This is a genomic window from Sunxiuqinia rutila (assembly GCF_050589705.1).
GTDB lineage: Bacteria > Bacteroidota > Bacteroidia > Bacteroidales > Prolixibacteraceae > Sunxiuqinia > Sunxiuqinia rutila.
Genome location: NZ_JBNGOT010000009.1, coordinates 173,015 through 222,249 on the forward strand (window position 1 = coordinate 173,015; position 49,235 = coordinate 222,249).

At 44.3% G+C, this 49,235-nt stretch carries 46 protein-coding genes and 2 tRNA genes (1 of these 48 cut by a window edge); 11 read left to right on the forward strand and 37 right to left on the reverse strand.

Annotated features, from left to right (window positions below; translation table 11 throughout):
• The 6 genes from ACRD6K_RS13310 to ACRD6K_RS13335 form a co-directional block, all read right to left on the reverse strand.
• On the reverse strand, nucleotides 1-1,348 hold the 5' portion of the coding sequence (locus ACRD6K_RS13310; protein ID WP_430973633.1) for a ribulokinase. 296 nt of this gene lie to the left of the window's left edge; the window shows 1,348 of its 1,644 coding nt (coding positions 1-1,348); it begins with the start codon at nucleotides 1,346-1,348; its stop codon lies off the left edge, out of view.
• Nucleotides 1,349-1,353: 5 nt separating this feature from the next.
• Complete coding sequence (locus tag ACRD6K_RS13315; RefSeq protein WP_430973634.1) at nucleotides 1,354-2,226, reverse strand: HAD-IIA family hydrolase; 873 nt, start codon at nucleotides 2,224-2,226, stop codon at nucleotides 1,354-1,356.
• Between the two features lie 5 nt (nucleotides 2,227-2,231).
• Nucleotides 2,232-3,548, reverse strand: coding sequence for a sn-glycerol-1-phosphate dehydrogenase (locus ACRD6K_RS13320; protein ID WP_430973635.1), 1,317 nt, complete (start codon nucleotides 3,546-3,548; stop codon nucleotides 2,232-2,234).
• 19 nt (nucleotides 3,549-3,567) lie between these two features.
• Nucleotides 3,568-4,803 carry an MFS transporter gene (locus ACRD6K_RS13325; RefSeq protein WP_430973636.1) on the reverse strand — a complete coding sequence of 412 codons (1,236 nt, stop codon included), beginning with the start codon at nucleotides 4,801-4,803 and terminating at the stop codon, nucleotides 3,568-3,570.
• 65 nt (nucleotides 4,804-4,868) lie between these two features.
• The gene (locus ACRD6K_RS13330) at nucleotides 4,869-5,771 is read right to left on the reverse strand and encodes a glycerophosphodiester phosphodiesterase family protein (protein WP_430973637.1); all 903 of its coding nucleotides are present in this window, start codon (nucleotides 5,769-5,771) and stop codon (nucleotides 4,869-4,871) included.
• A gap of 52 nt (nucleotides 5,772-5,823) precedes the next feature.
• Nucleotides 5,824-7,389, reverse strand: coding sequence for a glycerol-3-phosphate dehydrogenase/oxidase (locus ACRD6K_RS13335; protein ID WP_430973638.1), 1,566 nt, complete (start codon nucleotides 7,387-7,389; stop codon nucleotides 5,824-5,826).
• A 258-nt stretch (nucleotides 7,390-7,647) separates the two neighbouring features.
• Here ACRD6K_RS13335 and ACRD6K_RS13340 point away from each other — a divergent pair, with 258 nt between their 5' ends.
• The gene (locus tag ACRD6K_RS13340) at nucleotides 7,648-8,412 is read left to right on the forward strand and encodes a DeoR/GlpR family DNA-binding transcription regulator (RefSeq protein WP_430973639.1); all 765 of its coding nucleotides are present in this window, start codon (nucleotides 7,648-7,650) and stop codon (nucleotides 8,410-8,412) included.
• Between the two features lie 108 nt (nucleotides 8,413-8,520).
• Here ACRD6K_RS13340 and ACRD6K_RS13345 read toward each other — a convergent pair whose 3' ends face one another.
• From ACRD6K_RS13345 to ACRD6K_RS13420, 16 genes are all read right to left on the reverse strand, one after another.
• Nucleotides 8,521-9,909, reverse strand: a complete 1,389-nt coding sequence (locus ACRD6K_RS13345; protein WP_430973640.1) for a hypothetical protein — start codon at nucleotides 9,907-9,909, stop codon at nucleotides 8,521-8,523.
• 7 nt (nucleotides 9,910-9,916) lie between these two features.
• A complete protein-coding gene (locus tag ACRD6K_RS13350) occupies nucleotides 9,917-11,974 on the reverse strand; it encodes a glycerophosphodiester phosphodiesterase family protein (RefSeq protein ID WP_430973641.1) in 2,058 nt (685 codons plus the stop codon).
• 78 nt (nucleotides 11,975-12,052) lie between these two features.
• Entirely contained in the window at nucleotides 12,053-13,231 is a 1,179-nt protein-coding gene (locus ACRD6K_RS13355; protein WP_430973642.1) for a hypothetical protein, read from the reverse strand.
• Nucleotides 13,232-13,235: 4 nt separating this feature from the next.
• Nucleotides 13,236-14,501 carry a YaiO family outer membrane beta-barrel protein gene (locus tag ACRD6K_RS13360; protein ID WP_430973643.1) on the reverse strand — a complete coding sequence of 422 codons (1,266 nt, stop codon included), beginning with the start codon at nucleotides 14,499-14,501 and terminating at the stop codon, nucleotides 13,236-13,238.
• Nucleotides 14,502-14,545: 44 nt separating this feature from the next.
• Complete coding sequence (locus tag ACRD6K_RS13365; RefSeq protein ID WP_430973644.1) at nucleotides 14,546-16,582, reverse strand: LTA synthase family protein; 2,037 nt, start codon at nucleotides 16,580-16,582, stop codon at nucleotides 14,546-14,548.
• A 69-nt stretch (nucleotides 16,583-16,651) separates the two neighbouring features.
• A complete protein-coding gene (locus ACRD6K_RS13370; protein ID WP_430973645.1) occupies nucleotides 16,652-18,079 on the reverse strand; it encodes a glycosyltransferase family 2 protein in 1,428 nt (475 codons plus the stop codon).
• A complete protein-coding gene (locus tag ACRD6K_RS13375; RefSeq protein ID WP_430973670.1) occupies nucleotides 18,076-19,440 on the reverse strand; it encodes a HEAT repeat domain-containing protein in 1,365 nt (454 codons plus the stop codon). Before ACRD6K_RS13375 ends, ACRD6K_RS13370 begins: the two co-directional genes overlap by 4 nt.
• 90 nt (nucleotides 19,441-19,530) lie before the next feature.
• Nucleotides 19,531-20,001, reverse strand: a complete 471-nt coding sequence (locus ACRD6K_RS13380; protein WP_299579951.1) for a response regulator — start codon at nucleotides 19,999-20,001, stop codon at nucleotides 19,531-19,533.
• A gap of 433 nt (nucleotides 20,002-20,434) precedes the next feature.
• A complete protein-coding gene (locus ACRD6K_RS13385; RefSeq protein WP_430973646.1) occupies nucleotides 20,435-21,511 on the reverse strand; it encodes a Rid family hydrolase in 1,077 nt (358 codons plus the stop codon).
• A 32-nt stretch (nucleotides 21,512-21,543) separates the two neighbouring features.
• Nucleotides 21,544-23,922: an ammonia-forming cytochrome c nitrite reductase subunit c552 gene (locus ACRD6K_RS13390; protein ID WP_430973647.1), complete on the reverse strand. Its 2,379-nt coding sequence runs from the start codon at nucleotides 23,920-23,922 to the stop codon at nucleotides 21,544-21,546.
• A 179-nt stretch (nucleotides 23,923-24,101) separates the two neighbouring features.
• Nucleotides 24,102-25,568, reverse strand: coding sequence for a sulfatase family protein (locus tag ACRD6K_RS13395; protein WP_430973648.1), 1,467 nt, complete (start codon nucleotides 25,566-25,568; stop codon nucleotides 24,102-24,104).
• A 142-nt stretch (nucleotides 25,569-25,710) separates the two neighbouring features.
• Nucleotides 25,711-25,785 (reverse strand) — tRNA-Pro (locus ACRD6K_RS13400).
• A gap of 14 nt (nucleotides 25,786-25,799) precedes the next feature.
• A tRNA-Ser gene (locus ACRD6K_RS13405) sits at nucleotides 25,800-25,888 on the reverse strand.
• A 583-nt stretch (nucleotides 25,889-26,471) separates the two neighbouring features.
• Nucleotides 26,472-28,073, reverse strand: a complete 1,602-nt coding sequence (lnt, locus tag ACRD6K_RS13410) for an apolipoprotein N-acyltransferase (protein WP_430973649.1) — start codon at nucleotides 28,071-28,073, stop codon at nucleotides 26,472-26,474.
• Nucleotides 28,070-29,008: a bifunctional metallophosphatase/5'-nucleotidase gene (locus ACRD6K_RS13415; protein WP_299579936.1), complete on the reverse strand. Its 939-nt coding sequence runs from the start codon at nucleotides 29,006-29,008 to the stop codon at nucleotides 28,070-28,072. Before ACRD6K_RS13415 ends, lnt begins: the two co-directional genes overlap by 4 nt.
• Nucleotides 28,986-29,741 carry a 5'-nucleotidase C-terminal domain-containing protein gene (locus ACRD6K_RS13420; protein WP_430973650.1) on the reverse strand — a complete coding sequence of 252 codons (756 nt, stop codon included), beginning with the start codon at nucleotides 29,739-29,741 and terminating at the stop codon, nucleotides 28,986-28,988. Before ACRD6K_RS13420 ends, ACRD6K_RS13415 begins: the two co-directional genes overlap by 23 nt.
• A gap of 111 nt (nucleotides 29,742-29,852) precedes the next feature.
• Between ACRD6K_RS13420 and ACRD6K_RS13425 the strand changes: the two genes are divergently transcribed.
• The gene (locus tag ACRD6K_RS13425) at nucleotides 29,853-30,884 is read left to right on the forward strand and encodes an N-acetylmuramoyl-L-alanine amidase family protein (RefSeq protein ID WP_299579930.1); all 1,032 of its coding nucleotides are present in this window, start codon (nucleotides 29,853-29,855) and stop codon (nucleotides 30,882-30,884) included.
• Nucleotides 30,884-31,291 carry a thiol-disulfide oxidoreductase DCC family protein gene (locus ACRD6K_RS13430; protein ID WP_430973651.1) on the forward strand — a complete coding sequence of 136 codons (408 nt, stop codon included), beginning with the start codon at nucleotides 30,884-30,886 and terminating at the stop codon, nucleotides 31,289-31,291. The genes ACRD6K_RS13425 and ACRD6K_RS13430 overlap by 1 nt, the downstream gene beginning before the upstream one ends.
• On the opposite strand, the gene ACRD6K_RS13435 is transcribed toward ACRD6K_RS13430, so the two are convergent.
• From ACRD6K_RS13435 to ACRD6K_RS13470, 8 genes are all read right to left on the reverse strand, one after another.
• Nucleotides 31,288-31,830: a DUF4924 family protein gene (locus ACRD6K_RS13435; RefSeq protein WP_299579924.1), complete on the reverse strand. Its 543-nt coding sequence runs from the start codon at nucleotides 31,828-31,830 to the stop codon at nucleotides 31,288-31,290. The two genes, ACRD6K_RS13430 and ACRD6K_RS13435, sit on opposite strands and share 4 nt — an antisense overlap.
• A gap of 2 nt (nucleotides 31,831-31,832) precedes the next feature.
• Nucleotides 31,833-32,213, reverse strand: coding sequence for an RNA-binding S4 domain-containing protein (locus ACRD6K_RS13440; RefSeq protein WP_299579921.1), 381 nt, complete (start codon nucleotides 32,211-32,213; stop codon nucleotides 31,833-31,835).
• Nucleotide 32,214: 1 nt separating this feature from the next.
• Entirely contained in the window at nucleotides 32,215-32,781 is a 567-nt protein-coding gene (pth, locus tag ACRD6K_RS13445; RefSeq protein ID WP_430973652.1) for an aminoacyl-tRNA hydrolase, read from the reverse strand.
• Nucleotides 32,782-32,866: 85 nt separating this feature from the next.
• Nucleotides 32,867-33,484, reverse strand: a complete 618-nt coding sequence (locus ACRD6K_RS13450) for a 50S ribosomal protein L25/general stress protein Ctc (protein ID WP_299579915.1) — start codon at nucleotides 33,482-33,484, stop codon at nucleotides 32,867-32,869.
• A gap of 107 nt (nucleotides 33,485-33,591) precedes the next feature.
• Nucleotides 33,592-34,530, reverse strand: coding sequence for a ribose-phosphate pyrophosphokinase (locus tag ACRD6K_RS13455; protein ID WP_299579912.1), 939 nt, complete (start codon nucleotides 34,528-34,530; stop codon nucleotides 33,592-33,594).
• 157 nt (nucleotides 34,531-34,687) lie between these two features.
• Nucleotides 34,688-35,275: a ribosome biogenesis GTP-binding protein YihA/YsxC gene (gene yihA / locus ACRD6K_RS13460; protein WP_430973653.1), complete on the reverse strand. Its 588-nt coding sequence runs from the start codon at nucleotides 35,273-35,275 to the stop codon at nucleotides 34,688-34,690.
• Nucleotides 35,276-35,335: 60 nt separating this feature from the next.
• A complete protein-coding gene (locus ACRD6K_RS13465) occupies nucleotides 35,336-36,316 on the reverse strand; it encodes a type I phosphomannose isomerase catalytic subunit (RefSeq protein ID WP_430973654.1) in 981 nt (326 codons plus the stop codon).
• A 22-nt stretch (nucleotides 36,317-36,338) separates the two neighbouring features.
• Nucleotides 36,339-36,644 carry a Dabb family protein gene (locus ACRD6K_RS13470; protein WP_430973655.1) on the reverse strand — a complete coding sequence of 102 codons (306 nt, stop codon included), beginning with the start codon at nucleotides 36,642-36,644 and terminating at the stop codon, nucleotides 36,339-36,341.
• A gap of 127 nt (nucleotides 36,645-36,771) precedes the next feature.
• Between ACRD6K_RS13470 and udk the strand changes: the two genes are divergently transcribed.
• Both udk and ACRD6K_RS13480 read left to right on the forward strand, forming a co-directional pair.
• Nucleotides 36,772-37,377 carry a uridine kinase gene (gene udk, locus ACRD6K_RS13475; RefSeq protein WP_430973656.1) on the forward strand — a complete coding sequence of 202 codons (606 nt, stop codon included), beginning with the start codon at nucleotides 36,772-36,774 and terminating at the stop codon, nucleotides 37,375-37,377.
• A gap of 2 nt (nucleotides 37,378-37,379) precedes the next feature.
• On the forward strand, nucleotides 37,380-38,099 hold the full coding sequence (locus ACRD6K_RS13480; protein ID WP_430973657.1) for a 3'-5' exonuclease: 720 nt from the start codon (nucleotides 37,380-37,382) through the stop codon (nucleotides 38,097-38,099).
• Nucleotides 38,100-38,263: 164 nt separating this feature from the next.
• Here the strand turns inward: ACRD6K_RS13480 and ACRD6K_RS13485 are convergent, their stop codons facing one another.
• The 3 genes from ACRD6K_RS13485 to ACRD6K_RS13495 all read right to left on the reverse strand — a co-directional run bounded on the left by ACRD6K_RS13485 (nucleotide 38,264) and on the right by ACRD6K_RS13495 (nucleotide 40,365).
• Nucleotides 38,264-39,229, reverse strand: a complete 966-nt coding sequence (locus tag ACRD6K_RS13485) for a hypothetical protein (protein ID WP_430973658.1) — start codon at nucleotides 39,227-39,229, stop codon at nucleotides 38,264-38,266.
• Nucleotides 39,230-39,332: 103 nt separating this feature from the next.
• Entirely contained in the window at nucleotides 39,333-39,791 is a 459-nt protein-coding gene (gene smpB, locus ACRD6K_RS13490) for an SsrA-binding protein SmpB (RefSeq protein ID WP_299579887.1), read from the reverse strand.
• Complete coding sequence (locus ACRD6K_RS13495) at nucleotides 39,781-40,365, reverse strand: YIP1 family protein (RefSeq protein WP_430973659.1); 585 nt, start codon at nucleotides 40,363-40,365, stop codon at nucleotides 39,781-39,783. Before ACRD6K_RS13495 ends, smpB begins: the two co-directional genes overlap by 11 nt.
• 59 nt (nucleotides 40,366-40,424) lie before the next feature.
• Between ACRD6K_RS13495 and miaA the strand changes: the two genes are divergently transcribed.
• Nucleotides 40,425-41,351: a tRNA (adenosine(37)-N6)-dimethylallyltransferase MiaA gene (gene miaA / locus ACRD6K_RS13500; RefSeq protein ID WP_430973660.1), complete on the forward strand. Its 927-nt coding sequence runs from the start codon at nucleotides 40,425-40,427 to the stop codon at nucleotides 41,349-41,351.
• 6 nt (nucleotides 41,352-41,357) lie between these two features.
• On the opposite strand, the gene ACRD6K_RS13505 is transcribed toward miaA, so the two are convergent.
• Nucleotides 41,358-42,098 (reverse strand): acyl-[acyl-carrier-protein] thioesterase, encoded by a 741-nt coding sequence (locus ACRD6K_RS13505; protein WP_430973661.1) that lies wholly within the window; start codon nucleotides 42,096-42,098, stop codon nucleotides 41,358-41,360.
• Between the two features lie 95 nt (nucleotides 42,099-42,193).
• Between ACRD6K_RS13505 and map the strand changes: the two genes are divergently transcribed.
• From map to ACRD6K_RS13525, 4 genes are all read left to right on the forward strand, one after another.
• Entirely contained in the window at nucleotides 42,194-42,967 is a 774-nt protein-coding gene (gene map, locus ACRD6K_RS13510; protein ID WP_430973662.1) for a type I methionyl aminopeptidase, read from the forward strand.
• A gap of 81 nt (nucleotides 42,968-43,048) precedes the next feature.
• Entirely contained in the window at nucleotides 43,049-44,356 is a 1,308-nt protein-coding gene (locus tag ACRD6K_RS13515) for a sensor histidine kinase (protein WP_430973663.1), read from the forward strand.
• Between the two features lie 314 nt (nucleotides 44,357-44,670).
• The gene (locus ACRD6K_RS13520) at nucleotides 44,671-45,054 is read left to right on the forward strand and encodes a co-chaperone GroES (RefSeq protein ID WP_430973664.1); all 384 of its coding nucleotides are present in this window, start codon (nucleotides 44,671-44,673) and stop codon (nucleotides 45,052-45,054) included.
• A gap of 183 nt (nucleotides 45,055-45,237) precedes the next feature.
• Nucleotides 45,238-46,530 carry an aminotransferase class I/II-fold pyridoxal phosphate-dependent enzyme gene (locus ACRD6K_RS13525; RefSeq protein ID WP_430973665.1) on the forward strand — a complete coding sequence of 431 codons (1,293 nt, stop codon included), beginning with the start codon at nucleotides 45,238-45,240 and terminating at the stop codon, nucleotides 46,528-46,530.
• A 92-nt stretch (nucleotides 46,531-46,622) separates the two neighbouring features.
• On the opposite strand, the gene ACRD6K_RS13530 is transcribed toward ACRD6K_RS13525, so the two are convergent.
• The 3 genes from ACRD6K_RS13530 to ACRD6K_RS13540 form a co-directional block, all read right to left on the reverse strand.
• Nucleotides 46,623-47,117 carry a pyridoxamine 5'-phosphate oxidase family protein gene (locus ACRD6K_RS13530; protein ID WP_430973666.1) on the reverse strand — a complete coding sequence of 165 codons (495 nt, stop codon included), beginning with the start codon at nucleotides 47,115-47,117 and terminating at the stop codon, nucleotides 46,623-46,625.
• Nucleotides 47,114-47,503 carry a hypothetical protein gene (locus ACRD6K_RS13535; RefSeq protein WP_430973667.1) on the reverse strand — a complete coding sequence of 130 codons (390 nt, stop codon included), beginning with the start codon at nucleotides 47,501-47,503 and terminating at the stop codon, nucleotides 47,114-47,116. The genes ACRD6K_RS13530 and ACRD6K_RS13535 overlap by 4 nt, the downstream gene beginning before the upstream one ends.
• A gap of 266 nt (nucleotides 47,504-47,769) precedes the next feature.
• Entirely contained in the window at nucleotides 47,770-48,189 is a 420-nt protein-coding gene (locus ACRD6K_RS13540) for a hypothetical protein (protein ID WP_430973668.1), read from the reverse strand.
• Between the two features lie 453 nt (nucleotides 48,190-48,642).
• Between ACRD6K_RS13540 and ACRD6K_RS13545 the strand changes: the two genes are divergently transcribed.
• The coding region (locus ACRD6K_RS13545) for a site-specific integrase (RefSeq protein WP_430973669.1) at nucleotides 48,643-49,235 on the forward strand (593 nt) is incomplete at its 3' end.

The following is a 49,235-nucleotide window of genomic DNA, read 5'->3' on the forward strand; positions in this document are numbered from 1 at the left end:
CGACATAGCGATCAACGATCGCTTTCAACCCATAAGTTGAAGCCTCTACCAAGGCTTTAAAAATGGCCGGAGCATTGCTTCCCAAGTGTAAACCTGTCACACTTGCTTTCACCGACTCATCTGCATCTGGCGAGCGACGCCCGTTAATCCAGTCTGTCGCTAAAACCGAATGAGCATCAACAGGAAGCTTTTCAGCTTCAGCTGTCAGCCAGGGAATCATTTGTTCGCTCATTTCTTTCACCAAGCGCTCCCGCAATGGCTGATCCAACCAATCAGCCTGAGGCAATAACTGCTCAAAAGGTCCTATCAACAGATCCTTAAACCATGCATATAAATCGCCAAAAGCAGGCTGTCCGGCTTCAAAACCAATCAGCCCAGGCACCACCGAACCATCCACCTGACCGCAAATTCCAGGGACGACCGAAGCACCCACTTGATCCTTCTCGGCCACCAAAATATCACAGGTTGATGTTCCCACAACGCTCACCATAACGCCGGGTCTTATTTGAGCGCCAACAGCTCCAACATGGCAATCAACAGCTCCAACAGCCACCTTTACATCCGTGGAAAGTCCAAGTCGTAATGCCCACTCCTCCGTTAATTTTCCAATTGGAGTATCGCTGGTGTAAGTTTCCTGATAAGGGCGAAATAAAAACTCGGAAAAGTCGGGAGCCAATTTTCGCATAAATTCTTCGGAAGGAAGCCCTCCCCACTCTTCGTGCCACATGGCTTTATGACCTCCGGCACAGCGACTATATCTTCGCTCGTTCGGATTACTGATTCCGCATAGCAAATTGGGCAGCCAGTCACAATGCTCAACCCACGAAAAAGCCCGTTTGTGCACGCTTTCATCTTTGCGCAATAAATGGAGCACCTTTGACCAAACCCACTCCGAAGAGTAGCGGCCTCCACTGTATTTGTTGTAGTCAATGGACCACTGTCGAACTAAATCATTAATTTCCTCGGCTTCCTGCACAGCGGTATGATCTTTCCACAGAGCAAACATCGCATTGGGATTTTCACCAAACTCAGGCAGCAAAGCCAATGGGGTTCCGTCAACATTGGTCAAACAAACGGTGGAGCTTGTTGTGGCAAATGCAATTCCGACAACAGCAGCTCTCTGGCTCGGCGTCGCTGTTTGCAACATCTCAACCACAGCCTCCTCGAAAGCATCCAGGTAATCAGCAGGATGCTGGCGATACTGATTTACTTCCGAATTGCAGTACTTTCCTTCCATCCATCGCGGATAAAACCGAGTGGCTGTTGCTTGAATTTCTCCGGAATGTGCATCAACCAAGACAACCCGGCAGGAATCAGATCCAAAGTCAGCTCCAATAACCCCTTTCATAACTTCTATTTATTGTTTCGCGAAAGCTTTAACAGCTCTCCAAATGTTTCAATCGTTGGTGTCACCAAATTGGGTTTTGGGACTGCTTTTACGGCATCTTCTTCGGTCGCTTCACCCGACAATACAAGCACTCCAAAACTATTGGCCCGGTGTGCCATCAAAATATCGGTATAAATCCGGTCGCCAATCATAGCAACTTCCTCACTTTTCAGGTTGTGTAGTTCTAAAATACCATTGAGCATTTCAGGCTGAGGTTTTCCTAAGACGACATCAGGCTCGCGCCCAACTGATTTTTCGATTGCTGCACAAATGGAGCCGCAATCAACCAAAACCACAGGTTCATCGGTCGGGCAAACATAGTCCGGGTTGGTTGCCACATACAGTTTTTTCTGCGAAACCCACCAAGCTGCACGCGACAAGCGATCGTATGCCAGGGTTAAATCAAAACCCACTACAACAGCATCCGGCTCTTCCTTCGGATCATTTGGAACGGACTCAAATCCGGCCAGTTCAAACTCCTCAATCATACTTGGTGTTCCTAAGATAAACAGGCGTTTCACTTCTGGATGATGCTTCATCAAATAAGTAATGGTAGCTTGCGCTGTGGTGTACAATTCTTTCTTGGTAGCCACAACTCCCATCTTTCGCAAATGCTCCAAATAGTCAGCTGTACTTTTCGACGGATTATTCGTCAAAAATGAATAACCAATTCCCATCGCCTTTAGATCAGCCAGAAATTGCTTGGTATAGGAAAACAGCGTATTCCCTTTATAAATAGTGCCATCCATGTCCAGAGCAACATGCTTGATCTTTTGCAAATGGGTGTACAAAGCCTGCTCATCCGGAAAGGATGATAAAAATACTTTATCGTCTAACATAGTTTTTATTCAAATATTTCGTTCAACCACTGATCCAGGTAACCCGTTCTTATGGCAATATCCAGAATCGTAAAACGGGACCGAATGTGTGATGCCCTGATGAATGAACTTTTCATGCGTTTGCGGGAAATACCAATTTGCTCAGGCTCTACCGGAGCACCAACAGCCAATAGTCTTTTTTTGACCTCTTCTGAAGGAACCAGTTGTTCAGTCAGACGTGCTTTTAACACCGGCCAGTTTGTTTTAAGCTTTTGCAGCTGATCGCTCAAAGCGTCTTTATCGATGTATTTATTCTGAGTTTGCGTCAAGGCTGTTTCCAGAAAGTCAGTATTTTCAAACTGCTCTTTTATCTTTTGCTCCCATTCCGGCCATTCATCCCATTGTTTACAACAGGCTTCTACATCCAACAAATCCAATGGAGTTTGAAGCATTTTTTCGTACAAACGAGTAACAGCCAAAGTGGCAATTCCGACTTGGAAACCGTGCGATGGCGTTTCCCCTTCATAGGTATGATGCTCCATGTTCCACAAGTGGCTGAACTGATGCTCAGCGCCGGATGCCGGACGGCTGGTTTGTGACCACTGCATGGCAAAACCTCCTAAAATCAATCCTTCAACCAACGGTGTAATTGCCGTTAGCTGACCATTTTTAGCTCCTTCCGGATCGGCCAGTGCCTCTTTCAGTCCATCCTGTACAATTGACCAAGCCCGTGGATCAATCGGTTCCTCCTCCAACGCATCAGCAATAATCCAGTCGGCACCAGCGGTTACTTTTGCAAAAAGATCGGCATAGCCAGAAGCGGTCATCAACGAAGGAGCCTGCCTGATGATTTCAACATCAGCCAAAACAGCCTGAGGGGCCGGACATGAAAAGGTTTGTTTAGCTCCCTGAAATGTAATGGAAGCACCAAAAGCTGTGTATCCATCCATAGACGCAGCTGTTGCCACACACATATACGGTCTGTCGGCGCGGGCTGCTGCCAGTTTGGTCAGGTCATTCAATGTGCCTGATCCAACTGCTACAGGAATGGCATCATGCTTTTTTAAAGACGCTTCCAGCTTCTCTACATTTCCGAATTCAGCATACGGCTTTGGCTCGTCATAAACGAATGGCTCCACTTCGGTCATTCCCTTTTTCTTCAGGCATTCAAACACCTTTTCGCCTGCAATCTTCCAAGTGGTTTGATCGCATACCACAACAGCTTTCCGCCCGTCAAAATTGGTTTTGAATAAATCAGGAACCTGTTCTATTATCTTCTCGTCTATGATCAAAGCTCGCGTATCCCGAGCTGAATCCAGCGCTTCTTTTACATTCAGTTTCATTTGAACTATCTAATTTTTATTACATTGTTTTTGCATTGTTCGGAAGAGTAATAAAGCGGGTGAGGAAGGCACTTAGCAGATAAAGCCCGGCAAGCAGCCAAATCACTCCCTCACTTCCGATTAACTGATAAAAAACACCAACCAGCAATGGGCCTACAAACACCGGAAGTCCAGCTCCCAGGTTTAAAACAGCCATTGCGGCACCTTTATCTTCTTTCACCAGCGATGGCACCAAAGCAGACAAGGGCACATACCCCGCCAGCAAGGCTCCCCACAAGGTTCCGGCAGCCATGACAATCCAGAAATTACTATTGCCAAATACCGGGGAATAATAAAACAACAGCGTACTTATAGCACAACCAACACCTCCAAACCAGATTACAGTATTGCGCCATCCAACGCGGTCGCCAACAAATCCGAAAATCAGGTTGAAAACAATATTACCTGTAAAAATGGTCCCCCAGATCTGCAACCATTCCGTTGTATTAAATCCATGTTCGGCCATGTACAAAGGCAAAAAGACCGGGAACGCAAATTGTGCGGTGGTATTAATCACCCGAACGATCCCTCCCAACAAAACTTTGGGTTCGTCGCGCATGATGGTGATTCCTTTCATCAGGTCTTTCATTTTTGAATCAGCCCCCTTGCGCTCCAGTTTCGTGTACTTATTCAACACCAAGGCAAACAGTGCCCCAATCAAAGCCCAGAACACACTGGTCCATAAAGTTGAAATATGACCAAATTCAATGATGGCCCAGCTGGAATAATAAGCCCCGAGCACATTAAGTCCACCGGTAAAGACGAACCAGAACCATCCAACGGCTCGCCCCAGTTGTTCTTTCGGCGTGCTGTAGGTTATCCACACCAAAAAGGCGTAAGCAAACAAAGGATAGCCGAAACCTCGAACAGCATAGGTGACCAGCATCACCGGATAATTCAAATCAGGCATTCCCATCCCAACAAATCCAACGGTTCCTAACAGGTAAAGCAGCAGCCCGTAAAACATTGTTTTTCGGGCGCCATAGGTTTCTGCCAGCACACCTGAAAACCAGGACGAAATGGCAATTGTAATTCCGTATACTGTAAATAAAGCGGCTGAGGCTTCCAGGCTAAGTCCCCGATCAATTAAATAAGGACTCAACCATCCTTGCTCAATCCCATCTCCCATCATAAAAATTAGCACGCCAAGATATCCCCACGACAAATGTTTGGGGAGACCAGCATGGCTAAAAAAGGCACTTGATTGGTTTTTCATCGTTTAGTTGTAGTTAGTTCGTATTTCATTCGATCTGACGTTACGGGCTTGCAAAGCAAGGAAGCCTATTTCACCAGCGGCCAGATCTCCGTTGGAAAATCAGACTCCACGATATCGGGGTTTGCCTTAAGCGACTCAAGATACGCTTGTTTACGCTCCTCCTCCGTTTTCAATTTATCATGGGTAGGCGAATACGAAACCATGCAACGAATTCCCTGAGCTCTTAGTTTGGCTACAATTTTCTCATTGGACTCATCAATGGTTCGGCCTACATAAGCAATCATATTGTCAGCCGGAACTCCCGAGATCATTAAATCTTCAAACTCCTTGGCATTTCTGGCGAAGGCTGAAAACATAATCGTAGGAAAACGATCATAATAATACCGGGCCTGCGCACCTGTATGCACGGTTAGCATCACATGATTTTCTGCCTGATGCTTTTTAATCAGCGCTGCAATCATCTCCAAGGGAACATCTTTTTTATCCAGGTTGATGACAGTCTTCCCTCTGCTCCACTCAATTACCTCCTCCAGGGTAGGGATCCGGCACGAAGTCACGTTACCTTCACTATCTTTCAAGCGAACGTCCTGCAATTCCTCCCAGGTATAATCTGCCAAACGTCCTGTTGCATTGGTTGTGCGATCCAGTGTTACATCATGCATCAATACGATCACACTATCCTTGGTTAAGCGAGGATCAATCTCAAAAAATGCAGGCATCTGCTCCAATACATTTTGAAAACCTTCGATGCTGTTTTCAGGAAAGCCTTTCTCCCGTCCACCACGATGCCCACTTACAATGATGGAGCCATCCTCTTTGTACCGGAAGAAATCCTGAATCTCTTTCGTGGATTTAAACTCAATATAGTTGCTTTTGGCCTGCTGGGCCGACATGGAACATCCTGATAATAACAAGAATGCTACTGAAGCAAGCTTAAAAAGAAAAGTTTTACTGGTTATTATTTTCATATACCGTTATGTTTAGTTTTGATTTATTTTTACAAACTTCCAATTTAACAAATTAAATCAGATAACATTTAGCTAGTCGGTTAAAGGTCGTCACCTGCTCGTTCACCCATTCATTACTTTTGCCCAGTTCCGAAGCCAAAATTGCAGCCACGCGCGGAGCCATCTCTATGGCAGCACGTGCATCCAAAAACAAAGCACGCACCCGACGAGCTAATACATCTTCCACAGTTTGAGCCATTTCTTCACGCACAGCCCACAGTACATGAGACACCCTAAACGTGTAGTCCGGATGCAACAGTTCCTTGTTCGTGGCATCAGCCTGTTCCAGTAAACGAAGTTTCTCCCGGTCGCTGCCGTAAACGTAATCCCAACCACTCTCCGGCTCCTGAACAGCATAACCATGCAGTTTCATATCAGCCGTAACACAGCTACGAGCCGGCAAATCGCCAATACCAATGGCCCGGTCAACAACCTCTTCAGCCATTTCCCGGTAGGTCGTCCATTTCCCACCCGTTATGGTCAACAATCCTGAATCTGCCTGATAAATTTTATGACTACGTGAAATTTCTTTCGTTTTCTGATCATCCCCATTGGTTGGAGCAGCTAACGGACGCAGACCGGCAAAAACCGAAAGCACATCGGACCGTGTTGGCTGTTTCGAAAGATACTGACCAGCCTGATCCAAAATAAAATCAACTTCTTCTTCCAATGCACACGGTTCAAGCGCAGCCTGATTCAAAGGCGTATCTGTTGTTCCCAAAACGACCTTGTCGTGCCATGGAACTCCAAAAAGCACCCGCCCATCGCGGGTTTTAGGGATCATCAGGGCAGAATCACCACCTAAAAATTTCCGATCAACAACCAGGTGAACGCCCTGACTTGGCCGTACTTTCTTATTGGATTGGTGGCAGTCCATTCCCATCACATCATCAATAAAAACACCAGTGGCATTGACCACCACCCGACTGCGAACTGTGAAGTTACGACCATTCAGCAAGTCCACGGCACGCACTCCACAAACCCGACCACTGTTATCTTTCTCCAAGCCATCTACACGCACATAATTCAAACAAGCGCCACCGTAATCAAAAGCTGTTTGCGCCAGTGTTATGGCCATTCTCGAATCATCAAACTGCCCATCATGATAAACAACTCCTCCCATCAGTCCTTCCCGCTTTAGACCGGGAATCTCTTTCCCTATGCGCGAACTTGAAAGCGGCAGTGAACGTCCCAGCCCCAACTTACCGGCCAACAAATCATAGCAGGTCAGACCAATGGTATAAAACGACTGCTCCCACCATTTGTAGTTGCCAATAATAAAACGCATGTCCCGAACCAGATGCGGTGCGTTACGACGCATACGCCCCCGCTCCCGCAAGGCATCAATCACCAGCTTAACATCTCCCTGAGCCAGGTAACGAACTCCTCCGTGAACCAGTTTGGTACTCCTGCTCGACGTGCCTTTCGAAAAATCATCCTGCTCCAACAAAACCACACGATACCCGCGCGATGCTGCATCAACTGCCACGCCCAAACCGGTGGCTCCCCCACCGATTACCAAAATGTCACACTCATAACTACCGGAACTGATTGCCGCGGCGAGATCTTCTCTTTTCATAGGTTGCTCTATTTTATCTAAAAACATTCAAAAGCGAAAAACACCAACCTCAAATGTTTCTTTTCCTTTCCTTTATTAGTTTAACTCGAAACAAACATACATAAAAAGAAAATATCAACAACTATTTTCTTTTCATTTTTCGCTAAAAAAGCAAAAACAAACACAAAAAACAACGATAAGAAACAATGCAATACTGCGCAAAACCTAAAAACACCATTTAAAAGCCTATATTTGCATAAACGATAATACATAAACGCCATGCTAAGTATCGCTGAAAGACACAAGTACATCCTGGACATGCTCAACAAAAACGGCTTCATCAAAGTCTCGGATATTGCCCGTGAACTGGATGTTACACCGGTCACTATACGAAAAGACCTAAAATACCTGGAAGAAAAAAAACTGCTTTATCGTACTCACGGAAGTGCAAGCCCGGTAAATCCGCACACGGTTGATATCAATCTTCAGGAGAAAGAAAAGATGCGAACTTCCGAGAAAAAGAAAATTGCCATGGCTGCCTGTAAACTCATCGAGGAGAACGATTCGATTATTATTGCGTCCGGCTCAACGGCCCACACCTTTGCGCAGGAGCTAAACCCGCAGGAAAACCTGACTGTAATCAGTGCCTCATTGAAAACCTCCATCCTTCTGAATGAAAAACCAAACATTGAACTAATTCAACTGGGGGGAATTGTGCGAAAAAACTCTTTTTCTGCCGTAGGCGATTTTGCCGCCAAGCTCTTTGATGACCTGACCTGCTCCAAACTCTTCCTGGGCGTGGACGGCATTGACTTTGAAAACGGGATTACCAATTCAAACATAGAAGAAGCTATCCTCAATAAAAAAATGATGAAAGCCGCATTACGGACAATCATTCTTACTGATTCTTCTAAATTTGGGAAAAGAGGCTTTGGCAAAATTTGCAACCTCGACCAAGTTGATGTAATCATTACCGATGCAGGAATCCCTCAGCATACGGCTAGCACCATTGAGGAAATGGGTATTGAATTGATTATCGTATAATCGCTATTCAAGCAAGAAGAAACCAAAAGGAAAACAGCATATTGAAAGAACAACGCCAAAGAAGAGCCCCAAGGTCATTACCGAGCTAATCACCAAAGAGTGTACTCATTACTCTCTTTCCAACTCTTGAATTCGTTGTTCCATCGCGTTTAATTGTCGGGTAAGTTCTTCAATTTTATCGAGCAACAGGCGATTCACCTCCACCAGGCTCGCTTCGTTTTCACCAACGGTAAGTGCTTTTTTAAGCTCTTTTACTTCTCTGGCTGACTTCCCCTCGAAAAGCAAGGTCGAATCAACCAACACATCCTTCGCATGCAGCTTTCTTTCCGCACGCATTGCTTTGTGCGAGTGATCAGCACCAATAAAGACATCGCCCGTCTTGCCGGCAACAAGTATCGAAATCACTTTCGTTTTTTCGTTTTGCGATGTATTGATTCCGAATAGCAAGTTTTCGTTTTTCGAATCAAAGCCGACAAAGCCATGAGCCAAATTTTCCCCTTGGAAACGGATAAAATTCAACTGCTGCTTCGAATCCAACTGCAAAGCCCTGTGTCCCGAGAGAATTACCTGCCCCGAATCATCGAGCCGAAGCGCCGAGCCTGCCGCGGTATTTTCCAAGGCTACAAACCGCTCATTCTCCGAGTTTCGAATTTGCCCCCGCACTCCTCGATCCGTTTTAAACACAATCCTGCTGTCATCGCCCAATAGCGAAAGATCGGCCTTTTCAAGCGTCATCTCACCCTCAAAATAAGAGTTTCCCCTCACCTGAAAGCGCGCATTATCCAAATCATCAATTGCCCCTATCACGGTATTTCCCTTGTCCGAAATCATCAAGGGAAATTGCCACCGACTTCCATCGTAGTAGGAAAAAGACAAGGCATGCGGCACATCCTGCTTATGCGAGATCTGCCAAAGTTTAGGCACAGCCTCATCACTCTTTAGTTCCAACGCCGAAAAAGAATAGCCACTTCCTTTTCCCTGCACTGAAAGAAAGTTACCTTTCACAGCCAGCTTGCCATAAAAGGTACTCAGCTGATTGCTGGTTGCCTCAAAAACTTTGGTTTTCTTCCGGCCGTCCGAAAAGTCAATTACAAAAGGCTTAAAAACCCCCTTACCCCGTTTTTGCAGGCGAATGCCAAACTGCTTCTCCGAAGCATAATTCTGATTGTACAAATCCAAAAAATCAATCCCCAGCGAGTCGGATTCATTCATCAGTGTTAGCGTAGATTCAAAAGGTGTTTTGTCGGGTGAGTTGATCTGAAGAATAGAATAGTAGCCCCGATCACGCTTCAAATCAAACACCTGCGTTTCCTCTCCTTCAATTTGGAGTTGCGACAAGGAATAACTTCCGGACTGAAAGACAGCCAAACTGTCCTTTTCCTGCGTTTTCGCTGCCATGCTTCCACCGACATTGGATGCCCCCCCCTCGGCATTGGACTGAGCCATTGCAAAAACACCTAAAAATAGCAGATAAAAAAGTAAGCCTATTGTCTTCATTTATGTATCAATTTGATTTCAGAAGAACGCCATTCTCCGAATAGCCCTCCTTGTGTCGAAGCTTATAAAGATAGGTTCCCACGGGAAGCGCCCCCACATCCAACTGATTTTCACCTTCCACCAAACGCGCTTGAAACAAAACCTGCCCCATAACATTGACAAGTTCAAAATGCGCTTCACGATCGACAGTCACCTTCAAGGTATGAACAAACGGATTCGGATACACCAGCACTTCGGGCATTTCGTCTAAGTCATCTCTTCCTACAGAAAGCAAGCGGTGAATGGTCCAGTTGGTTGAAGAACCATCAGCAGCAGTAACCTGAAAACGGAGTTCGCCATCGCGAAAATCAAACACCCCACTTGCAGGAATATCAGTTGTTGTTCCATAACTAAGCTCTAGATCGTAAGGAATTGCTGATGCTTTAAGGCCAGGCGATTGTTTGATAAAAACTGTTTGCTGCTCCCAATCGATCAGTTCCAGCGCCAAATCTTCGATCCCAGTGGAAAACACTTTTTTGTTGTTGATAGGAATCCCCATGGGATCAGCACCTCCCAGTAGTGCAATATCAGCCGGTTCCATGGTATAATTCCGAAGCTGAAGGGCATTAACGTATATTTCAGCTGTTTCCGAATCGTTGTCGGCGAAAAACAGCAAACCATGCTTGCCGTGATAAGCCATATTATTAAACAAAGCCCAGCGAGAACTTTCAACCTGCACATCTCCAAGGTGTTTTCCATCCAGGTATATCCGCAACCAACTGCCATCATGCACAAAAGCTACCCGGTGCCACTCATCAAACGTAAACTCACCATGATACTCGCCATAAGTTCCCATGCTTGCATCGGGTGCGATAAAAAAGTCGGCATCATTCAAATTATCAGGACTCGTCTGAATCAAACTAATAAACTCACCACTGTCTTTCCGATCGATATAAATATCCATAAGCACCGTAAAGCTGTAATCGACAGCCCCGGAGTCTTCCATCATAAAATTATCGTATGCAAACAACCCATTTGCCGGATTATAAGCCGGGATTTTAGCCACCACCGTCTCCTTCCCTCCCACCGGAGCAATCCCAAACTCACTGGTCAAAGCAAACTCCACAGGCTGCAACAACGTTTCATCACTGGTCAAATTTTTCAAGCGGGAGCCCACTCCCGTATTCTCAAAATTTCTCTTCTTAAAATCCCAGTTTCCGTTGGTTTCCTGCTTCGGATAGGTTGATGCTGGCTCGAAACCACACACAAAAAGCTGCGCGACATAAGGCCGGTCTGTTTCTACTCCATCCACACCCAGGTCAGCAAGTTCCTTTATCAGGTGTTCGTTGTTGACCGTGTACGCCCAAACCTGAGCACCGCTGGCATGGGCCTGACTAATAAAGGCCGAGGTCCAGTCCAAATCTTCCAGCAAATCATCATCCGACAATTCAAATACCCGGCATCCCAAATCCACACGCTCCTCGAACCAACTTTTATCATTGGGATCTTCAGGATCAGCACCAAACCACACCCAAGGCGAATCCGGACAATCCTGATTGAAGCGAATGGCTGATTCGAGCCGGGTTATAGCAGGCATCATCCGCTCAGCATCTACACCGGCTTCATCCAATGCACGAGCCAGAAGCCCCGAATTAAAGTCTTTGACATCCAAATAAAGGCAGGCATCATATTGCTGGGCAACTTGCAAAGCCTCAACCAGCGATAGTACACGCTCGCCTTTAAAAAAGTCTGTTTTCCAGCCTCCTGCATCCAAGTCAGAAAGCTGCACCCACGAGTTTTCATCAACCACTCCACGTCCACTTGTTGTCCGCCTAATGGTGTAAGGATCGTGATGCAGCACATAAACATCATCGCTGGAAATGGCCACATCAACTTCGCAGTATTTGATGCCCCGCTTAAAGGCTTCCTCAATAGCCAACAACGTATTTTCAGGATAAAACTCAGAATACCCCCGATGAGCCACTGCTGTAAAATTACAGTCCGAAAACTCAACCGGACTCGGCTCTTTTTGAGCAAAACCAAGGCCTGAAAATGAAAAAAGAATTAGGAAGAAAAGCAATCTCATAATTATTCATTTAGTCAAAGCAACGGGCCAATCCACCCTTCGCCTTCTCCATTACAGAACAACCAAACAAGTATCCTTTCAGGATTCTACCTGATTGTGTTGCTTCAAAACATTGCGCATAAACGGCAGGTAAAAGCGGTAAAAAAACTCATTCTCCCCAAAAATTCCTTTCCTTCCTTTGAGTATTGAACCGAAATGATGAACGCCCTTAAAGCGGCTGGTGGACATAGACACGGGCTCACTGCTAAAATCACCACACAAATAATAAAAGGAGAAATCCTGCTCCTGCTGCATCAGAACCGCGGGAAAACGATCAGGAATCCCCGCCTGAGACAATTGCATTTTCCCCTGCTCCGTAAGCTCAAGTTGATAGGCTGATATGGCATGGTTCATCGAATCATCGTACTCCATCACATCGAACCAATAAGGAAACTCCTGCAAACGGGGCAACTCCAATTGATTGATGCCATAAGCAAAGGTTTTAATTTGAGGTTTGGCTGTTTCCAAATCATCTTGCTCCGATAAAACAACAATGCGGCCATCTTCATGAACAAGAATAATTCCGGCTCCACGGAAGTTCCAGTCTTTTTCGTAATTCTGCTTATAGGAAGCAATCGCCCAGCCCGGAAGCAACTCACTGTCCCGATCCAGGGAAGCAAAATATTTTCCGGACCATCCTGTCCATTGAATACCTGCTTCTTCCTGAAATTTTCGCCGATTAACCCTTGAGGTCGGAGCCTGAAGAACATTAAACTCAGCAATAACCGTTTTCCCGGCCTGTTTCATATTCCGAAACAAGGCGACATCATTCGAACTTAAGCCTCCATACAAGCGACCAACTCCTCCCGTTTCCGGCTGATCCGCATAAACCCCATAAGTGTCGGCAAACATCAACACATCCAGCTCGTGGCTTAAAGCATCCAGCTCTTCCGCTGTAAACTGATCAAAATCGTTAAACCGGTGCCCGCCATTCGCATCGGGAAACACCCCATAATAATCCGTCGTTTTATCATACAGTTCGCCATCAGCTTTTTTGATTTGCTGATTGTGAAGCACCCAATAAAAAGCCTGATGGGCCTGACGTTCTTCAGAATCATCGGTTTTATCAACATACGCCACATTAAGCGAAAAACCGGGAGTCATCTTCCACGCCATCTTCATGATCAAAAGCATGACGATGGGCAGCAAAACAACCACACCAATTAAAGCCAAAAAAAAGACTCGTTTTTTTATCTGTTTGATAAACGTAAAGGTCATATTCCTAGAATTTGCGAATGTAAGTAACCGAAGTATTCAGTTGATTTCCTTTCTGATCCTTTTCATATTCCTGACGAATAAAAGAGGCCGAAAGCCCAATAACATTAAACCGCTTGATACTTTTCCGAAGCCCAAGCCCAACATGTGCCGATTTTAAGCGGTAATCACTCAGGTAATTTTGTTCCGAAAACGCCTCATCAGGCGACAAACCATAACCAAAGCTAAACTTAAAGTAATCATCAGCACCACCGAGATAGTAGCGTGTGGTCATGGTATAAGAGTGCGAAATATCCTGGCTTCCCGGCACAAGATAGGTTTTCAGGTTAAACCAAAAACTTTTGTAATACTTCGATGCACTAGCCACATAAATCCAGGTATTGCCACTAAAATGAAGGAACCGGGCTCCGGCTTCAGCCTCAAAACTTTTAGGAAGGCTAAAATACAAAGACAAGCCTGCCCGGAAGCGAGGGAAAACTGCAGAACGATCGGAAAAGCCAACATTCATATAAGCATTAACACCTTTAGCCAGGTACGGATAGGCGTCCATTTCATATTGAAAGGCTGAATTTCCAAACCGGTCACCCCAATTCACCCGACCGATAACCGAACCTATTTTGGTGTAGCGACTGTAGTCCACCCCCACAATATGCCAGGGGCTTTCGTGCAGGTGGTTGGGATACTCCTGATTAAACCAACTAAAGTCGTGTGAAACACTGACCTTATTAACAGCCGAGTCATAGCGGATCGTCCGCAGCAGCGACCGGGCATCCTGGTTATCCGGATGTCGCTCGGTAAGCCCTTCGGCCACCTGATAAGCTTCATCAAAGCGCTTCATATTATTCAGAATTTTGGCCTTTTTCAGCAACAATTCTTCGGATTCGGGATGCTCTGCCAAACCATTATTGCAATACTCCAGCGCCTTCTGATTGTTATCATTCCAATACTCAAGGTCGGTAATGGCCATCGACGCATCCTCATGCCCCGGGTAACGTTCCAGTACATATTGAAAAGCCTCACGAGCTTCTTCCACCCGGTCCGTCCAGGTATAAATTCGTCCTAAAAAAATACGAATATCACTGTAATCCGGGCTCATTTCAAGGGCCTGCTTCGAGAGACTAATGGCCTTGGGATAATCATCGTCATCAAAGGCAGCTTTTCGAGCCATCTGAAACAATTCATCGGAAGTATAATCCTGAGCATAAACTTTTAGACTGGCCCCTTGCAAGACCAATACAAAAAGCGTAATGGTTATCGTAATTATTCTAGTCATTCTATAAACATTTATTACTGTGTCATACAATGGATTCCCATCAGTTAGTACCTGGCGATAATGGAATCCGGGTACAGCTTTTGATCTTTTACAAACTGTGAATTTTTATTTTTAAACCTCAACAAATCCAACCTCAAGCGATCAACCAGTTCCGGATCATCCTCCTCAACTAAAGCCATATCAGCCTCAATCCGGTAAAGCTTCCCGTCATTTAAAAAGTGTTCACCGGACACCAGATCACTGATGGTCATTTTTGTTTGCATCAACGGATAGGTATCCCGATTCGAAAAGCGGCTGGTTGAATCCAGCCCTGCTCCCACCCAACAAGTAAGTTCGGGGATTTGGAAATCAAATTCCTCTTTAAAATAAGCCATCATACTGGGAGTAAAGTCGAAGTGCGACACGACCGATGAAAACTTAGTAGGCCGCTCAATCAAGGGAGAATACACAATCAACGGAACATGATAACGGTCAATTTTTGTGGACATCGGGATATCCGGCATCCGGTGGTCACCCGTGATCACAAACAAGGTATTTTCGAACTCATCGCGCTGACGATAGGCTTCAAAGAAATTCCGTAAAGCATCATCCATATACAAAACCGTTTCCAGCTGTTGCTGGTAGTTCCGACAGACCGCCTCCATTTGCTCATCCAACCCAAGAGTTGGAAGCAACTGGTTGAATTGCTCTTTATAACGCTCCTGATTATTCACCTGAAAGGGACTGTGCGTGGCAACTGTCAGCAAAACATTCACCTCAGGCTTTGAACCGGATGAATTATCCAAGGCATGGAAGAAACGCCGGTACAACTCAAAATCGCCATAGCCCCATGAAAAGCCGGAGGCATTCTCAGGCAACAGTTTGTAGCCGCTGCCAAAGTTGGTTTTATCAATTAGCTCGTCACATCCTTGCTTCTGTATAAATACGTTCATCTGATCAAACTGAGCATCACCGGCATATAGAAACCGTGAGTCATAACCATTATGCCGCAACAAGCTGATCAAACTTTGATGCGGGGGCATAGCCTTTCCCATTTCGGCAAAACCATGCTCGCCAAAAGGCAAGGAAGCCAACAATGAAGGCAGAACCGAAAAAGTACGTCCACTGGTACTCAAACAGTTTTCCCAATACAAACTATGGTTGGACAGGGAGTCGAGAAAAGGCGTAAAGCTCCCCATGTAGGCATTCTCGTTGCTAAACGCACGCCCAAGCCCTTCAATCACAATCACCACAACATTTGGTGGCGTTTCCTCTTTCCGGAGAAACGAAGAAAACAACTCAACACTATTATCTTCGCGCAAAAAGGGATAATTCTCAACATCCGGATAAACAAACGTTGCCATTCCCTTGCTATTCGACTTTCCATCGTATCCCAGATAGAAATCAGCAAACAACGGTAGGTTTTCATTCCGCTCCTGACCGGAGAGGTAATAGTACGCCTCGTTATAAAAGAAGGCCGACTTGTTTTCAACAGCGTTATTCAGGTACTCCGATCCAAAATCAGCCTTAGGAGAAGCTGGCGCTATGCCGATGAAAAGGAAACAAAGCACACTTAAAGTAAGAAGAGCTGTCGCCAGCTTCCTGTGAAGCTTCAAATACTGAGGAATAAAGACAAACAACAGCACCACAACCAGCAATCCGAACACCACACCCAACACCATCGATCCCGTTAGGGCTGCTCCGGCCGTTTGGCTTATTTCCTCTGCGGAATAGTGAAACAAATCAGCGCCAAGCAAATTTAACGCCGTGGAAAAATACTGAACCAGCAGTCCATGCCCCAAAACAACCAAACTGAACAGCACAACAGCGGCTGTTTTGGCAAGCTTCGTAGACCTCCAATAACACAGCAAAAACACGACAAATAAAATGGGGCTTATAAAAAGTACATATACCAGGTCGAAATAAAGGGCACTGAAATAATAACGCCAGGTCTCGCCGCTCGCCAATGCCTGACCAGCCGGGCCGCTGAGAAATTCAAAAACCCGCAGCAGAAACATCAAGCCCAGTAAGACAACAAGGTACCCCCCAAACTGACTTACGGCATCGCTAATAAAGTTGGTTCTTCGTCCTTTTAATTTCATCCTTCTTCTTGCTTAGTTTTCAATCTTGATTCTTAACACTCCCTGCTTACTTTTGCCTTACCAAAAGGGCTAAGGCTTTTTAATGGTCACAAAGCCGGTTCGCGACATTTTCCCCCAGTCACTTCTGTTCTTCTTAAAGAAATATTCAAAGTTCCCTTTTAAGGAAAAGAAGCTATTGATCAGGTTAAAGGTAAACGCCTCAATCCAGGCTATAATCAATAGCCGAACAATATGCTTCGTGCTTTTATATTGGTGGTAGGCAAAGTGGTCACACAAAAGGGCCCAGGTTGAAAAGGCAATTCCGAAGAGGTAAACGAACAATAAAAGCACCAAAAAGAAAGGCCAGTTAACATGGTCAATAATTACCAGGTAGGTGAAATAAAAGATGCCCAATATTTGAATTACCGGAGCGAACCATTCATACAAAATGACCGTAGGCATACTGAAGAGGCCAACAACCTTGTAGCGAGGATTAAACCACATTCGCCGGTGGGTAATCAGGCAATCAATCAAGCCACGGGTCCACCGGGAACGCTGCCGTCCAAAAATCCGCCAATCTTCCGGAACTTCAGTCCAGCTCATCGGGTGTGGCACCAAAATAACCTTGTGCTTTTCGTCCCGGTCATACATGTATCTCCGCATCCGAATAATCAGCTCCATATCTTCACCCACCGTTTCGGTACTGTATCCGCCACATTTCAACACCAAGTCCCGGTCAAACATTCCCAAAGCTCCCGAAATAAGCACCATGCCATTCAGTTTTTTCCACGCAAGGCGCGAAAGCAAAAAGGCCCGGTTATACTCCAACACCTGAAAACGTGCGAGGAAATTCTCGGGAATATTGACGTTCAGCAAATGCCCTTTTCGGAATTCACACGAATTGGCTACCCGAATAGTTCCTCCGGTTGCAATGACCTTCGTATCGGTATATTCGAAAAAGGGTTTGATCAGGTATTGAATCACGTAAGGATCAATAATTGTATCCACATCAATGGTCATAAAATATTGCCCTTTGGCAATGCTGATTCCTGCATTCAGGGCGTCCGACTTCCCGCCATTCTCCTTATCTACAATGATCAGGTTGGCATAGGTTTCCTGGTTGGAACGGTAAATTCCTCGGATGGGTTTATAGTCAAGCACTGAATCCAAGGCAAAATCAACCTTCACCAAATCAAAGGCATCAATCGCTGTTTGCAATGTTTCATCAGTACTACCATCATTGACCACAATGATTTCGTACTTGGAATACCGCAAATGCAACAACCCATTAATGTTCTCTACAATTGTCTTTTCTTCATTGAAAGCAGGAGCTACAATAGACACCAAGGGTACCCGTTCGGATACCATCAAGGATTTATACTGAGCCAGCTTATTCTCGCGCACCACTTTGCGTAACTCGAACAAAGCAATGATGGCTAAAACCAGGTAATGAATGACAATCAAAATGGCGTACGAAAGAAAGATATACTCAAATATGACCAGTATTAATTCGCTCATGCTACATGTTTATTTCGTGGTTCGACGACATGCTTGATAAAAACCTCAATTTTTCCCTGCAACTCCTGATTAAGCACCCACAGTCTTTGTTCGCCATAACCCGAAAATCGGTAAAGAATGCGCACGGCTTCAAACACTTCACCAAAAGAGCCTTTACGCACGCGCTCCTCCAGAAAGGTAATATCATGATCTTCAATAAAATGTTTCATTGATCGAAGAATCTCCATCCGTACCGGCTCTATTTCGTCGGCATACCGTTTTTTCATCAATGCTTTTATGCGGTAATACTCCAGCGAACGGAGCGTAATAACAGCCTCCTGCCGAATTTCAGGGTCATCATCCAGCAAGTATTTAGTCACTTCCTTCACGGCATCCAGCTGGTTATAATTGGAAATCATTCGCAGTAAAAACAACCGCACCTGAGGGTCAGGGTGTTTCAACATGTCGACCATGGGAGGAGGCTCAATGCCATTAAAATACATGGTATAATAAATACTCAGAGAATCCCAACGTACGAAAGAATATTTCAACTCCCTCAGGAAACCAAAGGGATTTTTTTCGTCCAACAGCATGTAGGAAAGAACAGCCTCCGTACGAACATACTGGTGATCATCATTGATGTATTTTTTGATTTCATTTTTAAATCCTTTCCGCCCTAGGAAAGCCAGTTCCCTTAAGCCAATGGAGCGCCGGTACCAGTTTCCCATCCGAACCTTGCGCAACGAAACTTTATGCAAATCCAGAATTTCATAAAGTTCCTTGATCTTGCCTGAGCTTTCGCCAATAAAATTGCGTTTGCCTTCAATCAGCACATCAATCACAATCTGCTTATCCTTCAACCGCTTGTATTTCTCCAGTTTTTCAACCAGCTCAGCTTCTTCCTCCGGGTCCAGCACATCGTAAAAATAGGGCGAAACGATTTCAATAATTTCCTTGCGCTTACTCTTGTAATAAGCTTCTTTCCGGTTGAAAAACCAGTTTGAAACAACCGTAACCATCACAACCGAAGCAATATTAAACAGGAAAAAGCAGGCTAAAAGAGCCAAATAATAAAGCAGTCCATAGCCCAAAGATATCTTATCGATAAAGGCAAGAAAGTAGTCAACCGGAGCCCACAGCAATTCGATCAGGTTATTTTCAGACTCAGCCTCTGCCAATTCAGCTGGTTCCGCTTGCACTACCAGTTTTACGAACTTCTGCCCCACCGCTTCCAACAAACAGATTGCATTCGTCTGTTCCTGTCCCGGGAAAATGTCCCCATAAGCAGTAAGGGCTGTTGCGACAAATTCGGCAGGCATTTGCGCACCCTGTGCCTTTCCGCCAGACAAACCAATAAAAAGAACAAGAATTAAGATTCTCACACTCAAAAAAACACGTTTCAACTGACTCATTGGAATAATTAAAGTTGTTTCCTATTTTTTCATCTTGTCCCTAAAAAAACGAAATCACAATTACCCAACCAGTCGCTTAATGCGTACACTCAACTCACCTGCCCGAAATGGTTTCACAATAAAATCATTGGCTCCAATATTGAAAATATTCGCGATCACATCTTCTTCATGCGTCGCCGAGATAGCCATAATTGGAACTTCTGTGGATATTTTATTCCGAACATGCTGAATCAATTCACTTCCATTCATAAACGGCATATACAAATCCGTAATCAACAAATCAAAGGAATTGGTAGTTAGAAAGTCGATGGCCTCTTCCCCATTAGTGAAAGTTTCGACATGGTAGCCATCTTTTTGCATGCGGTATTCCAGAACTTTACTAAGCAAGTCATTATCTTCTACAATGACGATCGTTTTCTTTGCATTCAGATCTAAGTTTTCTTTAGTCACGGCCAAATCCCTCAATTTTACTTTTTCCTTAATGTTAATTCCACCTTCCAATGATACCAAATAAAATTCTTCTCCCGACATCAAGTAGTTTATTACTTATCAAAAAGTCTGTAGAATTAACATTACCTGTACAAGATCTACTATAAATAAAAATCAACACATTAAAGTTGATACACAACAAAGATGAAGTCCATTTGGATTACAAAAGGTAAAGAATTTTATGTCTGAAAGAGTCCTGACAAGTGTCAAAAGATGCTGCAAGACTTGATTTCATTGGCAATTTACACTGCTCCAGAACTGTCGAAATTTCGTTCATCAGTCTTTCTATTGACCATCAAACCTCTACGCTCAACAAACACAGAACCCACAAACACGACACAAACACCTAACACGTTAATTTTAAGATAAGAACGAAATACAATCCATATAAAACATATGCTCACTAAAATCACACAATCAACTTCCAACAAAATGCGCCACCCGCCTAACTCCCAAACACATCCCTAAAACAGACTCATTTCACCAGGTCCATTTCCACTTCAAAAAGCAAATCATCCCGACAAATGGTATTTTGGGTGACCACCAACGGAACTTGATAATCCGGATTTTCGCACAGAAATGATTGAAGTAATTCGTAGCTACTATGATCCTTCAAATAGGCTGTAGCACGTGTAATATCATTAAAAGAATAACCTTCATTTTTCACCATTTGCCCAATAACCTCGAAGCTATGAGCAATTTGCTTTTGCACATCACCAATATTGGCCGTTTCTCCCGAAGGTAAAATGCTGGCTGTTCCCGAAATAGTCATCAACTGATAAGCTTCTGTTCCAATCCGAATAGCCCGGCTAAAAGAGCTGCCATATTCGCCGGCTTCATTTTGCAAAGGAGACTGTACCTGCTTTAAGTCAACCGTTTCAACTTTCGGCCGGAAGGCCAGCAATTCCATCGTCACGGCCGTAGCTCGTTTGTTTTTCCCACTCACCCCGGTGCTTGCCGGAACCAGTTTTTCAAAAACACCATACTGCTTAAAAAAGCGTGTCCGAACCCGGTTAAACGCATCGTACCAACTCAAAATATCGTCCAGGTAATACCACGTTCGGACAATGTCGGTAAAAGCAAAGCCTTTTTCATTTAGCAAGCTGTTAACCTGCAGCAAAAGCTCAGCATACCCATCTTCCGGATTTTGAGCCGGAGCAGACAACAGATCGCCCATAAACAAATAGCTTCCCTGTTCATCTTCAAAACAACATCCCTTGGCATCGCCATTAGCCTGAAAGTATTCAAGCTGACCTTTGAACGCCCAAACCTGCATGCCATTCATAAACGAATCAGAACAGGTTTCGCCTTCAATCCAGGTAAGTGGAAATTCCGGCCCAAACCTCGAAGTCAACTCCAATTCGAAAGCAAGCTGACTGGCTAAATCTCCAAAACAAGTCACTTTTACAAGCTGTCGGTCATAACTGCTCAACAACTGCGATAAACGTTGACAAAATTCGGACATAGTCTCTCCAGATTCCGGGATCAACTGCATGAAGAGCAAGGCGCCCTTTTCTTTTACAATTTCATTAACCAGCAATACTTTTTCCATCGTTGTTTGATTATTCATACGGTTCAACAAAACTACAAAGCTTTCACGCGCTCCATTTCAGTTTGAAGCTGATACAAGGCCTGTGAATTATTGGGCAAATGCCCGGCTGTATTCTCATACAGCTTTAAAACCTTCCCCTTATTTCCGCTCTGCAAATAGATTGTTCCCAGCAAATAAACAGAGGACAAGTGGTCAGGATGTGCTTTTATTGTTTTTTCAAGCAGCTCAACTGCTTTTTGCTGCTGCTTGTTCTGATTTAGAAAATAAGCATGTGTGTAAGAAAGCTTAGGATCTTCAGGCGATGCATTCATGGCTTGCTCACTCAAGCGACATGCTTCATCAAGATCATGACCGGACACAATAACACTTAAGTTGTAAGCCGCTGTTACATTTCCTTCATTCACCGCCAATACGGTACGCAAAGCCTTTTCAGCATCAGCCATACGATTCATTTCAGCCATCAACAATCCGTAATTCAAATTGGCCGCTTCATTTTCCGGATCAGCAGCCAAAGCTTTTTCCAGGCGGATCGCGGCTTGCTCCGGATTACCGGCAACAGAGTACAGAAAACTGCTATTCACCAACGGAAGAATGGCTTCAGGATAAACTTTTAACGAATTCTCATAAGCCTGCAAAGCTTCATTCAGTTTTCCCATATTCTGATAGTGATTCCCCAGGTTGTAATACGAACTCCAATCATCCGGACGCGTGATCAACGACTCCTCATACTCGGCATTAACCAGACTGAAACGAGCCACCTGCTCTGCCGTAAATTCCTGCGGATTGAAGGCCGCTAAAGACTGAGCTGCCGCCAAACGCACCAAACGGTATTCGTCGGTTGCTGCCTGAAAGAGCGCATCTTTTGCTTTGGGAACCAAGTACCCCATTAAACCATTGGCGGCAGCACTGCGCACCAAAGGAGACTCGAAACGCAACGCAGCCATCAAAACCGGCCACTTCTTTTCATCCGCACAGTTCGAAAGCAAACGAATCAGCGAAGTGGTAAATATCTCTCCATATTGATTGGTTCTAATTCCGTCCAGCATGGCATCCAACTGCTTCCAATTCTCTTGACGGGCATCTGCAATCAGCCCTCCGACAAACAAAGTTTCCTTTTGATAGTCCTGCCCTTTCCATTGCGTTACTTTCCGGTAGGCCCATTCATCGGTTTTGTCGCTGTGGCAAATTGTACAGGCATTGGGTGAGCCAAACTCGATGCTGGCAGCCGGCATTGGCGGGCGAAAAGAATGATCGGACCGAACCATATTGCCGAAACGGGTTTTAGGCATATGACAACCTACACACTTAGGGCTATGCTCATTGAACGGGTGATGCGTATGCTGCTCGTAACCTTCTGCTTTTTCCTGATGACAACTGGTGCAGGCTTGATTCGCTTCAAGCAAATCATCGCTTTCAAACCGATACCGGCCAGAGGACGTATGACACGTCACACAATGCATCTCACTTTGCTGAGCACAGTTATTCATATGCCAGCCAGTCATGGTATAATTTTCCCCCAAGTCGCGACCATCCGGATAAAAATCCGAATTTTCCAGAGTGATCAAATCATAGTTGTCAAAATACCGGTCACCCGGCATATAAGACGAAGTTATCGGACTCATTTTGGCATGACAAGGTGCACAGCTGGCATTGTGTTGCTCGGGTGTAAAGGTTGAAGTAATGATGATTTTCAAATCGTCAGGCACATTTCCTTCGCCTGCCTCCCGACAAACACGAACGTGCTCAGCACTGGGACCATGACATGTTTCGCAGTTAATTCCTGCTTCTTTCCAATGCGTCTGATAAGTGTTGGTTGCCAGGTCATAATTATTCTCCAACTGGCTGACGTGGCAGGCATAGCAAGACGTGTTGAATGTGTATTGACGATCCCTCCAGCTCAGGGCTTCATCGTCCTGTGCAGAACCACTTTGATCCGGAAAATGCCGAATTGCAGACTCCGGATTGTTATACCATTTCCGGGTATTAACATCAAAAGCCAACGGCAAAGTTTGCAGGCGTCCCCCCTCCCAAGGGGTGAGGAAATAGTACACATTTTTTCCGCCCAAAGCCCATAATATTTCAAAATCAGTGGTCAGCCCATCTTTCACCTCTCGAATATACAAACTGGTATCTTTCGCTATGGCTTGGTAAGTTCCTCCCTCCATTGCAATGGGCTCCTGATCGAGTTCTACTTCCACTTGAATAAATACGTCAGTAATGGGCTGCATCGCTTTTCCATGATGCGAAGGGGCCCACAACTTATAAAAGCGCTCATGACATTCGATGCAACTGGCCGAACCAGAGTAATCATCGGAGTTGGTCTGCGCCTCACCACCCGAAGGTTTACTAACGCAGGAAGCAAAAAAAATCAATACTAGGTGGATAAGGCCTATCGGGACAAGTTGTTTCATGTTGGTTTTATAAGTAAATGAGAAGCCGCTAATTTGCAGGATTAATTTATAAGAATGAAAATAAATTAACCATCGCCAGGCAGAGTCTCTGCAAAAGCTGAAACCACAGCACAGGCCAGCGCACTCCCCCAAAACCAATCACTACCAAAGAGTCGGAATTATTGGCAATGAAACAAAATTCAACGTTCGTCTATAGCCATGTTGCCAAAAATTGAAATCAAATCCAGCTCATCATCCATCTCTTTCTGCAATTCCACCAACTGGCGAAACAATCGCTTGACCATATCCTGATTTTCCGGAAGCGCAGCAAGATCATTCATCTCCAAAGGATCATTCTTTACATCGTACAAGCGCATTACTTTAGCCTCAGGATAAACAATTAACTTGTAGCCATCATCCCGAATCATTCGTTGCGTATGGGTATAACAGCCATAAATTTCAGGATATACACTTTCGGTTTCCTGACCATAAGCTAAGCCCATTAAACTATTGAATTCAACATATTCCGGTTTTTCAATTCCGGCCAATTCAATCGCCGAAGCCATAATATCCTGTAAATAAACATCTGCATCAACCTTTCGATTTTCTGGAATCCCGGGTCCCACCACCATCAAAGGAACCCGAACACTATGATCATACATATTTTGTTTTCCGACTAGTCCATGGCTTCCAACAGCCAACCCATGGTCAGCCGAAAAGAAAATATACGTGTTCTCCAATTGTCCGCTTTTCTCTAAGGCCGCCAATATACGTCCCACCTGCGCATCCATGTGAGTAGTAATCGCATTGTATTCCTGACGGTTTACTTTAATGGAATATTCCGTTCTGGGAAATGGAGCCAGTCGCTCATCCCGCAAATCTTTACCAGCCCCCATCTCCTCTTTGTAAGGATATTCCTGAAGGAAGTTTTGAGGCACAGCAACATTTTCCAAAGGATACATATCGACATACTCTTTGGGCGATTGGCGCGGATCGTGCGGCGCATTAAAAGCCAGATACATAAAAAACGGTTGGGCGCTTTGACTGCTTTGTGCAATAAACTGTTCGGCATCGTCAGCTACAATCTCACTCCAATGCTTTCCGCCTTTCCAGTACCCTCCGAATTTCGTATCCCATGGCTTCCATATCGTATCATTCTCACTTAAAGGCCGGTTGTAGCCTTCGGGAGTTTGATTGGGCATGCCCGGACGAATATGGTTGGTCACCTGAAAAATGCTGTCAGCAGGAACTGACACATGCCACTTCCCAGTCATATAGGTTTCATAGCCGGCACGCGCCATCAATTGCGCCCAAGTACTACCTTCGCTTTGCAGCCCTTGAGGATCGCCAACCGCTTTGTGCGCCCGCCAAACAAAACGCCCCGTATTCAACATGGCACGGCTGGCCAAACACACAGCCCCATTCCAAGCCCCCATATTGTAGGCATGCGTAAAAGTCACCCCTTCATCAACCAAGCGGTCAAGATTGGGTGTTATGAGCTCGTGGTTACCCAAGGCATGAATCATGTTAAAACTCTGGTCGTCGGCAAAAATGAAAACAATATTGGGTTGCTTTGGCTCTGATTCTCGCGGCTCACCGGAAGTACATGCTACTAAAGTGCCCGAAAGAATCAGCAATAAGAGGATTTTTCCAATCGTTTTATTCATCAGGTTAAAGTTTAGTTTTTATATAGGCAAACAGTAAAGTTATAATAAGATTTTGGGAATGACCTTGAAAAAGACTATTTCTAGAAACTTCAGCAAACAAAAAAAGGGTTAAGCTGTAAAAACAACTTAACCCTTTTAAATGTCGGGATACCAGGATTCGAACCTGGGACCCCCTGCTCCCAAAGCAGGTGCGCTAACCGGACTGCGCTACATCCCGAAAAATATTTTGTGCGGAGAGAGGGGGATTCGAACCCCCGGTACGGTTTGACCCGTACGCCGGTTTAGCAAACCGGTGGTTTCAGCCACTCACCCATCTCTCCTGAAATATCGTGACTAAATTTTTAATCTCCTTGAATTCTCTCTTAGAACGTACACTCTGCTTGGGTTATTCCCTGTTCGAATGTGCGTGCAAATATAGAACTACTTTTTGCATTCGCAAAACAATTCTCAAAAAAAAATCATTGATTTTTACTCCTAAAAACGGAACTGGCTCATTGCTAACAGGAACAGCAATCACAGGGGATTTCATTAATATTTGTACGCATAAAAAACAGGAAAGTTAAGGGGCAGAAAAATCGATCATTCAATCTTATTATGAATCAAAGAGATATTCCCCAGATGTTATTAAATCATCTATTTTCCTTGGAAAGTCAGCAATCGCAGACTATATTTGAGCCAAGAAAACGTTCTATAACAAAGATATTGTCCGCATTAGTTCAAATTTGGTAAATTCAACAGTTTATAGTGAACCGAGAAAGCTTTTGGACGTAAAGACAGGCCTTGTAGCCTCGTGTATTCGGGGTGAGTAGTTTACTACCGGTGGAAGTCTGATCGACCAGGCACTCAAATCCTTTTGATTAGGGATTTTACGCAATCGAATTAATGCGGATTTTTTTTGTCTTTTTAATAGCTGTTTTTCGTTTGTTTCCTCACGAATAGAGCAAGTAAGAACAAAACAGTAACAAACGCACTTATCCGTCCTATAAAATCACCATACCTGACATAGCTGGTAATTTCCCGATTTGCTTTCAGTTCCCCTTCAATAGCTGTTTTAGTCCACCAGTCAGTAGAGGATACAATATCTCCACGCTGATTAATCAGTGCTGAAATGCCGGTATTGGCCGAACGAGCAATGCTCCGCCTGGCTTCAATCGCTCTCAACCGGGCATAAGACAAGTGTTGCCGATAACCTGCTGCTCCTTTCCACCACCCGTCATTGGTCAAAATAAAAACAAGCTCTGCGCCTGCCTGAACCGACTGCCCCAGGTATTCTCCAAAAACAGATTCAAAACAAATGAGCGGAGCAACACTTACATCCGCTGTACTATTCAGGTTCAGCTGATCCTGCTGCCGCCCAAGGCTCCCCGTTGTGCCGCCCAGATCAACCAGGTATTTTTCCACAAACGTAAAGTACTTACTGAAAGGCATTTTTTCGGTTCCACTAACCAATTTGCTTTTATGGTAGATTTGCACCTCTGGTTCGCCATTGATGAGCAAGGCTGAGTTATAAAGATCATAAAAATGAGACTCCCCCGGATCCTTGCGAGCTGTCTCTGAAGGTGTCTCACCTTTTGCAAAGTACTTGCGTGTAGTAGCCCCAAAAACAAAATTTAATCGTGGATTCGCCGTCACCCGCTCATAAAAAGGAGCCAATTGCGAGTCACTGCCAAGCAAATCATTTTCAACCAGTGGCTGAAGCGCCGTTTCCGGTCCAAGCACAAAGTCGGTGGCCGGGGTAAGCAACGAATCCGTTAATTGCACCAAGGTCTCCAGCTGATGAGTTTCTGTTCCGGCAACAAATTTCTCATGATACGGATCAATATTGGGTTGCAGCACAATCACCTGATAAGCTTCTCCCTTCTCATTATAATTCTCGTATTGCCGGCTCGACAACAACATCGGAACCAGAGCCACCAAAAGCAACAAACAAGCATAAGAAACAACTGGCAGCCAACGCCGCTGAAAGACTTTGTTTAAAAGCTGAAATAAAATCAAGTTACTCACCAAAATCCAAAGCGAACCGCCCAGCACTCCTGTAAACTCGTACCATTGAATCAGCTTTACCTCATTGGCCAGTCCATTTCCCAAGGTAAGCCAGGGCCATTCCATATCCCAGTTGAAGTGCAGGTACTCAAAAGCCAACCAGATCACCACCAAGGAAAGATACCCCAAATTGGTATTGAAGGTTTGTTTCATCTGGTGAAAAAGCCACCAAACCGTTGCCATCAACAGGGCATTAAGGGTAACAATAAGCAACATCCCAACCGGAGCAGCGTAAGCAATCCACCAGCAAGTAATCAGATTCCACACCAGAAAACCAAGAAACGCATAAGTCAGAAAATCGAAAGAGGTATTGGGCCATTCCTTTTTTGCTAATCTATTCTCCACAAACAGCAAGGGGACCAAGGCGCCCAACAAAATCCAGCCAGGAAATAGTTCCAGCCAGGGCAAGCTTAATAAAACACCGCTTAACAAGGCCAGAAAGGCTGCTTGATATTTTTTCATAAATGACCCGCAATATTCTGTGAAAGAATCTGAGGCTCTTCTTTTCGATGCTGGTCAAAAATAAAATCGACTCGTCCCAGCACCATGCCACCCCAACCAGCCTGATTGACAAGAATGCGCTTTCCGTCGGCATTTTTCAATTCCAATGCTGCATCCAGAAAACTGTGGGTATGCCCTCCAATAATCAAATCAGTGTGATGGGTTTGAGCAGCCAGCAAGGTATCGGAAATCGTTGTTCCCTTGAATTTCAATCCCAGGTGAGACAAACAAATCACCAAGTCACATTTTTTATCATTCTTCAGAAATGATTCTTTTTCCAAAGCTACGGCCACCGGATCCAGGTATTCAGTCTCCTCGTAGTTCTGTTCACTTACAAGACCTTCCAATTCAACTCCAAGGCCATACACCCCCACTTTAATTCCACTTTTGCGGTAGATGGTGTAGTCGGGAAATGTATCCAGCAGACGCGTATTCGAGAAATTATAATTACTGCAAACCAGTGGAAAATTGGCAAAATCAATCACCTTTTGAATTCCTTCCAGTCCATTATCAAACTCATGATTTCCGAGAGTTCCGGCATCATAGCCCATCTCTGACATCACTTTCAGAATCAGTTCGCCCTTATAATAGTTAAAATAAGGGGTTCCCTGAAACATATCGCCCGCATCGAACAAAAGCACATTCTTCTCCGTTTGCCGGATATTCTGAATCAAGCCTGACAGACGTGCCAAACCTCCACGTCCCTCATAGATTGAATGATCTTCCGGAAATGAATCAATATGACCGTGAATGTCATTGGTGTGTAAAATACTCAAGCTCACCAAATCCTGCTGAGCCAATAAATCGGTTGGAAGACTAAGCATTCCCAATCCTGCTGAAGCGCCAACCAAATCCCGTATAAATTTCCTGCGACTACTCATAATAAATCCTCCCATCTAAAACGACCTTAATTCTTCTTCCTGCATCATGCTCTGCTTTAAAACGCTCAATAATCAAATCTCGAAGCTTGATACCTGTCGCAATCGACTCTTTATGATTAAGTAGCATCGACATTGAGTCCCCACCTTCTGCAATGTAATCATTCGTCACAACCCAATAATCCCTTTTCGGATCAAACGGAGCCCCGTCAATTTCCAGTTGACCAATATGCCCATCTTTAATCCCCAATCGGATTCCTGCCACCCCGTCGCCACCTCGAGCAGCAACCTTTTGCATAAACTGTTGCATCACCGGTCCGGATAACTTTAACAAGACCATTTCGTTCTCAAAAGGCATCAATTCAAAAACATTGCCGACGGTTATTTCACCCCTGGGCAGAGCTACACGCAAACCACCGTAGTTCATGAAAGCCATATCCAGCACAATATTCAACCTGGCCAATCGGCAATAGTCCACCCCCGATTGCAATAAATAATCAGCCATCAGATTGGTCAGTTTACTTTCGGGTTTGGCTTTGGCTAATTCTTCATTCGAAATAACAAGTACCTTTTTCATATCTACCTCTAGCGCTTCCCGGTAAGGCAGCACCAAGGCAACGATGGAGGAATCAACCCAGGAGAGCGAAGAATCGTTCGAAATATTCTCATTCGATATATCTCTGAGTTCCAGAGATGTTTTACACGAAAAGGAGATTATTAACAAAAGGATGAGGATAAATGTGTAACGCATTCGTTTTATATTTCAGAAATAAGAAATAGATTTATTCAAATTTAAGTTTTCATCGTCTATTTTAAACATTAAACTTAACATTTCGTTCTTATAAAAACAGATTTAAATTCAATGAAGAACATAAACACAGACTTTTTTCTGAGTCTTCCTCATAAATTTTATTTTACTTTTTTCCTGGTCTTTTTCGTAACAAGTATTTCTCTCGCTCAAGATTATCCAACCAGCGTTGCCAAAAATGGCGATGGGATTTACAGCTTGTTAAAAAGGCATGGCCTTTCACCTTCGGAGCATTTCAATGCTTTTATCGAACTCAACAAAACAAAACTCGGTAAAAATAACAGTTTATTTGTGGGCCAAAAATACACGCTTCCCTTGAAAGACGCAGCCACCAGTTCAACAGCCAGCGGAGGTGCCATTTACCCCATTTTTGGAAAAACTTACGAACAGGTTTCCCCTGTTGACAATTCGCTTAAAGGAGCCATTTACTATTTGGTGAGTGGACATGGCGGTCCCGATCCGGGTGCTGTTGGGCGCTACGGCAACCACACCCTTTGTGAAGACGAATATGCCTACGATGTAACCCTGCGCTTGGCTCGAACGCTCATTGAGCGGGGGGCCTTGGTTTATATGATCATCCGCGACGAAAATGATGGGATCCGGGATGATAGCTATCTTAAACCCGATAAGGATGAAACCTGCTACCCCAGCCTGACCATTCCACGCAACCACACCAAACGCTTACGCCAGCGCAAAGATGCTGTGAACAAGCTCTACTTAAGACACAAAGGCAGTTTTCAGCGAATGATTATTGTGCATGTTGACTCCCGAAGTAAAGGTGAAAACATTGATGTATTCTTTTACCACGATCACCGAAGCAAGACGGGTAAAAAACTGGCCAACAACCTGCAACAAACCTTTAAAAAGAAATACGACACCCACCAACCCAATCGCGGCTATCATGGTACGGTGTCGGACCGCAACTTGTATGTTTTAAAATACAGCTACCCGCCTGCGGTATTTATCGAGCTTGGGAATATTAACCACCACCGCGACCAGCAACGCTTTATCCACAACAACAACCGGCAAGCCTTGGCCAACTGGATGTGTGAAGCATTAATAAAAGACTTTGGGAATAACAAATAATGGACAAGCTACCAGCCGATAAAAGTCTGATTCTTTTTGACGGCTATTGCGCACTCTGTAGCCGGCTAGTTCAGCTTATTTTGAAATACGACCGACGCAAACACTTTCTTTTCTGCGCCTTAACCAGCGATACCGGACAAAAAATCAGGCAACATCTGGCCATTCCGGAAGATATTGATTCTATTTTACTGGTAGAGAACGGTCAGTATTACACGCATTCGGAAGCCGTTCTGAAGATAGCCAAACAATTGGGAGGCTTCTTTCGAATTGGTTTGATTGGCCGGATTATTCCTAAAAGCTGGCGTGACCAACTCTATTGCTGGATAGCCAAAAATCGCTTCCATTGGTTTGGGCGGCGAAACAGCTGCAGAATGCCCTTACCGGAAGAAGCGGACCGCTTCCTTTAAAATTCGAATTTACCCTTTTCGTGTTGTAAATACCGGGCAGATAAATGCCCCATCATCCGGCTGATGTGATCAATTGCCGATTGGGTTGAAGTACTAATCTCTTTCTTTTGAAGACGCAACAGCATAATGCTGTATAGCGCCTGAAATCCCAAGCGGATATCATTCTGCCCCTTTTCCACACTTTTGGATTCAAACTCATCAATAACGGGTTTGGCCAATTGAAACAAGCTCACATACCTGGGGTCTTTGCCCGACTGCAGCAATTGCATGTGAAACTGATTTAAATCATCAATCAAATTCAAAACAAACTGCAAATGACCAGCTTGAGTTACCCGTTCTTTCTCCATCATGCTGGACAGGTTGCGGTACCAGTCAAAAATCTCCAGGCGGGTATCGTCCTCCACCTCAAAACGGGCTACCAGGGTTTTCCCAATTTGATCGGGATCAAACTTAAGGGCACGCAACAAATCCTCCACTTGCCAGAGATAAAGAATGTATTCGGCAATATTGGTTCTTCGTTTTTCTTTAGCGATCAACATAATCAGTCTATTTCAAAAAAATCATCTAAATCCCGGCGCTCTTTCTTGGTCGGGCGCCCGGTACCACGCTCACGCTGAAACCAGCCCATGTTCCGCTGCACCTCCAGAATTTCCAGCTCGGACAGGGGCGTGACATCTTCCATAAAATCAGACACCAGTTTGGCCCCCATTCGTTTGCCGGCCAACTGCAATACTTTATACTTGTATGTAATTGGCGACTTCCGCACCGCAATTACATCACCCACTTTAACAACTCGCGATGGTTTTACAGGTAAATCATCAATCGACACACGTCCTTTTTTCACAGCCTCAGTAGCCATGCTGCGCGTTTTAAATACGCGCACAGCCCAAAGCCATTTATCAACGCGAACCTGTTCACTCATGTTACTTGCGTTTATTAAATTGATTCATAGTGCGGGCAACACCAATGGTTCCAAAACTTTTGATTATCTCAATGCAGGTATCAATCTTTTCTGGCAGTTCTGCACCTTCCTGTTTCGTCCACTCGGCCAACACATAGTCCACCTGCTGTCCGGGGCGAAATTCATCGCCAATCCCAAAACGGAGTCGTGCATAGTCACTTCGTCCGGTTACCTGCTGAATGCTTTTCAATCCGTTGTGTCCTGCATCCCCTCCTTTACCGCGTAGGCGAAGGGTACCAAAAGGCAAGGCCAGATCATCGGTCAATACCAACAGGTTTTCAAACGGAATTTTCTCTTTCTGCAACCAGTAATTAACCGCTTTTCCACTCAAATTCATGTAAGTGGTTGGCTTCAACAGAATAAATGTCCGGGCTTTAAATTTATACTCGGCAACATAGCCATAACGGCTATCGCTAAAAACAATATTGGACGCATCTGCAAGAGCGTCCAATATTTTAAATCCTATGTTATGCCGGGTATGTGCGTATTCACTTCCCGGATTTCCTAGTCCTACTATTAAATATTTCATCCGTAAGATAACTTAATCCTTGATTTATTGAAGATACGGATGAAACGACTTTGTTTGCATCAACAAACAAAGTCGTTCCGAGTATTTACTCTTCAGTTGCTTCTTCAGTTTCGTCCTCATCAGCTCCAGCAGCTGCAGCCGCTCCCATAGCTGCACGGGCAGCACGAGTGATGATAATAGAAACAACAGGAACTGACTTGCTGTTCAGGAATTCGATGTTTTCCACATCCAACTGACCAACTTTGAAACTATCACCCAAACCTAAGTTTGTGATATCAATCGTGATTGTATCAGGAAGATCTTTAGGCAATGCTTTTACACGCAGACGGCGTAAGTTCGTTTTCAGTTTACCACCGGAACGCATCCCTTTGGCATAACCTTCCACCTTGATTGGCACTTCAATCTTAACTGGCTTGTCTTCAGAAGTTCTCAAGAAGTCAACGTGTAGAATTTGATCGTTTACTGGGTGGAACTGAACATCCTGCATGATTGCTTTATAAACAGTTCCGTCAATTTCCACATCAATCAAATAAACATTAGGCGTATAAATCAATGGACGGAAATCTCCTGCATCTGCTACAAAGTGGATCGGAGCTTCACCACCGTACAAAACGCAAGGAACTTTTCCTTCATTTCTTAACTTCTTTGATTCTTTTTTTCCAAGACCTTCTCTGACTTGGCCTTTAATTTCAATTGATTTCATTTTTAAAAATTTTAGTTAATTATGATACTCAGTCCTCCCTTTTGTTAAAAGGGCAAACAGCATACATAACACTTATGCCGTTGGAAAAAGCGGTGCAAAAGTATTAATTATTTATAGAATAATGAACTAATCGACTCATTTTTATACACTCGCTGAATAGTTTCAGCAAAGGCATCAGCAGCCGATAAGTACTTAATTTTAGATGATTCCTTCTTCGGTGGAATAGAGTTGGTGAAATACACTTCCTCTAAAGCCGAATTTTCAATGTTTTCGTAAGCAGCTCCGGACAACAATCCGTGTGCGGCAAAAGCACGAACAGAATTGGCTCCTTCCTTGATCATCAAACCAGCAGCTTTAGAAATTGTTCCGGCCGTGTCAATCATGTCATCAACAATAATCACATCTTTATCACGTACATCACCAATCAGGGTCATGCTACCAACAACATTGGCTTTTTCGCGAGACTTATGACAGATTACCATATCTGTTCCCAGCATGCGGGCATAGTTATTCGCGCGTTTTGATCCGCCCACATCAGGCGAGGCAATAACGATATCGCGCAATCCCATTTTTTGAATATAGGGAATAAACAATGCTGATGCAAAAAGGTGGTCAACAGGAACATTAAAAAATCCCTGAATTTGATCAGCGTGTAAGTCCATCGTAATCACACGGTCAACACCTGAAGCTGATAATAAATCAGCCATCAGTTTTGCACCAATGGATACTCTTGGTTTATCCTTACGATCTTGGCGAGCATAACCGAAATACGGAATACAAGCAATAATCTTATAAGCAGATGCGCGTTTTGCAGCATCGATCATCAACAACAATTCAAGTAAATTGTCGGCAGAAGGGAACGTGGATTGAACGATAAAAACGTGCGCACCACGAATCGTTTCCTCGTAACAGGGTTCAAACTCGCCATCGGCAAAAACCGGGCAGGAAGATTTCCCCAGGTCAACATTAACACTCTTACAAATCTCTGTCGTTAGATACCTTGTTGCTGTACCTGTAAAAATCTTTAAAGGAGCCTTTTTAGACATTTTTTCACTTTTAATTTACGTAGCTTTGGGAATGCGCGCAAAGGTAAAAAAATCTTTAAAATATCCTTTACACTCAACTCGTAAGTTATTTAAAATTGACAAAAAACACAAGCAAGAGGCAAGCTAGCACACAGCTAAACAAGCATTCCCAACCTTTTTAGATGAATTGGTCAACATACTCCAGTATGTCTTCCTTGCCTAAGCCACTTTCAGACGAGCTGACAAACAGCGGAGGCAGTTCCTCCCAATGTGTCAGCAATTCGGCTTTATAGCTGGCAATATTCTTAGCCAGATTGGTATTGCTCAACTTATCTGCTTTTGTAAAAACCAGTGCAAACGGAACTTCCTTTTCTCCCAGCCAGTTAATAAACTCAAGGTCTATTTTTTGCACTTCGTGCCTGCAATCCACCAAAACAAAAAGGCAATAAAGGTTTTCACGCTTCAACACATAGTCAACAATGTAGGCTTGAAATTTCTCTTTGCTCTTTTTGGACACCTTGGCATAACCATAGCCCGGAAGATCAACCAAATACCAGGAATCATTGATCACAAAATGGTTGATCAACTGGGTTTTTCCTGGACGCGACGAAGTTTTGGCCAGTTTTTTTTGCCCGGTCAACATATTAATTAGGGATGATTTTCCCACATTCGACCGCCCGATAAAGGCAAATTCGGGTTTATTGGGATCCGGACATTTTGTTACATCCGAGTTACTCATCAGAAAGCGGGCATTTTTTACCTCCATATAATCTTTGTTTATTTTTTACTGAAACTGCTCAGCACTTCGTTGTTTTTCGAAAAATCGTTAAACATGAACTTCCAACAGTTTCACGCCAGCCCCTTGAGGTGCCAGAAAATACTGCTCCAAAGCGGCCGGAACTAAAATGGTCTCACCTTGTTTCAAGGTTTCTTTTCCTCCCGGATATTCAATATCACAAACGCCTTCAACACCAATATACAATACAAAGGAGTCGAGTTTATGCATATCGCATTCCAGTTTTTTGTCCAGCTCCAGGATGTTGGTGGTAAAATAATCACACTTCACCACTTCAACCGACTCGTTCTTTTTAGCTTCGTAAGTGGTTTTATATGAATCAGGCACCGTAAAGTCGATGGCATCCAAAGCCAGCTCGGTGTGCAATTCGCGCGAGTTACCTTCCGAATCTTTCCGGTCGTAATCGTAGATACGATAAGTAACATCCGATGTTTGCTGAATTTCGGCCACCAAAACACCACGCCCGATGGCATGCACCCGTCCCGCTGGCATAAATAATACATCGCCTGCATTTACTTCTTCAAAATTCAGGATGTCCATCAACTGGCCGGCTTCAAATTTTTCCAGGTATTGCTCCCGAGTCATTTCTTCTTTAAAGCCCAGGTTAAGCTTAGCTCCCGGATCGGCCTGCAACACATACCACATCTCGGTTTTCCCGAACGCCTGGTGACGTTTTTTAGAAAGTTTATCATCTGGATGAACCTGAACCGACAGATCATCGTTGGCATCAATAAATTTAATGAGCAGAGGAAATTCGACACCAAACTTATCATACACGCGATCGCCAACCAGCTCGCCCATGTAGATTTCAATCAGTTCTTCCAGCGTGTTTCCTGCCAAAAAACCATTAGCAACAACCGACACATGATCCTGAACACCCGAAACCTCCCAGCTCTCGCCACAGTTCGGTAAATTTCCAAAGTCTTTTCCCAGCTGTGTTTTTATTTTCTGACCGCCCCAGATTTTATCCAAATACTGAGGGGTAAATTTCAAGGGATATAAATTTTTCATTTGCTTTAATTTTGTCGATGGGTTAAAATTCATAATCAACAGCAGCACGCTCAACAGTTGTTTCCTGAATCAGCGACACAACTTTCAGGTGCTCGGGATGTACACGGTACACGTCCAGATCAGCAACCGAGTCAAAATGTGAGATCAAACACAGGTCATACGATTTGGCTTCCAGCTCGTAGTTTAATCCAACTTCAATATGCCGAACCTGCTCAATTTTATCTTTAAGTGCTTCCAGTGCTGTTTTAATCTTTAACAGTACCGCCTCTTTCTCTGTTTTCGGATATTCTTTCAATTTAAAAAGAACCACATGATTAATCATAGCCATCAACTTTTATTAAGGAGTTATCAATTTGTCTGCGAAGTTACTATTTTCCCTTCGCTGTACCATAAATCAAAAGAGGAATATCGGAAATCTGCCTCGCTTGTTTATCTTTACGTAAAATTAAAGTCGAATGATTATCATTGGTATCGCCGGAGGAACAGGCTCAGGAAAAACCACAGTTGTCCGAAAAATCATCGAACAACTCCCCAAAAACGAAGTCGCTGTCATTTCGCAAGACTCCTATTACAGAGACAACAGCCATCTGCCCATGGAGCAGCGTAAAGAAATTAATTTTGACCATCCCGATTCCATTGAGTTCAGTCTGTTAACCCAGCACCTGTCCGAACTGAAAGCTGGAAAAAGCATTGAAGAGCCGCAGTATTCGTACCTCACCTGCAGCCGGTTGAAGGATACACAAACGATCAAGCCCAAGGCTGTTTTGATTGTCGAGGGGATTTTGGTACTCTCCAATGCCTCGCTGCGTAAGATGCTCGACATAAAGGCCTTTGTTGACTGCGACTCCGACCTGCGGCTTTCGCGGGTTATTCAGCGTGATATTATTGAGCGTGGACGCGATGTTCAGGAGGTACTTGCCCGCTATGAAGAAACAGTCCGCCCCAGCCACTTGCAATTTATTGAACCCACCAAGCGCTTTGCCGACATTATCATTCCTCAGGGAGGAGACAACGCCGTTGCCATTAACATCTTCACCAATTTCATTCTCCAAAACCTCTAGCCATGCTTAGTAATTTAAACCTCGAAGACATTCTTTTTATCGATATTGAAACAGTGCCGCAACAAGCCCATTTCAACGAGTTAAATGAAGATTTCCAGAAACATTGGGAGAAGAAATCAACCTACTTCCGCAGCGAGGAACAAGGACCAGCCGATGTGTATGAACGAGCCGGAATTTATGCGGAGTTTGGAAAGATCATCTGCATATCAGCCGGAGTGATTACACAGCGCATGGGCGAACGTTTTTACCGGGTCAAATCATTTTATGATGACAACGAAAAAAAATTGCTTTCTCAATTCAACGACATGCTCAACAAGTTCATGTCGCATCCGGGAAAAAGGCTTTGCGCCCACAACGGGCAGGAATTTGACTATCCCTACATTGCCCGACGAACCTTAATCAATGGGCTTCCTCTGCCCCAAACCTTGAATATTGCCGGCATGAAACCATGGGATGTCAAGGATAAGCTGATGGACACCCTGCAGCTATGGAAGTTTGGCGATTACAAAAATTACACCTCACTCAGCCTGCTTTGCACGGTTTTCAACATACCAACCCCCAAAGACGATATTGATGGCAGTCAGGTAGCTGAAGTTTATTATGAAGGAAACATCGACCGGATTATTCGCTATTGCGAAAAAGATACGCTGGCCGTCGCCAACCTGCTGCTTCGCTACCGGGGTGAAGAGATCATTCCGATGGAGAACATGCAGGTGGTGTAAAACCTGGTTCTTTGAGCCGTAAAAAGCAAGCCTGACTATGGATAAAATTGCTTACACCCCACCATATCAAAACTCATAACCATTCTCTTAGGATCCAACACCGGATAAAACGAAGAGGCTCGTTCCAATTGAACGAGCCTTTTCGTTTTGCTATTTATTTTTGCTTACTCACTCTCCATGACTGGCATCTTCATTGATCCCAGGTTGGTAATTTTATAGCCCGACATGCTGAATTGCTTGTTGGCATTGGTGTCAATATCCGTAACACGCATAATTGAGCGTTCGCCGGTCTGGGTATTCTCCGACTCCGACTCCATCACACAACCACCAGGCATGCCATAGGAATACGTTGCGGCCTGCAACATGGCACTCATGAAATCGCGGGTAACAATCTCTACATCATCACTAACCCAAAAGCTGGCTTTGGTATGATCCTCCGGATTGTCGTAAAGATATTCTTCGCACCGGTAACCTTGAATGGTCTTTGTCTTGCCTGTCTTTTTCACATAGGGATTCATAGCCCAATCAGTCGTTTCTACATCCTCCAAGTCGGGGTACTCTCCGCCTTCCGGTAAGGTGCCGGCCTGGTTTTGATCATTAATGCCATACACGATGCCATTCTTTTCACCATCTCCTTCAGCAAGAATAATCATGGCTTTATTCTCAAAGTCCATGATAAAAGTACCTTGGCCGCGTTCGTCCATGTCTCCACCAATAAATTCGTAAGCAAAGTTTTTCGATTTCGGATCAACGTAGGTGATAAACTCTCCCTCACTATCTTTCTTCCCATTTTTTTTGTAGGATTCGAAGTGCATTTGAATTTTAGAATCAAACGCATAGGTGTCTGCAATGGGCACCGGATCGCCCGACATCCCCATGCCTTTCATCAACTGCTCCAACCTTGCATTTTGTTTATCAACAGAATTTTGAGCGTCCGAATCATTTGCTGCTTCCTCAAACACTTCATCCAGACTTTCATCTACTTTTTGGTCGACTTTATCATCAACCTTCTTTTCGATTTTGTCTTGAACTTTCTTACTTAATTTATTCAAAAATCCTTGAGCTGAACTTGCTGTTGTTAGTGCAACAACAAAAAACAGGGTCATCAGCAAGGGAACTAACTTTCTCATAGCAATCTTCATTTTTGTGTTAAAAAACTAATAAGCTACAAGTTACAACATTCCCGTTGCGCTTTGCAAATAAAAGGGGGAGTTTATTTAGAATAAGACTAAATTAAGACTTCATTGCCCGATCCATGTCTCGTCTGGCATCTTTTTCCTTCAAGGTGTTCCGTTTATCGTGTGTTTTTTTCCCTTTGGCCAGGCCAATTTCTATTTTAGCCAGTCCCCGGTCGTTTAAAAACATCCGTAGTGGAATGATGGTCAAGCCACTTTCCTTGATTTTCTTTTGAAGTTTATCAAGCTCTTTTTTGTTCAACAGCAGTTTTCGGTCACGCCGGGCTTCATGATTATTGATGTTTCCAAAATCATATTCTGAAATATTCATATTCACCACATAAAGTTCCTGCCGGGTAAAGCGACAATACGCTTCCCCGATTGAGGCTTTTCCATTCCGGATAGATTTAATTTCGGTGCCAACCAGTTGAATGCCGGCCACAAATTTCTCCAGTATTTCATAGTCGAAATAAGCCCGCTTGTTTTTAATATTGATCGTTTGTTTTTTATGCACCATAACCGTAGAATGCTTGTAATAATTTCCAACTAAACACATTCAGAAGGATGAAGATAAGAAAAATCAACAGCAAGCCCAGCATCGTATAACGATTCTGATTTTCAGGCAACAGATTCAGACTTCCCTTTACCCCTTGAACAAATAAAAATATACCATACAATCCCAGTACACTTAAAACATACAGCCCGGGAAAAAGTCCGGTAATAAAAGAAACAATCAGAAAAGGCAAAAAGGAATAGCCGACCAAACGACTTACCACCAGCTTATTCTTTACAGCACCAACACTGGTCAACAACTCATTGAGCAAATAGACCGACAAAAAGTATTGCAGAATATAACTGACTACTTCCCGAACCGATTTGGCTACCGCGTAACTAAACAAAATCTCGCTTCCCTTAATGAGTTCTCCTATAAATACCGCTAAGCCAACCAGCAGTACCAGTGGTAAAAAGTAATCCTTAAAAATGGCTTCCGCTTTAATTTCCTCTTTTTCCTCCTGCCAAAACTTCGTTGGTTCAACCAATACGCTAAGGCATGTTTGAAAAAGCTGGCGATATCGTTCTTTAAAATCCATAATTTCTGGTTTTGCGTCACAAAAATACATTATTTTGTAAACCTTAATGACAAATATCGATGAAACAGCGAAAATATCAAATGTTAACCATCCTCGGACCGACAGCTTCGGGAAAAACCACGGTAGCTGCCCATGCAGCAAAACAACTTGACGGAGAGATCATTTCAGCCGATTCACGTCAAATTTACCGGGGCATGGATCTTGGTACCGGGAAGGATTACGAAGACTACGAAATTGACGGTCAGCAAATTCCTTACCACTTGATTGACATTGTTGATGCGGGATTTGAATACAACGTTTACCTGTTTCACAACGCTTTTTTAGCGGCCTACAACGATATTACCCAACGCGGAAAATTTCCGGTTTTATGTGGCGGTAGTGGTCTGTACATTGAGGCGGTCTTAAATAATTATCAATTAATCCAGGTGCCCAAAAACCACGAACTTCGGAAAACGCTAGACCCAAAGAGCCTGGAAGAACTGGAACACGTGCTGAAAGCGCTAAAGCCGGAATTGCACAACACCACCGACCTGGAAAACCGACGTCGGGTCATTCGGGCCATTGAAATTGAGACTTACCTGCAGGAAAATCCGGAGCTTAGCAACGACATGCCTGAAATAAACAGCTTGGTTGTTGGGGTAAAGTACGACCGGGAACACCGTAGGAACCGGATTACCGAACGGCTGAAGCAACGCCTGGAAGATGGCATGCTTGACGAAGTTCAGCGCTTGCTGGACAAAGGGCTCACGCCTGAACAACTCACCTACTACGGGTTGGAATACAAATACCTGACCCTGCACCTGATTGGCGAGCTAAGCTATAACGAAATGTTTACCAAGCTTGAAATCGCCATTCACCAGTTTGCCAAGCGGCAAATGACCTGGTTCAGACGCATGGAAAAACACGGCACGCCCATTCATTGGCTGGATGGCTTTATGCCCCTGGACGAAAAGGTTGCCCGGATTCAGGAGTTGCTCGAAAGCTAAGCAGCCCTATTGCTGACGCTGGCGCCAATGCGTCAGCAGGCTGCACAGCTCAAGGCCGTCCGACTCACGAACGATGGTGGAGCTATAAGATGAATCGCTTACCGGCACGGTATCAACAGCCAGCTTGTCGCCTGCCAGCCCCTCTTTGAGGTAGTTAACCTCCAGCTGAGCTAATTCAAAGGTATTCAGGAAATCAATCCCAAAGCCATCCAAGACCCGCTCCAGGTATTTGACGCTGTTAAAATGCTTATTCACATCCAGGTCGCTGAATAAAACCGGTTGAAAGCTTAATTCGCCGGAACGGGCATGCGGCTTAACCCGCTTCGGATTCCGGCAAACATTCGGCACTTCCAGCCGAGGAAACGAATTCCGCAAATCACGCAAGCGGAAGATACGTCGGTTCTCCAAATTCAGAATGAGCCAGGCAGTACTTGCCCGCAACAACACCTCTTGTTGCTCATTTTCAAGAATAAATTCGCGGTAAGCATACATTCCGTCGGTACCCGATGACCAGGTATTCAGCGTAATCTGATCTTGCCATTCCGGGTATTTTTCAATCTCAAAATAAACCCGCGACAACACCCAAAACATATTGTTGCTCTTCAAATCTTCGTAGCCCCACTCCATGACCTGCGCATGTGCCCAGGCTGCTTCCAGCATCACATTAAAAAGTGAGGTAACTGATGCTTGCGCATGTTGATTGGTGTGATAGGCTCCAATGGCTATTTGCTGCGTGTATTTATTCATGAATTGGCTTTTTTTAAACTTTTGGACAAATCTATTGTTCAATTTTTGAAAATAAAGAAGCTTTTGCGACTTTTGCGAAAATTTTCCCCAACAATATGAGTGATATTATAATTAAAACACCTGAACAGATCGACGGAATTAGAAAAAGCAGTCAACTGGCTGGTCAATCATTGATCATGATTGAAGAGTTTGTAAAACCAGGGGTAAGCACCGAGTTTTTGAATAACAAAATTCAGGAATTCATCCATGACCATGGAGCCATTTCGGCTACTGTAGGCTACAATGGCTATCCTAAAGCCACCTGCATATCACTCAATGAGGTTGTTTGCCACGGAATTCCAAGTGCGGACCAGATTTTAAAAGAAGGCGACATTTTAAACATCGATGTTACCACCATTCTGAATGGGTACTATGGTGACACCAGTAAAATGTATGCGGTAGGCGAAATTTCAGCCAAAGCCCAACGACTGATTGATGTCAGCAAACATTGTCTTGACCTGGGCATCCAGCAGGTTAAACCCGGCAATTACGTTGGAAACATCGGCTTCGTGATTGGCCGCTATGCCAAAGCGCAAAAATTCAGCGTGGTGTATGAATTCTGCGGTCATGGTGTTGGCATTGATTTTCATGAAGCCCCACAAGTTGACCACATTGCCCGCAAAAACACCGGCGATATTATGCGTCCGGGCATGACTTTCACCATTGAACCCATGATTAACGAAGGACGGGCTACCACTCGCGTAGACAAAAATGATGGCTGGACAGCCCGCACCAGCGATGGCAAATTGTCGGCTCAGTTCGAACATACCATTCTGGTGACCGATGATGGTTACGAGGTATTATCAGACGTACTGGGCGATTACAAGTAAAGCACCCAATTAAAAAATAGTTTCCCGTAGTGCATTAGTTTGCTGAATTGGCTATTTTAGTGTGACAAAAACACACGCAACGTGAGCAAACTCTTGAATTACTACTTAAAACTATTTATTTTCAACATTGACGACAGTTCCTACGAACGGCTGGAGGAAAAGAAAAGAAGCATTCTGCTCCATTTTTTCTTCTACCTGTTCTTCCTGTCCATGGGCGCATTCCTGTTTAGCAATTTCTATAAAAAGACCTATACCACAGCGCTTTTCAATGGCACGGCTTTACTTGCAGGGGGATTAACCTTCTGGCTTTTGAAAAAGAAAAAAAGCAGTGTTGTGCCATCCGTCATCTTTGTGTTTATCATCTCGGTCATCAGTACTTATTTCTTTCTGACCGGTGGACACAACAAATCCGGAGTGGCCTTTGCCCTGATGCTTCCTCTGCCGGTTATCCTCATTTTGGGGAAAGAACGTGGCATTATCGCCCTCGCCTTGTTTTTCCTGAGCAATACCCTGGCCTATTATTTTTTCCAGAGCGAGCCGTGGTGCCCCAATTACAACTTCAGCCTGATTTGTCGCTTATCAATTGTTTTCCTGTTCATCTCGGTCATCGCCTTTGCCAACGAGTTTATCTTTGAGGTGCTCTACACCCGGCTCGAGAAGTTGTCGACCTCACTGAGAGTCAGCCAGCAGAAGTTCAAGGATCTGGCCATCAATAAGGAAAAGTTCCTGTCCATCATTTCGCACGACCTGAGCGACCACGTGGGTAGTTTTATGGCTATTTCATCGCTGCTGAATGAACAGTACGATGAACTGCCCAAAGAAGAGCGCATAAAGTTAATCAAGAACATGGCGATTGTTTCGAAAAACAATTACAAGTTGCTGCACGACCTATTGACCTGGTCAACCGTGCAGAGGGATCATATTCCCTACTCGCCCAAACCGTTCAAGCTCGAAAAGATCTACCGCGAAGTTATTGAGTTGTTCAACCCTTTGCTGGAAGAAAAACAATTGTCAATCTTTCTAAAAATGAAGAGTAACTCCGAGCTGTTTGCCGACTACCACATGACCAGCGCCATTCTGCGCAACCTGGTTTCCAATGCCATTAAGTTTTCCCAACCAGGTGGTGAAATCCGGATCTCGGCCAAAGAACGAGACGATATGATGGTCATCACCGTCAGCGACCAGGGAATAGGCATGAGCAAGGAAGCACTGATGCGCTTCAACTCCTCGCTCTCCTTTTCGGAACCCGGAACCATGCAGGAACCCGGAACCGGCATAGGCCTGATACTGACGAAGGAATTTGTACAGAAAAACGAAGGCCGCATTTATATTGACAGTACGCCTGGCAAAGGAACGAAAGTGAGTTTCACCCTGCCCTTGGTTGACTAACAGTTGTTTGTTTTCAGTTGTCAGTGCATCAACCGCAAGAGCTCCGAGTCTGTTGCTGAACAAAGCTCCAAAGTACATGTGCCAATCAGGCCCAAAAGATGGTCAACCGTCAATGGCTAAATGGTCAATTCCCTTTTCCGGTTGTCAAGGCCTCAATCAGGCTGAAGGGCAAAAGGCCCATTGAATGTCGACCAATGACAAGTAATGACCATTAACTTCCTTCTGCCTGCAAACTACTGCCTGTCTCCTTTTATCCGCTTTCCATTCCGCACAAGAGCGATAAATTTTATCTTTGCTGCAAAAAGCATTGAACCATGCCACTAATAATTGAAGAAAAAGATCTGAACAAATTCATCATGGTGGGCGACCGTGTTTTAGTTAAACCCAAAAGCCCGCAAAACAAAACCAAAACAGGTTTATACCTTCCCCCCACAGTTCAGGAGAACGAGAAAGTCCAAAGCGGCTACATTGTGAAAGTTGGGCCAGGCTATCCCATTCCGGCCATGACCGATAATGACGAGCCCTGGAAAGAACAAAAAGAAGAGGTTAAGTACGTTCCCTTGCAAGCCAGTGTAGGCGATTTGGCCATTTACTTAGCCAAAAGCGGCTTCGAAATTGAATTCAACAAAGAAAAATACATCATTCTGCCACACGCATCTATTCTGATGATTATTCGGGACGAAGATCTACTGAAATAACTTCGAATTGAAATTTGAAGTTTGCTAAGTCTTTCAAAAAATGACGATTTGTAAATATATCTTTAACTTGAATTTCAAATTGAAAGAAGACCTCTCGCAAACCAAGTTTTTTTAATAAATTGCATGCGTTTTTGTCACAAACAAAACGATTGAACAATTTTTAAAACAGTTAAATCATTTAATATGAATCCACAAGCTGAGGAATTAAACAAAATTATTCAAGCGAAAAATCCAGTTATTTACGACCTTTTGTCGGAAAAAGGAAAAAATATTTTCTTCCCAAAAAAAGGAATCCTTGGGCAGACTGCCGATGCTAAAGGAACCAAAATCAATGCAACCATTGGAGCGGCTGTCGAAGACAATGGCACTCCTATGCGATTGAACAGCATTGAATCGAACGTAAAGCTCGATCCATCATTGGTTTTCCCTTATGCGCCAAGTTTTGGACGTCCGGACATCCGCGCCAAATGGCAAAGCATGATTTTTGAGAAGAACCCTTCACTACAAAATAAAACAATAAGCTTACCGGTTGTTACCAATGCTTTAACACACGGTGTAAGCATGGCTGGATACTTGTTTGTTGACGAAGGTGAAAAAGTACTGGTTCCCGATTTGTTTTGGGGAAACTACAACCTGATTCTGAATCATGCCTATGGCGCTGAGCTGAGCAAATTCAACCTGTTTAAAGATGGTGGATTCGACCTCGACGCCTTCAAAGCCAAGTTGGCTGAAGACGGCATTGGTAAGAAAGTGCTGATTTTGAACTTCCCCAACAACCCAACCGGGTACACCCCAACCATTGAAGAGCAAAAAGGCATTGTTGCCATCATTAAAGAATCAGCCGAGCAAGGCAACAAAATCGTGGTTTTCTCCGACGATGCTTACTTCGGTTTGGTTTACGAAGAAGGTATTGAGCAGGAAAGCATCTTCGCCCAGCTGAGCGATTTGCACGAAAATGTGTTGGCTCTGAAAATTGACGGACCAACCAAAGAAGACTACGTTTGGGGATTCCGTGTTGGTTTTATGACTTACGGCGTAAAAGGTGGCGATGCCGAATTGTACACCGCCCTGGAAGCCAAAACAGCAGGAGCTGTGCGTGGAAACATTTCCAACGCCGCCAACATTTCACAATCGTTGTTGCTGAGCGCCTTTGAAAATGAAGCCTACCAGGCTCAGAAAGCGGAGAAGTTCGAGATTATGAACAAACGTTACCACGCCGTAAAAGAAGCGTTGAACGACGATAAATACAGCGAATACTTTACGGCACTGCCTTACAACTCGGGCTATTTCATGTGCGTTCAGCTGGCCGAAGGGCTGGATGGCGAACAGGTTCGTAAAATCCTGATTGAGAAATACAGCATCGGAATCATTAACCTGAACAATGTGATTCGTGTCGCTTTCTCGGCCATGGCTGCTTCGGATGCGAAAGAATTGTTCGAGGGCATTTACAATGCATGTAAAGACTCAAAACAATAAGTTGAAAGATTATTCCATTGAAGATAACTCCAAAGGCTGTTCAGCAATGAACGGCCTTTTGTTTTTTTTAAGATGAGCCGAATGAATGCCGGCTAATAACCGATCTTCCCGTGAATCTCATCAATAGCAATCCGCAGTACTTCCATTTTTGCCGAAGCCGCATGGGCTTTCAGTAATTTGGATTGAATGACCGATTTCTTTTCCTCCAGATGATTTAAAAGCACCTGCATGCCTGCCTGCTTTTCTTCCGGGTCGTCCACCACCTGAATCGTTCCCCAAAACACCACCGACCGGTACGCATGGCTGCACTCATCCGGCACATAGCCCCCATCTTCAATCACCGTAGCACACACGGCAGGGTTACTCTTTATAAAATCCAGTTTCAGTCCTTTTTTGGCGGTATGGACATAAAGCGTTTGCCGCCCGGGGTCGTAGCCGTAGCTCAGGGTAACGATGTACGGCTCATTCCCGCGACACAAAGCCAGGGTCACAAACTTGCCCTGTTGCAGAATTTCATCCAGATCACCGCGCGAAGTCAGCTCCTGACTTGGGCGGTTTTTCAAATGATATTTTGCTCCCTCGCTCATCCGATTCGTTGTAACTCATACACCATAAAAAACAAGCCCAAGCCCAGGGCTACCAAAAGTATACTCACCCGCTTGCCCCATACCGACTGCATGCGCCCCAGCACAAAGGCTACCACCGACACCGCCCCGGAAACCACCAAGCCCGCGAAAAAAGCCCGTGCTTTCACTTCTGCCGGAACAGCATCGCCCGGAGCCAGTTCAGGCACCACCAACTGACCACTGCTTAATACCCACAGGGCAAACAGAGCCAGCACCAAAAAAGTACCTTGCCCCAATTGCAGGAACAGCTGCCGTTTTTCAATCCACGAATAAATAATCAATCCAATTGCTAAAAACAGCACCCATTGCGAGCTGGTTGTCAGCGTTAAAAAAGCTTGTCGGTCCATGTCGTCTAAAATTTGGTCAAAAGTGTTTATTTTTTCGGTAAAGAAAAAAGGTTCCTCCTAAAAATGCGGTTTACCTGACGGAAAAGGGAAAACGGAGAAAGGAGAAAGGAAAATGGAGGAAGGTTGTCGGTTGTCGGTTTTCAGTTATTCAGATTGTGCGTGACTTCAAACGTTCGTAGGTCGTCCTTTTACCTGGCGGTGAAGTTGGGGAAGTCGTCAAGCTTCTTATTTGTGTAAAGTGTTCTCCTTTCAATCGAAGTCAGCCATTAATCCCCAACGTTTCCTCTGCTTTCCGTCTGCTTTTCTGTCTTAGGAAAGCCAAAAACGGCTCTTTCTACCAACTTTAATTGGTAAATGTGTTTACCAGAGAGGTAAATGACCTTACCAGACAGGTAAATGTGTTTACCAGAGAGGTAAATGAGGCTACCAGACAGGTAAACGTGTCTACCAGAGAGGTAGATGAGGCTACCAGAGAAGTAAATGACCTTACCAGAGGGGTTGACAAGCCTACCAACAAGGTTTTTGACCAAACCAAGCCATTTTGGGCCCTTTTTATAAAAAATAGGGCGGAACTGTTCAAAAAACGGTGTCAGTTGTACTTTTTTTGCTGAAAATGATCCAAAAAATGGTGTCAGCTTGAAGCCAAGCTGTCCTTTTGGCTTAATCCAAAAGAACCAAAAGATCAAGGCGGACGATTCTTTTGAACGAAAACGACGGCTCAGTCACTCCCCGAAAACCAACTCCTCCCGTTGGTCGTCAAACAGGGTTTTCTTAGCTAGTCCCGGCGCGAATTCCTTTCCTTGTTTTCTGTTTCAAAACCCTCGTAGGCCGTCCTTTCCACCTGGCGGTGAAGTTGGGGAGTTAGGTTTTGCTAGCTTCGGTCTTCGTTTGTTCGTACGTCCGTGTGTTTATCGGTTTGTGATGTTGGCCTTGCTATTGAGATAAGCAACACAGTTTAATGAACGCAACCCTTTTTTCCCTGAAAGTACCCTTTTCTGAGGGCAAAGTACCTCTTCCTGACACCAAAGGACCCTTTCTTATAGCAAATGGACCTCTTTTTATGACAAAACGCCCTATTTATAAAGCATTTGTTATCTAATAAATGTTTCCTATTTTTAGATAAATAAAAACCGAAGCCCTTGAATAAGCGCCCGCAAATAATGCTCGAATACGGAGAACACCGCCAACAGCAGGTTGTTTTTGTACGATTTGCGTTTAACCGGGAAATAAGCGAGCTGGTAAAAAATATACTACCGGTGCGCTGGAGCCGAACTCATGGATGCTGGTATGTTGCCAGGGAAAATTTTGATTTAAACCAACTCTTTCAACAACTCAGAGGAAAAATCTGGCTCGATTATTCGGCTTTAAAGCCAAACAAAAATAAATCGCCACAACAAGAAGCAGCGCCTGCAAAATCCAGCTATAACCTTAATGCCGTTAAGGTTCGGCTATCGGCGAATGTTAAAGCCCAAATTCAGCATTTTAAGATATGGATGGAACAACGCCGGTATGCAACAAACACCATAAAAACTTACGTTCACCAGTTAGAGATATTTTTTGGATATTATTCCAATTGTACACCAGAAGATATTACAAAAGAAGATGTAATCCGGTTTAATTCGGATTTTATAATCAAAAACGGTTTAAGCAATACCTTTCAAAACCAAACGGTAAGCGCCCTGAAACAATTTTTCAAGTTTTTAACCACCAAATCATTAAATGTTGATGCGCT

Coding starts and splice junctions, on each gene's coding strand:
- miaA (WP_430973660.1), top strand. CDS start 40,425: ATGAAACAGCGAAAATATCAAATGTTAACCATCCTCGGACCGACAGCT.
- ACRD6K_RS13335 (WP_430973638.1), bottom strand. CDS start 7,389: ATGAAAAGAGAAGATCTCGCCGCGGCAATCAGTTCCGGTAGTTATGAG.
- ACRD6K_RS13345 (WP_430973640.1), bottom strand. CDS start 9,909: ATGAAGACAATAGGCTTACTTTTTTATCTGCTATTTTTAGGTGTTTTT.
- udk (WP_430973656.1), top strand. CDS start 36,772: ATGATTATCATTGGTATCGCCGGAGGAACAGGCTCAGGAAAAACCACA.
- ACRD6K_RS13340 (WP_430973639.1), top strand. CDS start 7,648: ATGCTAAGTATCGCTGAAAGACACAAGTACATCCTGGACATGCTCAAC.
- ACRD6K_RS13415 (WP_299579936.1), bottom strand. CDS start 29,008: ATGGGAGGATTTATTATGAGTAGTCGCAGGAAATTTATACGGGATTTG.
- ACRD6K_RS13380 (WP_299579951.1), bottom strand. CDS start 20,001: ATGTCGGGAGAAGAATTTTATTTGGTATCATTGGAAGGTGGAATTAAC.
- ACRD6K_RS13325 (WP_430973636.1), bottom strand. CDS start 4,803: ATGAAAAACCAATCAAGTGCCTTTTTTAGCCATGCTGGTCTCCCCAAA.
- ACRD6K_RS13365 (WP_430973644.1), bottom strand. CDS start 16,582: ATGAAATTAAAAGGACGAAGAACCAACTTTATTAGCGATGCCGTAAGT.
- ACRD6K_RS13535 (WP_430973667.1), bottom strand. CDS start 47,503: ATGGACCGACAAGCTTTTTTAACGCTGACAACCAGCTCGCAATGGGTG.
- ACRD6K_RS13425 (WP_299579930.1), top strand. CDS start 29,853: ATGAAGAACATAAACACAGACTTTTTTCTGAGTCTTCCTCATAAATTT.
- ACRD6K_RS13320 (WP_430973635.1), bottom strand. CDS start 3,548: ATGAAACTGAATGTAAAAGAAGCGCTGGATTCAGCTCGGGATACGCGA.
- ACRD6K_RS13505 (WP_430973661.1), bottom strand. CDS start 42,098: ATGAATAAATACACGCAGCAAATAGCCATTGGAGCCTATCACACCAAT.
- ACRD6K_RS13455 (WP_299579912.1), bottom strand. CDS start 34,530: ATGTCTAAAAAGGCTCCTTTAAAGATTTTTACAGGTACAGCAACAAGG.
- lnt (WP_430973649.1), bottom strand. CDS start 28,073: ATGAAAAAATATCAAGCAGCCTTTCTGGCCTTGTTAAGCGGTGTTTTA.
- ACRD6K_RS13435 (WP_299579924.1), bottom strand. CDS start 31,830: ATGTTGATCGCTAAAGAAAAACGAAGAACCAATATTGCCGAATACATT.
- ACRD6K_RS13465 (WP_430973654.1), bottom strand. CDS start 36,316: ATGAAAAATTTATATCCCTTGAAATTTACCCCTCAGTATTTGGATAAA.
- smpB (WP_299579887.1), bottom strand. CDS start 39,791: ATGGTGCATAAAAAACAAACGATCAATATTAAAAACAAGCGGGCTTAT.
- ACRD6K_RS13430 (WP_430973651.1), top strand. CDS start 30,884: ATGGACAAGCTACCAGCCGATAAAAGTCTGATTCTTTTTGACGGCTAT.
- ACRD6K_RS13350 (WP_430973641.1), bottom strand. CDS start 11,974: ATGAGATTGCTTTTCTTCCTAATTCTTTTTTCATTTTCAGGCCTTGGT.
- ACRD6K_RS13315 (WP_430973634.1), bottom strand. CDS start 2,226: ATGTTAGACGATAAAGTATTTTTATCATCCTTTCCGGATGAGCAGGCT.
- ACRD6K_RS13530 (WP_430973666.1), bottom strand. CDS start 47,117: ATGAGCGAGGGAGCAAAATATCATTTGAAAAACCGCCCAAGTCAGGAG.
- pth (WP_430973652.1), bottom strand. CDS start 32,781: ATGAAATATTTAATAGTAGGACTAGGAAATCCGGGAAGTGAATACGCA.
- ACRD6K_RS13480 (WP_430973657.1), top strand. CDS start 37,380: ATGCTTAGTAATTTAAACCTCGAAGACATTCTTTTTATCGATATTGAA.
- ACRD6K_RS13370 (WP_430973645.1), bottom strand. CDS start 18,079: ATGAGCGAATTAATACTGGTCATATTTGAGTATATCTTTCTTTCGTAC.
- ACRD6K_RS13360 (WP_430973643.1), bottom strand. CDS start 14,501: ATGACTAGAATAATTACGATAACCATTACGCTTTTTGTATTGGTCTTG.
- ACRD6K_RS13470 (WP_430973655.1), bottom strand. CDS start 36,644: ATGGCTATGATTAATCATGTGGTTCTTTTTAAATTGAAAGAATATCCG.
- ACRD6K_RS13485 (WP_430973658.1), bottom strand. CDS start 39,229: ATGAGAAAGTTAGTTCCCTTGCTGATGACCCTGTTTTTTGTTGTTGCA.
- map (WP_430973662.1), top strand. CDS start 42,194: ATGAGTGATATTATAATTAAAACACCTGAACAGATCGACGGAATTAGA.
- ACRD6K_RS13440 (WP_299579921.1), bottom strand. CDS start 32,213: ATGAGTGAACAGGTTCGCGTTGATAAATGGCTTTGGGCTGTGCGCGTA.
- ACRD6K_RS13330 (WP_430973637.1), bottom strand. CDS start 5,771: ATGAAAATAATAACCAGTAAAACTTTTCTTTTTAAGCTTGCTTCAGTA.
- ACRD6K_RS13420 (WP_430973650.1), bottom strand. CDS start 29,741: ATGCGTTACACATTTATCCTCATCCTTTTGTTAATAATCTCCTTTTCG.
- ACRD6K_RS13450 (WP_299579915.1), bottom strand. CDS start 33,484: ATGAAATCAATTGAAATTAAAGGCCAAGTCAGAGAAGGTCTTGGAAAA.
- ACRD6K_RS13525 (WP_430973665.1), top strand. CDS start 45,238: ATGAATCCACAAGCTGAGGAATTAAACAAAATTATTCAAGCGAAAAAT.
- ACRD6K_RS13395 (WP_430973648.1), bottom strand. CDS start 25,568: ATGAATAAAACGATTGGAAAAATCCTCTTATTGCTGATTCTTTCGGGC.
- ACRD6K_RS13495 (WP_430973659.1), bottom strand. CDS start 40,365: ATGGATTTTAAAGAACGATATCGCCAGCTTTTTCAAACATGCCTTAGC.
- ACRD6K_RS13385 (WP_430973646.1), bottom strand. CDS start 21,511: ATGGAAAAAGTATTGCTGGTTAATGAAATTGTAAAAGAAAAGGGCGCC.
- yihA (WP_430973653.1), bottom strand. CDS start 35,275: ATGGAGGTAAAAAATGCCCGCTTTCTGATGAGTAACTCGGATGTAACA.
- ACRD6K_RS13520 (WP_430973664.1), top strand. CDS start 44,671: ATGCCACTAATAATTGAAGAAAAAGATCTGAACAAATTCATCATGGTG.
- ACRD6K_RS13390 (WP_430973647.1), bottom strand. CDS start 23,922: ATGAAACAACTTGTCCCGATAGGCCTTATCCACCTAGTATTGATTTTT.
- ACRD6K_RS13355 (WP_430973642.1), bottom strand. CDS start 13,231: ATGACCTTTACGTTTATCAAACAGATAAAAAAACGAGTCTTTTTTTTG.